The sequence below is a fragment of the Streptomyces sp. NPDC048288 genome (genome assembly GCF_043201555.1).
Classification (GTDB): Bacteria; Actinomycetota; Actinomycetes; order Streptomycetales; family Streptomycetaceae; genus Streptomyces.
In genome coordinates this window covers 1-55,442 of the sequence record NZ_JBICZD010000013.1, presented here as the reverse complement: position 1 = coordinate 55,442, position 55,442 = coordinate 1, and the positions used below count along the sequence as shown (strand labels likewise).

Below are 55,442 nucleotides of genomic sequence, written 5' to 3'. Positions count from 1 at the left end.
CGGCCCTCGGCCTGCTCCTGCACAACGTGCGGGTCGCCCCGGCCGAAGGCCCCGCCCTCGTCGACACCCCGGGTGCCGACGTCATCCTGATCGACGGCCGCCGTGACCTCCCGCAGGTCCGCAGCCTCTGCCAGCTGCTCCGCTCGACCGGCCCCGGCTGTCCGCTGATCCTCGTCGTGACGGAGGGCGGGCTCGCCGCCGTCACCGCCGACTGGGGCATCGACGACGTGCTCCTCGACACCGCGGGCCCGGCCGAGGTCGAGGCGCGGCTGCGGCTCGCCATGGGCCGCCAGCAGATCGTCGCCGACGACTCCCCCATGGAGATCCGCAACGGCGACCTGTCGGTCGACGAGGCGACGTACAGCGCGAAGCTGAAGGGCCGGGTCCTCGACCTCACCTTCAAGGAGTTCGAGCTGCTGAAATACCTGGCCCAGCACCCCGGCCGGGTGTTCACTCGCGCACAGCTGCTCCAGGAGGTCTGGGGGTACGACTACTTCGGTGGCACCCGGACCGTCGACGTCCACGTACGACGGCTGCGCGCCAAGCTCGGCGTCGAGCACGAGTCCTTGATCGGCACCGTCCGGAACGTCGGTTATCGATTCGTTACGCCGGAGAAGGGCGAGCGCGGCGAGCGGGCCGGCGACCCCACGAAGGCGCAGGCGGACCGGCCAAAGGCGGAGGATGCGGACGCTTCGGCGGCCCTGGACGCGGTCGAGGTACCGGCGGAGGCGTAGTGGTCGGCCGGGCGAGGCATGGCCGTCGCCCGGCCGGGGCATTGCTTACGCAAGCGAAGCTTCGATACGCCCTGCCCAGAGCGGGTCCATCCGCGTAGACTCCGCGCGTGGCCAAGGTGACTCGGGATGATGTGGCGCGGCTGGCGGGAACTTCGACCGCCGTTGTCAGCTATGTCATCAACAACGGACCCCGGCCGGTCGCCCCGGCCACGCGCGAGCGTGTCCTCGCCGCGATCAAGGAACTGGGGTACCGGCCCGACCGGGTCGCCCAGGCGATGGCCTCGCGGCGCACCGACCTCATAGGCCTGATCATCCCGGACGCCCGCCAGCCCTTCTTCGGCGAGATGGCGCACGCGGTCGAGCAGGCCGCGTCCGAGCGCGGGAAAATGGTGCTGGTCGGCAACACCGACTACGTCGCCGAGCGCGAGGTCCACTATCTGCGCGCGTTCCTCGGGATGCGGGTCTCCGGCCTCATCCTCGTCTCCCACGCCCTCAACGACCTGGCCGCCGCCGAGATCGACGCCTGGGACGCCCGGGTGGTCCTCCTCCACGAGCGGCCCGAGGCCATCGACGACGTCGCCGTGGTGACGGACGACCTGGGCGGCGCCCAGCTCGCCGTCCGCCACCTGCTGGAGCACGGCTACGAGTACGTGGCCTGTATGGGCGGTACGGCCGAGACCCCGGCCGTCGGCGACCCGGTCTCCGACCACGTCGAGGGCTGGAAGCGGGCCATGGACGAGGCGGGGCTCGACACGGAGGACCGGCTGTTCGAGGCGCCGTACAACCGGTACGACGCGTACCGGGTGGCCCTGGAGATCCTCTCCGGTCCGCAGCGCCCGCCGGCGATCTTCTGCTCCACCGACGACCAGGCGCTCGGCGTGCTGCGCGCCGCCCGGGAGCTGCGGCTCGACGTGCCCGGCGAGCTGGCCGTGGCCGGCTTCGACGACATCAAGGAGGCGGCGCTGGCGGATCCCCCGCTGACGACGATCGCCTCGGACCGCCCGGCGATGGCCCGCGCGGCGGTGGACCTGGTACTGGACGACGGACTGCGGGTCGCGGGGTCGAGGAGAGAACGCCTGAAGACGTTCCCTTCGCGGCTGGTCGTGCGCGGGTCCTGCGGCTGCGCGTAGCCCTTCGGCCGCGGGTGGGTGGGGGAAAGGTCCGCACCCACAGGAAAGCGTTTATGAACGCCTCCTGAGAACCCTCGCCGACCTGCGAGAAGGTTCCTTATTTCGGGCAAACGCGCTTCTCGCGGCCTTCTCAGCGGGCACTCAGGAAGCTCTCATGGTCACGGGACAAGCTATTTGTCATGACCGAGAGCTTCCGCCGCAGCGGCGAGTACGAGAACCCGCAGGGTCCCCAGGGTGACGCCTACCAGGGCGCGTACCCCCAGCAGCAGCACGCCTCCGCTCCCTCCCCCGTGAACCCGGAGTGGCCGCCCCCGCCGGCCCACCAGCCGACGCCGCAGCCGGTGCCGGAGGCCGCGCCGCAGGCGGTGACGGTGGAGCCGGAGACCGCACAGCTCCCGGAGTTCTCGGCCCACCACGAAGGCGCCGTTCCCGAAGGCGCCGTTCCCGAAGGCGCCGCTCCCGAAGGCGTCGCCCCCGAAGGTGCCGCGCACTCGGCGCCGAAGAAGCGCGCCCGGGGCCCGATAGCCCTGCTGGCCGCGGTCGCGATCGTCGCGGCGGCGGTGGGCGGCGGCACCGCGTACGCCTTCCAGGAGCTGACCGGCAAGAACAACACCGTCTCCTCCAGCACCACCACCAGCGTGGTGCCGTCCAGCAAGAAGGGCGACGTCGCCACGATCGCCGCGGCCGTCAGCCCGAGCGTCGTCGAGATCACCGCGACCCTCAGCAACGGCACCTCCACCGGCTCCGGCGTGATCATCACCAGCGACGGCGAGATCATCACCAACAACCACGTCATCTCCGGCGCCACGTCGGTCAAGGTGACGACCAGCGCGGGCAAGTCCTACACCGCCAAGGTGGTCGGCACCGACAGCGCCAAGGACCTCGCCCTCATCAAGCTCGAGGACGCCTCCGGCCTGACGGCCGCCACCCTCGGCAACTCCGACGGCGTCCAGGTCGGCGACACGGTCGTGGCGATCGGCTCCCCCGAGGGCCTCAGCGGCACCGTCACCAGCGGCATCGTCTCCGCCCTCAACCGGGACGTGACCGTCTCCACCGACGAGGGCCAGGACCAGCAGAGCCAGGGCAGCGGCGGCGACGGCCAGTGGCCGTTCTCCTTCGGCGGCCAGCAGTTCAACGGCGAGACGGGTTCGTCGACGACGACCTACAAGGCGATCCAGACCGACGCCTCGCTGAACCCCGGCAACTCCGGCGGCGCGCTGATCGACGCCGGCGGCAACATCATCGGCATCAACTCGGCGATGTACTCGGCCAGTTCCGGCTCCTCCTCGTCCTCCTCGGACGCCGGCAGTGTCGGCCTCGGCTTCGCCATCCCGATCAACACCGTCAAGTCCGACCTGGCCAAGCTGCGGGCGGGCTCCACCAGCTGATCCACCCGGCACGAGCACGAGCACGTAGGGAGTACGTCATGATCAAGCAGGTTTCGCACCACGTGACCGGCATCGGACCGGCCGGCATCGACCTGGCCCTCGCGGTGGCGTACGAACTCCACGCACCGACGGAGACGGAGGCCGTGACGGCCCCGGCCCCGCGGGCCCCCGAGGTCGTGCCGGCCCCGCAGCTGATGGGGCTGCGTACCTCCGCGGCCCGTCCGCACCAGCGCAAGGTGCCGCTGAGCCGTATGACCCTGGTCCGCGGCTAGGGGCGGTCCGCCCCACCGGCGCGCATACCCGACAGCCCGGAAACATGCGAGGCTGAGAGGCGTCCACCAGGAACCACCGCATCCCGAACCATCACACCCTGAGGAACCGCGAGCGATGAGCCCCGCCGATGGCGACCGTGAACCCCAGCGCATCCTGATCGTCGACGACGAGCCGGCCGTACGCGAGGCCCTGCAGCGCAGCCTCGCCTTCGAGGGGTACGAGACCGAGGTCGCGGTGGACGGCGCCGACGCGCTGGAGAAGGCGACGGCGTACAGGCCGGACCTGGTGGTCCTCGACATCCAGATGCCGCGGATGGACGGCATGACGGCCGCCCGCCGCATCCGGGGCGCGGGCGACACGACCCCGATCCTGATGCTGACGGCCCGCGACACGGTCGGCGACCGCGTCACCGGGCTCGACGCGGGGGCCGACGACTACCTGGTCAAGCCGTTCGAACTCGACGAGCTGTTCGCCCGGATCCGTGCCCTGCTGCGCCGCAGCTCGTACGCGGCGTCCGTGGTCGAAGGGGCCGAGGAGGACGAGGCGCTCACCTTCGGCGACCTGCGCATGGACCTCGCGACGCGCGAGGTGACCCGGTCCGGCCGCCAGGTCGAACTGACCCGCACCGAGTTCACCCTCCTCGAGATGTTCATGGCACACCCGCGCCAGGTCCTCACCCGCGAGCAGATCCTCAAGGCCGTCTGGGGCTTCGACTTCGAACCCTCCTCCAACTCCCTCGACGTCTACGTCATGTACCTCCGCCGCAAGACCGAGGCCGGCGGCGAACCGCGCCTCGTCCACACCGTGCGCGGCGTCGGGTACGTCCTGCGCCAAGGCGGCGCCGAGTGAACACCCTCACCCGCCGCTTCCGCACCCTCCCGATCCGCGCCCGCCTCTCCATGCTGGTCGCGGCAGCGGTGGCGTTCGCGGTGGCAGCGGTATCGGTGACCTGCTGGTTCATCGTGCAGGGGAAGCTGTACGACCAGCTGGAGAGCGACCTGCAGAAGCAGCAGCGCGGTCCGGCGGTGTACCAGATCGTCAGCAACGCCATCGCCGACTGCTCCGAAACGCCCCAGGACGCCAACAGCTTCCGGACCAACTACGGCCAGGCAGTCACGCTGGACGACAAGATCTGCCTTCTGCCCGGGGCCACGGGCGAGGTCAAGGTCAGCCAGTCCGACAAGGACGTCATCAAGGCCGGAAACACCGAGGCCCTCTACTTCCGCAACGGCACCGACAAGGACGGCAACGCGCTGCGTGTGATGACCCAGGTGTTGCCCACCAACACAGACTCCTACGTCGGACTGGTCACCGCCGTTCCTCTGAAGGGCACGCAGGACACTCTCAAAGACCTCGCCCTGATACTCCTGCTCGTCTCCGGCATCGGAGTCGTCGGCGCCGGAGCCGCCGGCCTGGCGGTCGCCCGAACCGGCCTGCGTCCCGTCGACGAACTCACCGAGGCCGTCGAACACGTCGCCCGCACCGAGGATCTGAGTGTCCGCATCCCGGTGGAGGCGGACGCCGACGACGAGATCGCCCGCCTCTCCCGCTCCTTCAACAGCATGACCACCTCCCTGGCCAGCTCCCGCGAGCTCCAGCAACAGCTCATCGCCGACGCCGGCCACGAACTCCGCACGCCCCTGACCTCCCTGCGCACGAACATAGAGCTCCTCACCCGCAGCGAGGAGACCGGCCGCCCTCTCCCCCCGGCCGACCGCAAGGCCCTGCTCGCCTCGGTGAAGGCGCAGATGACGGAGCTGGCATCGCTGATCGGTGACCTGCAGGAGCTGTCCCGCTCGGAGGGCCAGCGAGGCGAGCGCGTCCAGATAGTCGCCCTCCAGGACACGGTCGAGGCGGCCCTGAGCCGTGCCCGGCTGCGTGGTCCGGAGCTGAAGATCACGGCGGACGTGCAGCCGTGGTTCGTGCGGGCGGAGCCGTCCGCGCTGGAGCGGGCGATCGTCAACATCCTCGACAACGCGGTGAAGTTCAGCCCGGAGGGCGGCACGATCGACGTCGCCCTGGACCGCGGTGTCCTCACGGTCCGCGATCACGGCCCCGGCATCCCCGAGGACGAACTCCCCCACGTCTTCGACCGCTTCTGGCGCTCCCCCAGCGCCCGCGCCCTCCCCGGCTCCGGCCTCGGCCTCTCCATCGTGGCCCGCACGGTCCAGCAGGCCGGCGGCGACGTCACGCTGGCCCGCGCCACCGGCGGCGGCACCGTGGCGACCGTACGCCTGCCGGGAGCGCCTACGGCTCCGCCAGAGGTTCCGTAGGCGCTTCGCCTCCCATCCAGAAAAGCTCTTCCACGATGATCTGGGGGTCTTCGAGACGGGGTACGAACGTGTACTTGAGCCAGCCGTTCTCGTAGTCGAAGAAGAGCACACGAGGGCCCTTCGGATCACTGGATCGGACCGGCGTGACCGTCATTCCGTTGGGGAGGCAGGCGTCCATCTCGATACCTCGGAAATAAGGATCCTTCGCGGTGACCAACTCAGCCCGCGCGGCGCGGACGATCTCACGAACGTGGCCGGGCAGTGCCTCGTAGGCGGCAAGGGCATCAAGCCTCAAGTCCATCTGCCAAGGCGGCCCCATGAACCCGTCGGTCACTCGCCGGGCTCCAGTTTCCGCACTCGGTGACGGATCTTCGAGGCCTCTTCGAGAAGGGCCCTGGCTTCGGCGCCGTCGGTGGACTCCGAGGCCCGGATTTCGAGATCGTGCACATGTGCGTCCAGCTCGGGATCGCGGGCGAGCGCGTACTCACCCCACCAGAAGGCCATGAACGCCGGCACAGGGGGAAGGTTGAAGGTGTCGGCACTTGAGGCAATTGCCCTTTTCCAGTGCCTGTCGAAGTCCGGAAGCAGCACGGGGGCGTGCTCCGCGATGGCCGCGCGCAACGCCTTCGGTGTCCGCTCCGGCATCGGCGGGATGACCTGGTCGTTCTCCGTGGCGTGAGCGGTCATGACCGATGCCCTCCTTCGACGCTTCAGGTCTACGACCATAGCCGCCCCATACCTCGTGGATCAGTCGTTCGTGTCGTGGTCACGGGATCCAGCGTGTGGGCGGCAACGCCTCGAACATCAGGACTTCGGGCATATGTCACCCGAATGTGCGCCGACCGGCTTCCCCCTTGACCCCATCCACGAACATGGACCAGGACGCGGCCGAGAAAAGGAGAGGACAGACGGCCGGGAGCTTGCTGTCCCGGACGGGGACTATGCCGGGGTGGCCGTCGGCGACCTCCACGCAGTTGTTGTCTCCCCCGTCGCTGTAGCTCGACTTGCGCCACACGGCGTTGCTGAGGTCGGGGGTGCGGGTCATGGTCCGTGCTCCTCCAGTAGGTCCCTGATGAACGCGAGCGAATCCGGCGGGGACAGTGCCAGGTCGCGGAGCCGATCGTAGGACAGTCGTTCCCGAAGGATGTCGTCCGGATCTTCGAACAGCCAACCCTTGCTGTTGCCTTCCGTATAGGCGACAGCGCTTCCGTCCCGCTGCCAGAGCAGCGTCAGCGACCCGCTTATATGGTGGTGTGCCCCCGCGGAGAAGGGGAGTACCTGGAGCGTCACGTTGGGCCACTGCGCGGCAACCTCAAGATGGCGCAGCTGGTCCTGCCAGGTCTGGCCTTGCGCGGCGGGGCGACGGAAGGCGAACTCGTCCACGATGAGCCGGACTTCGGGCTGCGGCTTCTGACTCAGGAGGTACTGCCTGCCCAGTCGTGCCGCCACCTGCTCCTCGACCGACTCGTCTCCGTCAGCCGTTGCCAGCGCCCCGGACAACACCTCACGGGCAAAGTCCTCGGTCTGGAGAAGTCCAGGAATGCCCGGCGAGAACTTCCACATGACCCGCGCCGTCGCCTCCAGCCCCATGAACTCCTTGTACTGGTCCTTGAACGCGTCCAGCCGAGCCACTCTCCAATGGCTGACCAGCAGGTCGCCCGTGCCGTAGTACCCGTCCAGGTCCTCCATCACCGTCACCTTGGACAGCCGTTCCCCGGACTCCAGTCGGCTCAGGTAGCTCTTGTCGTACCCGGTCTCGGCAGCCAGTTGCCCGAGCGACTTCCCGGCCTTGTCCCGCAGCACCTTCAGCGTCTGCCCCAGCACGGCCCGCCCGGAAACCGGCCCCGCGTCAGCCTGTTCGCCCACGTCACCCCTCCCCGTTGCCCGGAGCCGCCGTCAACGCCGCCCCCCTTCCGCAGCGTACGGGCCAGCAGTGACGATCAGGACACGAACAGTGATCCCCCCACCCCAAAGGACCCCCGCCATGCGCCTCCTCCCCTGGACCAACCTCGACGGCCACCCCTGCTACCTCAGCGCCGACGACCACCGGAGCAGCCTCTCCCTCCTCGCGGACAGCGTCGAGGTGGCTCAACTCGCCTCGGGCAAGGACGTGCTGGCCTGGGCCCGGGCCGTTCTCGCCGACGCGAAGGCGGGTGAGTTCGCCGTACGGTCCGCCCTGACACGGGCAACCGAGTCCTTGGAGGACGTGATCCGCATCGCGGTCAGCCGGGGCGGGCGCCTGCTGGAGCGTGACGGGTGAGGACCGTCGGAGGCTCAGTGGAAGCCGAGCATTCCCGGGGAGTCGATGTCGACCGTGAGAATGCCTGGCGGGTAGGTGTCCTCCTGGCCGGTCAGGATGATCGACATGCCACCGGTCTCCAGGTGGGGTTCCGCGACGTACAGGGCGTGACAGACATCGGGGCCGCCCCACCCCTCGCGGCGAAGTCCCCGTCTTTGAGGAACTCAGCCAACGCCTCCCTCAACATGAAGACGATCTGGCCGTGCGAGTAGCGGCGGGTGGGCGACACCTCGATGGCTCCCTCGATGATCTCCGCGCGGTAGCCCTCGGGGAGTTCCATGGCCTTCCAGGCCTGCCACAGGACCTGGTCCAGGGCGGGCGGAACGGTCCTCCCCACGACCGACGCCACAGCAAGCGGCCCTATCCTCTCCCCAGCCGTGCACCAGTTCGGTGTGGGTCAGGGGAGGGGGGCGTCGGTGGGTGAGGCGGGGGCCGGTGTGGAGCGGGTGTACCGGAGGCGGCGGAGGTTGCCGGGGCGGTACTTCGTGGGGGCGGGGTCGATGCTCGTGGTGGCGGTGCTGCAGGTTCTCGGCGATGACTCCCGGATGCGCGATTGGGGCGCGCTGTGGTTCGGGCTGGTCCTTGCCGTGATTCTGGTCATGGTCCCGCTGAACCAGTTCCGGGCGCACACCCGGGTCACGGCCACCGGTATCACCGCGCAGGGGGTGCTGCGTTCGCGCACCTGGGCCTGGCACGAGGTGTACGACATCAGGGTCGAGCATGTCGCGGGCAACGGCGGCGGGGTGACGTATCCGGAGTGGGTCGTCCATCTGTACGACTTCGAGGGCCGCCGGTTCCTGCTGCCGCATCTCAACAACTGGCAGGTGGACGACCCGTACGCCGAGGTCTCCGACCTCTGTCTGGCGGCCGCCCCGTACCGCAGCCTCACCTGGGAGCGGCGCCCGCGGACCGAGGAGCTGATCGTGCGGCGGACCGCGTGGCGCAAGCGGTGGACCTGGGTGGTGGCGCTGGGCGTGGTGGCGGCGATCGTGGCAGCCGTCCTCGTCTTCGACTGAAACCGAAGGGGCGGACGCCCGGATGCAGGGGGACGGCGTGGAGCGGGTGTACCGGAAGCGGCGGAAGCCGGCGAGGGGGTACGTCGCCGCGGTGGGCGCGCTGATGGTGAACGCGTTGCTGCAGGTCACCGAGGTATCCGGCAGGCTGCGGCTGTGGGGCGGTGCGGTGACCGGAGGGATCGTCGTCGTGCTCCTGGCCAGGATGGTGCTGAACCAGTACCGGGCGTGCACGAGGGTCACGGTGGACGGGATCACCGCGCGGGGGCCGGTGCGGTCCCGCACCTGGGCGTGGCGCGAGGTGTACGACATCCAGGTCGAGCGCGACCGGCGCGCCGCCGCGCGGGACGGAGAGGGCGGGCGGCTGATCCCCGGCCCCGGCGACTCCGGGATGTTCCCGCGGTGGCGCACCTACTTGTACGACTTCGAGGGGCGCCGCGTGCTGCTCCCGCAGCTCGACGACTGGCAGTGGGACGACCCGCACGCCGAGGTCGCCCGGCTCCGGCAGGCCGCCCTGCCCTACCGCGAAGGCCTTCCCTGGGGCGGGCCCGAGGACGCCGACCGGTACACCCTGCGGCGCGCGGTGCGCCGCGCCAGGCGGATCCGGCAGGCCGGACTGACCGTGACCGCGCTGATCGTGGCGGCCCTGGTGGTGCTCCTGCGGTGACCGCCGGCCGCGGCCGCAGCGGCAGCCACAGCGGCAGCCACAGGGGCTGCCGTCACCGCAGCCGTAGCCCTTGCACATCCCCGCCCCAGCCCTCTCACAGCCCCTCGTCACACTTTTGTCGGATGGCGAGGAAGATTCTGCTGGCCGACGACGACGCGGCCGTGAGGGATGGGATCGGCCGGCTGCTCAGGTTCGAGGGGTACGAGACGCTCCTCGCCGGGGACGGCAGAGTGGCCCTCGATCTCCTCGGGGCTCCGGGGAACGCGCCCGACCTGGTGCTGATGGATGTGGAGATGCCGGGTCTCGACGGGCTGGCGGCCACCCGGCGGATCCGGGCCTCCGGGTCCACCGTGCCGATTCTGATGATCACGGGCCGGAACGCGGTGGGGGACCGCATCGTCGCCCTGGACAACGGGGCCGACGGCTATCTGGCCAAGCCCTTCGCCAACGAGGAACTCCTCGCCCGGGTGCGGGCGTTGCTGCGGCGCAGTCTGCGGCGGGAGCCGGAGGCGGACCCGCCCGGGGACCGGCTCCTCGGCTTCGGCGACGTGGCGATGGATCTGCGGACCCGGGCCGTGCACCGCGGGGAGCGGGCCGTCGATCTGACCAGGACCGAGTACTCGCTGCTGGAGTTCCTGCTGCGGCATCCGGGGCGGGTGCTCAGCCGGGAGCGGATCCTGCGGGACGTCTGGGGGTTCGAGTTCGAGCCGTCGTCCAACACGCTGGACGTCTACATCATGTACCTGCGGCGGAAACTGGAGAGCCGCGGCGAACCGCGGCTCATCCACACCGTGCGCGGGATGGGGTACACCCTGCGGACGGTTCCCGCCGGCTGAGCTACCACCTGAGGATCATCGTCTCGTCGGGGACCGGTGCCGCCGACTCCGCCGCGATGGCCTCGGGGAGCGGGTGGGCCAGGGTCGCGTACGCGCCCTCGCGGGCGAGGAGTTCGGCGTGGGTGCCGGCCTCCACCAGGCGGCCGCGGTCGACGACCAGGATGCGGTCGGCGTCGGGGGCGAGGGTGAGGTCGTGCGTGATCATGATGGTCGTACGGCCCGCCATGAGTTTGCGCAGGGGGGCGACGACCTGGCGGGCGGCGATCGCGTCCAGGCCGGCCGTCGGCTCGTCGAGGACGAGGACCGGGGCGGCGCGGAGCATCGCGCGGGCGATGGCGATGCGCTGCAGCTGGCCTCCGGAGAGGGCGGCGGTGCCGGGGGCGATGTGGGTGTCGTAGCCCTCGGGGAGGGTGGTGATGAAGTCGTGGGCGGCGGCGTCGCGGGCGGCCTGCTCGATCTCGGTGTCCGTGGCGCCGGGGCGGCCGCACCCGATGTTCTCGCGGACCGTGCCGTTGAGGATCAGCGTCTGCTGCGGGAGCAGGGCGACGTTCTCGCGGAGGAACTCCAGGGGGAGGTCGCCGAGCGGGACGCCGTCCAGGCAGATCACGCCGGCCGAGGGGTCGTAGAAGCGGGTGAGGAGCTTGGAGAGGGTCGACTTGCCGGCGCCGCTCTTGCCCGTGACCAGGACCAGTTCGCCGGGGCCGGCCGCGAAGTCGACGTCGCGGAGGGAGGCGCGGGGGGACTCGGGGTAGCGGAAGGAGACGTTGTGGAAGCTGACCCAGCCGCGGACGGGCCAGGGGCCGACCGGGCTGGCCGGGTCGGTGACGGCGGGTTCGGCGTCCAGGATCTCGCTGATGCGCTCCGCGCCCGCGGTGGCCGCGGTGAGGGTGAGGCCGAGCTGGCCGAGGTTGCGGATCGGCGGGTAGAGGTAGCCGAGGAAGGCGGCGAAGGCGAGGAGCTGGCCGAGGGTCATGCGGTCGGCGGAGATCTCCCAGACGCCCAGGCCGATGACGGCCAGGACGCACACGGTTTCCACGACCTCGACGAACTGGGCGTACATCTCGCTGAGCCGGGCGCCGCGCACGCTCGCCCGCATCCAGGCGCGGGCCTCGACGTCGAGGCGCTTCTCCTCGTCCCGGCGGCGGTTGTAGGCCTGGGTGAGGACGACGTTGCCGAGGGACTCCTCGACCACGGAGGTGATCGCGCCGTCGGCGACCCGCTCGTCCTGGGAGGCGGTCCTGATCCGGCCGGAGAAGCGGCGGGCGGCGAACAGGAAGAGGGGTGCGAGGACGAAGGTGACCACGGCCAGGTCCCAGCGCAGCCAGAACGCGGCGGCCGCGTAGAAGACGGCGGAGAAGGCGGCGGCGACGGTGCCGACGACACCCGACACCACCATCTGCTCGATGGCCTCGACGTCACCGGTGAGGCGTTCCACCAGGTCGCCCTGGCGGTGCTGCTGGAAGAAGTGCGGGGGCAGGTCCTGGACGTGCCGGAAGACCTTGGCGCGCAGCCGCAGGACGAATCTCTCGGCGGTCCAGGTGGCCAGTGAGTTGCCGAGGTAGCCGACGAACGCGCCCAGCGCGGCGACCAGCAGCCAGGCGCCGGCCGGTCCCCAGAAGGCGGAGAGCGAACCGGCCTCCAGGGCGTTGTCGGTGAGGTTCGCGAACAGCAGGATCGCGGCGGTTTCGGCGAGCGCGGACACCACCACGCACCCGATGATCACCCACAGCCACTTGCGGTCGCCGCGGGTCAGCGGCCAGAAGCGGCGGAAGGCCACGCGTGCTTCTCTCATGGTCGACAACTCCCTTCAGAGGTATCGGTGAGGCCTACAGGGCCTACAGGGGTGGACATGGCCGAGGCGGGGCCACCGGTGCGACCACGCGTAACCGGTGACCCCGCCTCGCTATGTGCTGCTGCCTCAGCCGTTGTCGACGGGGCGGCGCTTCGGGGCCGGCTTCTTCGGCGCGGGCTTCTTCGGGGCCGGGGCCGGCTTGTGGTTCTTCTTGACGGGGACGATCTTGTGGAAGCTCATGGTGCTGTTCCTCTCGGTAGCGGCTTCTGCCGGACGGTCTGTCCTGGTTCTGCAACAGTTCTTTTACCGCTCTGCTGCAATGACCTGTGAATTGATTTGAATTACGTCTGTAAATTCTTTGTCAGCGCTCGTCGCCGACCGGGCGGCGCTTCGGCGCCGACTTCTTCGGCGCGGGCTTCTTCGGGGCCGGAGCGGGCTTGTGGTTCTTCTTGACGGGGACGATCTTGTGGAAGCTCATGGTGGTTCCCTCCTTGATGCTGGTGACTTACCGGTGGCCGACAGGGCGCTTGGGCTGGGACTTCTTGCAGTCCTTCTTCTTGGCCGCCGGCTTCGGGGCGGGCTTGTCGGCCTTCTTCACCGGGACGATCTTGTGGAAGCTCATGATCTTCTCCTTCGGTCCATTTCGTTCTGTCGTCCGCGCCGTTCGCTTTCGACATGGAAAACATTACGTGATCCGCGAGCCGAAGAAAGCCATTTTCACTAAGACATGGATGAATTACAGCTGAGACATATTTTCAGGAGCAACGAGGAACCAAACCCCGCCTCACACAGGTTTTATAAAACAGAACGGGCCCGGTGCGCGCGGCTGCGCGTACCGGGCCCGTACGGGAGGGCGGGGGGCTGGGGGCCGGGGGCCGGGGGCTACTGCACGATCGTGATCCGGTTCGTGGCCGGAGGCGCGAGCGGGGCGGTGGCCGAGGAGTTGGCGGTCAGGTACTCCGCCAGGGCCGACAGGTCGTCGGTGCCGACCAGGTCGCCGGTGCCCAGGCCGAGGGTGGTGAAGCCGTCGCCGCCGCCCGCGAGGAAGGAGTTGGTGGCGATGCGGTAGGTGGCGGCCGGGTCGACGGCCTGGCCGTCGAGGCGGATGGAGTCGGTGACGACCCGGTCCGCGCCGGTCCTGGTCAGGTCCAGGGTGTAGGTGAGGTTCTTCGACGGCTGCAGGATCTTCGGGGCGGCCGCGTTGGAGCCGCTCACCTGCTCCTTGAGCACCTGGATCAGCTGGGCGCCGGTGAAGTCCTGGAGGTTCACGGTGTTGGCGAACGGCTGGACCGTGAAGCCCTCGGCGTAGGTGACGACGCCGTCGCCCTCGGCGCCCTTGGCCGCGTAGGTGAGGCCGGCCCGCACCCCGCCCGGGTTCATCAGCGCCAGGTCGGTCTCCGGGTCCAGCTCCTTGCCGTACGCGAACTGGGCGTCGGCGATCAGGTCGCCCATCGCGGACTCGGTGCCGGTGTTGTTGACGTCGGCGGAGATGTAGCCGATGGCGCGGTTGCCGATCGGGGCCGCGAGGGTGTTCCACTTGCCGATCAGCTCGGTCAGGTCGGGCGCCTTGGCGACGTCCCGGGTGACCACGTGGTTCGCGGACTGCACGGCCGTACGCGCGATGTCGCCGGTACGGCGGTCGTACGTGAGGGTGGTGTCCGTGTAGAGGCGGCCGAAGGAGGCGGCCGAGGTGACCATGCGGGGGTTGCCCGCCGGGTCGTCGATGGTGCAGACGTACGCGGTGTGGGTGTGGCCGGTGACGAGCGCGTCCACGGCCGGGGTCACGTTCTTCGCGATGTCGACGATCGGACCGGAGATGCCGTCACCGGCGCCCGGCGAGTCGCAGTCGTAGTTGTACGACGACGAGCTCGGGAAGCCGCCCTCGTGGACCAGCGCCACGATCGACTGGACGCCCTGGCGCTGCAGCACCTTGGCGTACTTGTTGATGGTCTCGACCTCGTCCTTGAAGGCCAGGCCCTTGACGCCGTCGGCGGAGACGATGTTCGGCGTGCCCTCCAGGGTGACGCCGATGAACCCGATCTTGACGTCCTTCTTCTGCCAGACCCAGTACGGCTTGAGGATCGGCTTGTCCGTCTTCTCGTCGAGGACGTTGGCGGCCAGGTAGGGGAAGTCGGCGCCCTTGAACTTCTTGTCCGTGTAGCAGCCGTCGGTGGGGTGGCAGCCGCCGTTCTGCAGGCGCGCGAGTTCCTTGGCGCCCTCGTCGAACTCGTGGTTGCCGACCGTCGTCACGTCCAGGTCGAGCTTGTTGAGCGCCTCGATGGTCGGCTCGTCGTGGAAGAGCCCGGAGATGAGCGGCGAGGCGCCGACCATGTCGCCGCCGGCGGCGGTGATGGAGTACGGGTTGCCCTTGCGGGCCTCGCGCAGATGCGTGGCGAGGTACTCCACCCCGCCCGCGTCGATCGTCTTGGTCGTCCCGTCGGCCTGGAGTTCGGTGACCCGTCCGGAGGAGCCGGACGGCGGTTCCAGGTTGCCGTGCAGGTCGTTGAAGGAGAGCAGCTGGACGTCCTGGTAGCGGTCGGGCCGGTGGTGCCCGTGCCCCTTGCCGGAGTGCGCGTCGGCGGGCAGCGCGCTCGCCAGGGCCGCGACGGTGGCGAGCCCGGCGGCCGACGCGAGCAGTGCGTACGTACGGCGTCTTGACGGTCTGGACTTCGCTTGCATGGAGCCCCCCTGTGGGTCAGCTGAGAAGTGGGCCGATCCGGCGCAGCCTAGGGTCAACGCGCGTAGCGCAACAGGGGTTTCATGGTTAATTCCTGGTTGCTCATTGCCCTGTCCTTTACCTTCCCCCTTGCCCCCACTTTGCCGGTGCGGCCCCGTACCCTCGTACGCATGACCAGCGACGACACCGCACGGCCGCCCATGTACTCCCGCTCCATCGACACCTACTCCGCGCTCGCCCCGGACCAGGCCGGGGCCGTGCTGGAGCTGCTGGCGGAGGCCGCCCGGGCCGACGGCCAGCAGCCGGTGTCCGAGCAGGGCCGCCTCCAGCTGAGCGGGGGTGCCCGGGAGGGCGTCTCCCACCTGCTCCTCACCGTCGGCGACGAACTCGTGGGCTACGCCCAGCTGGAGGACACCGACCCGGTGGAGGCGCCGGCCGCCGAACTGGTCGTCCACCCGGCCCACCGGGGCCACGGGCACGGCCGGGCGCTGGGCAACGCGCTGCTGGGCGCGTCCGGGAAGCGGCTGCGGGTGTGGGCGCACGGCGGGCACTCGGCGGCCCGTCATCTGGCCCAGGTGCTCGGCCTCACCCTGTTCCGTGAACTGCGCCAGATGCGCCGCTCGTTGACGGACCTGGACCTGCCGGACCCGAAGCTGCCGGAGGGCGTGACGGTCCGTACGTTCGTCTCCGGCCAGGACGACACGGCCTGGCTCGCGCTGAACGCGGCCGCCTTCGCCCACCACCCCGAACAGGGCTCCCTCGCCCAGCGCGACCTCGACGACCGCAAGGCCCAGCCCTGGTTCGACGCCGCCGGCTTCTTCCTGGCGGACCGCGGCGGCGACCTCCTCGGCTTCCACTGGACGAAGGTCCACGAGGAGGAGCGGCTGGGCGAGGTCTACGTCCTCGGCGTCTCCCCCGCCGCCCAGGGCGGCGGCCTCGGCAAGTCCCTCACCACGATCGGCCTGCGCCACCTGGCCGAACGCGGCCTGCCGACGGCGATGCTGTACGTCGACGCGGACAACACGGCGGCCGTCGCGGTCTACGAACGGCTCGGCTTCGTCACCCACGAGACGGACCTGATGTACCGGACGGAGACCTGAGACCGGGGCGCCAGCCCGGGGAGGGCAGGGGCCGTCAGGCGTCCGTGCAGTCGTCGGCGCCCTTCGGGGCCTTCACGCCGAGCAGTCGGGCGGCTTCGGCCGTGGTCGTCGTCGCCGAGGTCAGTTCCGGCCAGTGGGACTTCACGCGGGCGGCGATCTCGTCGTGCGGTTCGCGGAAGAGTTCCCGTACGACCTGGGTCTGCTGGGCGGTGACGCCCATGCTGCCGCCGTCCGAGGTGAGGACCGAGGCGGGGCCGGCGAGGCTGTCGTCGATGCGGAGGTGGCGGAAGGTGTCCGCCGGGGTGGGGTCGGTGGCCAGCGCCAGCCAGATCGTCGTCACCACCCGGGCGTCGCACATCGACTGCGCGTCGTGCTCGCTGCCCGCCACCAGGACCCGGGCGACGCCGACCGCGAACTCGGGGACCCGGTTGCCGCCCCACTGGGTGCCGACCGTGACGGTGTCCCGGGCGGAACTCGTCGGCAGCGTCGCGTCCGTGGTCAGGTCGGTGATCTCCTCGATGCGCTGGCGGACGGTCAGCCGGGTCGTCGCCGCGTCGCCGCCCGCCTCGGCCCGCACCCGGCGGACCGTGCCCGCCCAGTCGGCCGTCCAGCCCGTCCAGTCGGGGTACGCGCAGTAGCGGGAGCCGTCGCGCTCCACACAGGTCTGGAACCTCCCCGGGTGGTCCGCCTCGGCCTTGCGCTGGGCCTGGAGCGAGGCGGACGTGCCCGGGGTCTGGCCGTTCACGCCGAAGACCGTCGCGGCCAGGGCGACCGCGGCCACCGCCTGGAGCGTGCGCGTCCGGCCGCCGGCCACCATGACCGCGACGCTCGCCGCCAGCACCGTCAGCCCCGTCAGGTACAGCGCGTGCCAGCCCGCCGGGCGGCCCAGCAGCTCGCCCGGGACCGGGGTGCCGCCGTTCTCCGGCACCGTCGGCCACAGCCACTGGACACCGTGCGCGCCGCGGGTGACACCGCCCAGGAGGGCGACGGCGATCGCCACGCCGACCAGGAACAGCAGCGGCACGGCCGGGTACGGCAGCACCCGGGCCAGCAGCACGCCGACCGCCCCGGCGAGCAGCACCGTCAGCGGGGCGACGGCGAGTTCGGCGAGCGAGCCGTGCCCGACCGCGCCCGGCCGCAGCGCCGACCAGCCGAACTGGACGCCCACCACCAGGGCCACCCCGGCGGCGAACGGCACCACCGACAGGAGGTGCGCCAGCGTGCGCCGGGGCGCCGGCATGACCAGCACCGACAACTGCTCCTCGACGCCGCGCCGCCGGTTCAGCAGCGCGGCCCGGTTCACGCACGCCAGCAGGGCGATGCAGAGCAGCAACGGGCCGCCCTGGGTGGCCCGGTCGGCGTCGTGCAGGACCGGGTAGGCGTCCATGCCCTCGTCCCGGCCGACCAACTCGTATCCGGTGTAGACGAGATAGAGGAGGGCGAAGAACACCACCGGTATCTGGAGCGCCAGTTGGCGGGCCTCGAAGACCGCGAGGGCCAGCACGGACGCGGTACGGCGGCCGGAATCGGGCGCCACCGGCGTCTGCGGTGCGTCCGGTGTCTCGGGCTTCACGAGTGTCGTCGTCATGCCGCCGCCACCTCCGCGGTCTCCTCGTCGAGGACCAGCAGGTAGCCGTCCTCCAGGGTCGGTTCGAGCAGCTCGGCGCCGGCCGGCGGGTCGCCGACGTTGCGGAAGGCGCCGGTGCCGGTGCGCCAGCCCGCCCGGGCGCCCGGGGCGCGTTCCGCGCTGCTCCACACCCGGCCGTCCGCCTGTGCGGTCAGCTCGGCGGGGGTGCCCTCGAAGCGGACCCGGCCGCCCGCGAGGACGATCACGTGGTGGCAGAGCATCGCCACGTCCTCCGTCTGGTGGGTGGAGAGGAGAACCGTGCGGCCCTCCCCCGCCTGTGCGATCAACTCCCGGAAGCGCATGCGCTGTTCGGGATCGAGATGGACGGTCGGCTCGTCCAGGACCAGGAAGCCGGGGTCGCCGACGAGGGCCGCCGCCAGGGCGACCCGCTGGCGCATCCCGCCGGACAGCCGCTTGATGCGCCGGCCGCGCACGTCCGCGAGCCCCACCAGGTCCAGCACCCGGCGCACCTCGCGGTGGCGTTCGGCGCGGCCGGTCAGCTCCTTGAGGACGGCCACGTAGTCGACGAACTCGAAGGCCGTGAAGTCCGGGTGGAAGCCGGGGGTCTGGGGCAGATAGCCGAGCGTGCGGCGGACGGCCAGCCGGCCGGCGGGGGCCGCGGGGTCCTCGCCGCGCACCGTGAAGCCGCCGGAGTCCGGCGGTACGGCCGTGGCCAGGACCTTCAGCAGGGTCGTCTTCCCGGCGCCGTTCGGGCCGAGCAGGCCCGTCACGCCGTCCGTCAGCCGCAGGGAGACGCCGTCCAGGGCCCGGATGGAGCCGTAGCGCACGGTGAGCCCGGCGGCGGCGACAGTGGTGGTCAACTCGATCTCCAGAAAGGGTCGGTGAAGGTCAGTAGGGCTTGGCGTCGAAGCGGTCGCGGGCCTGGTGCAGCAGGAAGGTCGCCAGCGCGGCCAGCGCCGCGGCCACCGACTGCCCGGCCGCCGTGAAGGCCGCGGGGGTGTCGGTGGGGTGCGTGGCGGCCACCGCCATCAGCAGCGTCCAGGCGCCGCCGACCAGCCCGGGGCCGAGCAGCGGGCCCAGCCGGGCGGAGAGCGCCAGCCCGGCCGCGGTGAGCGCGAGGGCCGGCAGCAGCCAGGCGAAGGAGAGCAGGCCGTAGCCCGGCAGGGCCAGCGCGGCCAGGGTGTTGAGGCCGAGCGAGGCGGTCAGCGCGGCCACCGTGCGGATCATCAGGAGCCGGAAGCCGTGCGTCGGGGCGACCGCGGCGATCTCGTAGGTGGGATCGAGGGCCGGTCCGTACGACACCGCCACCGCGGCCAGCGGCAGCAGCGGGGCCAGGGCCAGGAACAGCGCCGGGGCGTCCACCACGCGGACCACGAGGACCATCGCCAGCAGCACGAACGCGACCGAGGCCAGCCAGGACCGGCGCAGCACCGGGGTGGCGGTGAGCAGCCGTGCGGTGTGCTCGGCGACACCGAGCCGGGCCAGCGCGCGTTCCTCGAACCCGGGTCGCGGGGCGTCGAGTTCGGCGTCCAGCCGCTCCCAGCCGGCGTCCAGCGCGACCGGGTCGGAGACGGCCGCGAGCACCGCCCGGCAGTCGGCGCAGGAGCCGACGTGGGCGTCGGCCGACCAGAGCAGCGGCGCCGCCAGCTCGCCGCGCGCGTACGCCCGTAGATCCTCCTCGGCGACATGCCAGCCGCTCCTCGGAGCTTCGGTGTCCGTCATGCCAACTCCTCCCGCAGCTGCTTGCGCGCCCGCATCGCGCGTGTCTTGACCGTCCCCGGCGGGATGCCGAGCAGCACCGCCGCCTCCCGGGTGGTCAGCCCGTCGATCACCGTCGCCTGCAGCACCGCCCGCAGTTCGGGCGAGAGCCGGACCAGGGCCCCGGCGAGGTCCCCGTGCTCCACCCCCGCGAGCACGCGTTCCTCCGCCGAGGCCTCGTCCCGGTGCCGCAGCCGGGCCAGCGCCTGCCGCAGCCGGCCCCGGGCCCCGTCGCCGCGCAGCGCGTCGACGAGCCGCCGCGACCCGATCCGCCAGAGCCATCCGGCGGCGTCGGCGTCCTCGTGGTACCGGGCGGTTCCCCGCCACACCGCGAGGAACGTCTCCTGTACGACGTCGTCGACGACCGCGGGATCCGCGCACCGGCCGCGCAGCCGCGCGGTCAGCCACGGCGCGTACCGCCGGTACAGCTCCTCGAAGGCGCGCCGGTCCGCGTCCGCCGCGATGGCCCGCAGCAGCTCTCCGTCGCTTCTCGTTCCGCTCACGTCTCCTCATCGCACGAGCCCGGCCGATCGGTTCACGGATCCCGGGTTGACTTTCGGGGACCCCTTCCACCACCCTTTCACTACTCAATTAGTGAAAGGGTGGTTGTACGGGTGGTCGAGTACCGCATCGACCGGCGCTCCGGCGTCGCCACCTACGTCCAGATCGTCCAGCAGACCAAGCAGGCCCTGCGCCTGGGGCACCTGCGGCCGGGAGACAAGCTGCCCACCGCCCGCGAGGTGGTGGAGGCCACCGCCATCAACCCCAACACCGTCCTGAAGGCCTACCGGGAGCTGGAACGCGACGGCCTGGTCGAGGCCCGGCGCGGTCTCGGCACCTTCGTGAAGCGCTCGCTCGGCACCGCCCCGGCCGCCGAGTCACCGCTCCCCGGCGAGCTGGACGCCTGGGCCGACCGGGCCCGCGCGGCCGGCCTGGACCGCGAGGACGTGGCCGCACTCTTCACCGCCGTACTGGAAAAGCACTTTCAGGGAGACAACTGATGACCGACACCGCGATAGCGGCGTCCGCGCTCGGCAAGCGGTTCGGCCGGCGCGGAGGCTGGGCGCTGCGCGACTGCGCCTTCCGGCTGCCCGCCGGGCGGGTGTGCGCCGTCGTCGGCCCCAACGGGGCGGGCAAGTCCACGCTCCTCGCCCTCGCCGCCGGTCTGCTGGGCGCCACCGAGGGCGAGCTGACCGTCCTCGGCACCACCCCGGCCGGGGCCCGCACCCGGGTCGGCTACGTCGCCCAGGACAAGCCGCTCTACCCGCAGCTCACGGTCGCCGAGACGCTGCGGATGGGCGCCGACCTCAACCCCGGGCGCTGGGACGCGGCCGCCGCCGAACAGGTCGTGTCCGGCGGGGACCTGGACCCGAAGTCCCGGATCCGGGCCCTCTCCGGCGGCCAGCGCACCCGGGTCGCGCTCGCCCTCGCCCTCGGCAAGCGGCCCGAACTGCTGCTCCTGGACGAGCCGATGGCCGACCTGGACCCGCTGGCCCGGCACGAGCTGATGGGCACGCTGATGGTGCAGGCGGCCCAGCACGGCACCACCATCGCGATGTCCTCGCACGTGGTCGCCGAGCTGGAGGACTCCTGCGACCATCTGCTGCTGATCGGCGGCGGCCGGGTCCGGCTGGCCGGCGAGATCGACGAGCTGCTCGCCGCCCACACCCGGGTCGGTGCCGACGCCGACGCCGACCTCGCCCCGCACACCGTCGTGGAGTCCCGGGCCACCGGCCGTCAGCTCAGCGCCCTGATCCGCCCGGCGGGCCCGCTCCCCGGCGACTGGCGCACCACCGCCCCCTCCCTGGAGGAACTGGTCCTCGCCCACCTCCGCAACCCCGCCGCCCCGGCCCTGAGCGCCGCCGAGGCCGCCGTATGACCACCGTGCCCCTCACCGCACCGCCCGTCCGGCCGCGCCTGACCCGCGTACTGCTGCGCCTGCACCGCCCGGCCCTGTACGCCTGGACGCTCCTCGTCCTCGCCGCCGCGACCGTGCTGTTCCTCCTGCACGGGCCGCTGGTCGACAGCGCCGCCGAGGGCTGGCGCCAGTTCCGCGACTGCGGGATGGACCGCTACTGCGCGTACGACCAGAGCGCGATCCTGCGCTACAAGAACTGGTACGACTACAGCACCCTGGCCCTCGTCGCCGTGCCCTTCCTGACGGCCGCCTGGGCGGGCGGCGCGCTCGTCGGCACCGAGCTGGAGTCGGGGACGGCCCAGCTGGCCTGGGCCCAGTCGAGCAGCCCGGTCCGCTGGCTGACCGTCCGGCTGGCGGCCCCGGCGGCGCTGGTCACCGTGGGCACCGGCCTGCTGGTCTGGCTGCACCACCTGGCCTGGGCCGCGGGCCGCGGCCGGATCGACAGCGCCAAGACCTGGTACGACGTCTGGACCTTCCACACCAACGGCCCCACCCTGGTCGCCCTCGCCCTGGCCGGACTCGCCGCGGGCGCGCTGGCCGGGCTGCTGCTGCGGCGGACCCTGCCCGCCCTGGGCCTGGGCCTGCTGCTGACCGGCGCCGTCTGGGGCAGCGCCCAGCTGCTGCTGCCCCGGCTGTGGCCCGCCACCACCCGCTGGTGGTCGCACGCCACCGGGGCGCCGTCGGGGTCCTGGCAGCTGACGGAGGGGCGGAGTGCGGACCGGGCCCGGTACTATGTCACATACCACACATATGCCGACTACTGGCCGCTCCAGCTCACCACCACCGCCCTCCTCCTCACCACAGCGGCCCTGCTGACCCTCGCCTGCTTCCTCACCCTGCGCCGCCTGACCGGGAAGGCGGCCGCCCGATGAGCGCCCTGACCGCGCCCCGGGGCGGGCTGCCGCGGACGGTGCTGCGGCTGCACCGGCCCGCCCTGCTGACCTGGACCGTGTTCGTCACGGCGCTGTGCGGCTGGCTGGTCCTGCTGACCGAGGTGGTCGCGGACCGGGCACGCGCGGCGGAGGCCCGGACCTGCGTCACGGACGTCTGCGGCCCGGTGTCCCTGCTCGACTCCTTCGACCTCCAGCTGTCCTGGGCCGGCACCCTGGTGTGCTACGGCTTCCTGGCCGTCGCCGCCTTCACGGGCGGCGCCCTGATCGGCCGTGAACTGGAGTCGGGCACCGCCGAGTTGGCGTGGACGCAGGGCATCTCCCCGGCCCGCTGGCTGACCGCCAAGCTCGCGCTGCCCGCCCTGGCGGTCACCGCCGGGGGCACGGCCCTGACGCTGCTGTTCCGCCGGACCTGGGCCGCCGACCCGGACCTGGTCGGCGAGTCCTGGTTCGACGCGTACGCGTTCGTCGCCCGCGGCCCGCTGGTGGTGGCGTACGGCCTCTGCGCGCTCGCCGTCGGCACCCTCACCGCACTGCTGCTGCGCCGCACCCTGCCCTCGCTCGCGGTCGCGACCGGCACGATGTGGCTGCTCAACGCCGTGCTGACGTACTACCGCGGACAGCTGTGGCCCACGCTGCACCGCACCGCGCCCCGCTCCTTCGACCTCCCCGACGGCGCCTGGGAGGTGACCGAGGGCCGGACCGCCCACGGCTGGTTCGCCACCTACCACCCCGCCTCCCACTACTGGCCCCTCCACCTCACCGAGACCGCGATCGTCGCCGCCGTCGCCGCGCTCGCCGTCCTCCTCGCCTTCCGTCTCCTCAAGCACCGCACGGAGTCCCCCGCATGACCGCGACCACCACCGCGCCCCCGGCGGCCTCGGCCCGCCGCTCCCTGCGCCGCCTGCACCGCCCCGCCCTGCTCGTGTGGGCCGCGTTCGTGCTGCTGGTGACCGGCTGGCTGCTCTGGCTGCACCTCTCGGAGCTGCCGGCCGAGCGGGCCTGCCAGGGCTTCTCCTACTCCACCCAGGACACCCTCCCCACCTGCGACTACTCGGCGCTCACCGACGCCAACAACGTCTTCAACTTCATCGGCGACGTCCTCACCTACTCCTGCGTCGCCGTCGCCGCCTGGGCCGGCGGCGCGCTGGTCGGCCGCGAGCTGGAGTCCGGCACCGCCAAGCTGGCCTGGACCCAGTCCGTCTCCCCGGCGCGCTGGCTGGCCTGGAAGCTGACCGCGGCCGCCCTCCCGCTGGCCGTCGGGGGCGGACTGCTGGCGCTGCTCTTCGGCTGGGTGTGGAGCGCCGACCGGGACGCACTGGTCAGCCACTGGACGTGGGACCGCGTCTTCATCCCGCGCGGCCCGCTGCTGCCCGCCCTGCTGCTGCTCGGCCTCGCCGTCGGCGCCCTCGCCGGGATCGCCCTGCGCCGCACCCTGCCCGCGCTGGCCGTCGCCGCCGCCGTGACCCTCGTCGTACGGCTGTATCTGCGCGAGGCGTGGAAGCCGCTGCGCGGCCCGCTGCACGGCTTCTGGGCCGTTCATCTCAGCGCCACCGCGATGGTGCTCGTCCTTGCCGCGGCGGCGGTCACTGGCGCGTTCTCCCTCTTGCGCCGGCAGGCCCGCTGAGGGACCGTCTGACCCGTGCGTCCCCCCGTCGGCGCAAGGACGTACGGGATCCGTGGGAAGGTCGTACAGGAACGTCGCTTTCGTGATCCCCGAGGCGGCCAGGGCCTGATCACAGACGTCCGCGAGCCTCCCCCCGCTATCCCACACGCCATGTCTTCGTAACCATTGGTTCAGACGGACTTGCGACGCTCAGCCAATGAAGCCCGCCGTGCCAGAGCCTTCGCCTCCCCCTGAGGGGTTCGCGGGAAACGGGGTCGTCCAGCTCCCACCCGCACGTTCCGACGCGCCTGTCACGCCCCGGGCGCGGAACAATGGGGTCATGAGTCAGCAGAACGCCCAGGCAGCCGAGGTTCAGCACGCCCAGCCCTCCGTGGGCTCCATAGCCGCACACCGCCCGCACACCGTGGCCGCCGCGGTCTCCGATCTGGAACCCGACATCGATGCCGATCTCGACGCCTACGAGGAGTCGCAGATCGACGGGGTCCAGCTGCCCCAGGGGCGCTTCCTCGACCGGGAGCGCAGCTGGCTCGCGTTCAACGAGCGGGTGCTGGAGCTCGCCGAGGACCCGAACACCCCCCTGCTGGAGCGGGCGAACTTCCTGGCGATCTTCGCGAGCAACCTCGACGAGTTCTTCATGGTCCGGGTGGCAGGGCTGAAGCGCCGCATCGCCACCGGTGTGGCCACGCGCTCCGCCTCCGGGCTGCAGCCGCGCGAGGTGCTGGAGATGATCTGGGCCCGCTCCCGTGAGCTGATGGCCCGGCACGCCGCCTGCTACCACGAGGACGTCGCCCCCGCGCTCGCGGAAGAGGGCGTCCACCTGGTCCGCTGGGCCGAGCTGACCGAGAAGGAACAGGCCCGGCTCTTCACGCTCTTCCGGCACCAGATCTTCCCGGTCCTGACCCCGCTGGCGGTCGACCCGGCGCACCCCTTCCCGTACATCTCGGGCCTCTCCCTGAACCTGGCCGTGGTCGTCCGCAACCCGGTCAGCGGCCACAAGCACTTCGCCCGGGTCAAGGTGCCGCCGTCGCTGTCCCGCTTCCTGGAGAGCTCGCCGGGCCGGTACGTCCCCATCGAGGACGTCATCGGCGCCCACCTGGAGGAGCTGTTCCCCGGCATGGAGGTGGTGGAGCACCACGCCTTCCGCCTCACCCGGAACGAGGACCTGGAGGTCGAGGAGGACGACGCCGAGAACCTGCTCCAGGCCCTGGAGAAGGAGCTCATGCGGCGCCGCTTCGGGCCGCCGGTGCGCCTGGAGGTCGAGGAGTCCATCGACCGCGACGTCCTGGACCTGCTGGTCCGCGAGCTGAAGGTCAACGAGGCCGAGGTCTACCCGCTGCCCGGCCCGCTCGACCTGACCGGACTGTTCCGCATCTCGGGTCTCGACCGGCCGGAGCTGAAGTACCGCAAGTTCATCGCCGGCACCCACCGCGACCTCGCCGAGGTGGAGTCCGCCTCCGCGCCCGACATCTTCGCCGCGCTGCGCGAGCGGGACGTCCTGCTGCACCACCCGTACGACAGCTTCTCCACCTCGGTGCAGGCCTTCGTCGAGCAGGCCGCCGAGGACCCGGACGTCCTCGCGATCAAGCAGACCCTGTACCGGACCTCCGGCGACTCCCCGATCGTCAACGCGCTCATCGACGCCGCCGAGGCCGGCAAGCAGGTCCTCGTCCTGGTCGAGATCAAGGCCCGCTTCGACGAGCACGCGAACATCAAGTGGGCCAAGCGCCTGGAAGAGGCCGGCTGCCACGTCGTCTACGGCCTGGTCGGCCTCAAGACGCACTGCAAGCTGTCCCTGGTGGTCCGCCAGGAGGGCGAGACGCTCCGCCGCTACAGCCACGTCGGCACCGGCAACTACCACCCGAAGACCGCGCGCCTGTACGAGGACCTCGGTCTGCTCACCGCCGACCCGCAGGTGGGCGCCGACCTGTCCGACCTGTTCAACCGCCTTTCCGGCTACTCCCGCCGGGAGACGTACCGCCGCCTGCTGGTGGCCCCCAAGTCGCTGCGCGACGGACTGATCGCGCGGATCAACAAGGAAGTACAGCACCACAAGGCCGGACGCCCCGCGTTCGTCCGCATCAAGGTCAACTCGATGGTCGACGAGGCGATCATCGACGCGCTGTACCGCGCGTCCATGGCGGGCGTGCCGGTCGACATCTGGGTGCGCGGCATCTGTGCCATCCGCCCGGGCGTCACCGGCCTGTCGGAGAACATCCGGGTCCGCTCGGTCCTCGGCCGCTTCCTGGAACACTCCCGGGTCTTCGCCTTCGGCAACGGCGGCGAGCCCGAGGTGTGGATCGGCAGCGCCGACATGATGCACCGCAACCTCGACCGCCGGATAGAGGCCCTGGTCCGGGTCACCGACCCGGCTCATCGCGCAGCCCTCAACCGGTTCCTCGAAAACGGCATGTCCGACTCCACCTCCTCCTGGCACCTGGGCCCGGACGGCGAATGGACCCGGCACGCGACCGACGCCGACGGACAGCCCCTGCGCAACATCCAGGAGACGCTCATAGACGCCCGGAGGCGCCGGCGTGGCACAGCAACACCTTGAACCGACGGACCCGACGGCCCGGGCCGTGACCGGGGACGCCCTCGCGGGCTACCTGCGCGCCCAGGCCACGGAGTTCCTCCGCGCGCTGCGCCTGCACCGGGAGACCGGGACGGCGAGCACGGCGGAGGAGTCCGTCGACGCGGCCCGCGCACTGCGCCGTTCGGCCCGGCGCATCAGCGGAAGCCTGCACACCTTCCGTCCGCTGCTGGAGACCGACTGGTCGGAGGAGATCCGCCCCGAACTGGCCTGGCTCTCCGGCACCTTGGGCCTTGAACACGCCTACGAGGCCCGGCTGGAGCGCCTGTTGCTGGCGCTGCACCGCCTCTCCGGCTCCACGGCCCTGCCCAGCCAGGCCACTTCGGAGGGCGCGGCGGCCGAGCGCGGCAACCTGACCGTGGGTGCGGCCAAGGCGGGCGCCCTGCTGGACCGCCAGCTCACCCTGGCCCGCACCCGCGCCCACTCCACGGCGCTGCAGGCCCTCGGCTCCTCCCGTTTCCACGCGGTCGCCGACAAGGTCGCGGTGCTGGCCAGCGAGGTCCCGCTGACGGCCGCGGCCCCCGGCACCGACCTGCGCCCGCCGGCGGCGGCGGCCGAGGAGCGCCTCACCGACGCCATCACGGCCCTCCCCCTGGTCACCGCGGGCCACCCCTACAACGCCGAGGCGCTGGTCCACGGCCTCTCCCCGGACCCCTCCCCGCACCCCCAGGACGGCCCCTGGCACCAGGTCCGCCTCCTCCTGCGGCTGCACCGCTACGCCCGCGAGGTGCTGCTGGCCGGCGAGGACGCCCCCGTGGACGTCCGCCTCCTCGCCGCCGGCCAGGCCCTGAACCGGCACCGCGACGCCTCCGAAGCGGCGGCGGCCGCCGCGTCCGCGGCCCGCACCCCCCGGATCGCCCCGGCGACCGCCTACGCCCTCGGCGTCCTCCACGCCGACCAGCGGCACGAGGTCGAGGCGGCCCGCTTCGCCTTCCAGCAGGCCTGGCAGAAGCAGCCGCTGGGGGCCGTGTGAACGACACCCCGGTGCTGGCGGCGGGCTGCGTCCTGTGGCGCCGCTCACCGGTCGACGGCGACCTCGAGGTCTGCCTCGTCCACCGCCCCAAGTACGACGACTGGTCCCACCCGAAGGGCAAACTCAAGCGCGACGAGGACGCGGCCACGGGAGCGCTGCGCGAGGTCGAGGAGGAGACCGGCTACACGGCCGCCCTCGGCAGCGAACTCTCCACCGCCCACTACTACGCCAACGGCCGCCCCAAGGAGGTCCGTTACTGGGCCGGCGAGGCGGGCGAGGGCCACTTCACCCCCAACCACGAGGTGGACCGCATCCTCTGGCTCCGCCCACCCGAGGCCCGGCACCGACTCACCCAGCCGAGGGACGCCGAACTGGTGGACGAACTACTGACCTCACTGCACAACGCTCCATAAGCGGTGCCCTTTTAGGGACGCAGGGCTACAGCGCCCCGTCAGGGGCGCGGGGAACTGCGCGACAAGCCCCCACCGGCCCGCAGCCGACGTACGACGTCAGCGCACCCCGGTCACATGCCCCTCCGCATCCGTACGCGCCAGGCTTCGGGCTCTGCGCGCCGGCCCCCGCCACCCGCACGTGCAGCGGGCGAAACAGAACCGCCCCTGCTCCACCGTGCCCGTATTGTGTTCCGCCCCCTGCAGGGCCCTCTCGGAACCGTCCTCCTGCGCCACCCTGACAACGTTACCGACCCTCGGTAAAGGGCCGGTATGCGTGACGGCCCCACCCACCCCTCGTTAAGCGGAACGACAGGGGGCCCGTGACGGACGTACCGGGGGTAGGCAGGCGATGGATCGGCGGCAGCACAGGCGCGCTGGAAAGACGGCCGTCACCGTGGGACTGATGGTCGGACTCGGCGCGGGCGCCACCGGCTGCGGCGGCGCCACGGCGGAGGGCGCCGGCGGCAACCCCGGCGACCGGACGGTCACCCTCCTGACGCGCGCGGCGGACACCCTGCGGAGCACCCGCACCTCCAAGGCGACGACCTCGATGGAGATGGCCACCGGCGGCACCCGGGTCACCATCCGCGGCAAGGGCGTCTACGACTACGACAAGCAGCTCGGCAAGCTCACGGTCGTGCTCCCGCAGGACCCCGCCGGCACCCCCGAGCACCGCCCGATCACCGAACTCCTCGCACCGGGCGCGCTGTTCATGAAGAACCGGGGCGCCGGGGTGCCCGCCGACAAATGGGTCCGGGTGGACACCGCCGCCCTCTCCGACGGCAACCTGGTCACCGGCGGCGCGACCGACCCGTACGCGGCGGCCGAACTGCTGCGCGGCACCCGCACGGCGACCTACGTGGGGAAGACCGAGCTCGCCGGCACCGAGGTCCGGCACTACCGGGGCACCGCCGACCTCGCGGCCGCCGCCCGCACGGCCTCCGCCGGCAACCGGGCCTCGCTGGCCGCCGCGGCGAAAGGGTTCGCCACGGCCGAGGTCCCGTTCGACGCCTACCTCGACGACCAGGGCCGGATCCGCAAGCTGCGCGAGCGGTTCAGCTTCGTCAACGACAGCCGGCAGGGCACCGTGGCGGTCGCGTCGACGACCCTGCTGTACGACTTCGGCACTCCCGTGGCCGTAGAGTTGCCGCGTCCCCAGGACATCTACGCGGGCCGGATCGCCGAAAACCAGCCAGCGCACTAGTCCGGGACCGGCTCTGTACAACCTGTGAACTAGCCCGTCCGTGCCATGCGCGTTGTGTAGACCGCTGCCTACTCTAGGAAGTCGGTGACGGCAGAGAAGAGGTGATGCACGTGGCTCCGGTCGGCGGTACGGCAGTTCAGGACCACGTGGCCCTCGCCGAGATCGAGCTGTGCGGAGAACTGATCATCGCGGCCTCGGCCGCCGAGGACCGGCTCAGCCTGGAGAGCATCGACGAGGTGCTGAGAGTGGCCGAGGAGCGCGAGGCCGGATAGGCCTCAGGTCCGCAGCAGGCGCCCGATCGCCTTCGTGGCCTCTTCCACCTTCGCGTCGATCTCGTCCCCGCCCTTGACGGCCGCGTCGGCGACGCAGTGCCGCAGGTGCTCCTCCAGGAGCTGCAGGGCGAAGGACTGCAGGGCCTTGGTGGAGGCGGAGACCTGGGTGAGTATGTCGATGCAGTAGGTGTCCTCGTCGACCATGCGCTGCAGACCGCGGATCTGGCCCTCGATCCGGCGCAGTCGTTTGAGGTGTTCGTCCTTCTGTTTGTGGTAGCCGTGCGTGGTCGCCGACGTTCCGTTTCCGGAGGGCGTGGTGGCGTCGGCCTCGGTGGTCGTCATCGCGTCCTCCGTATCGTCGAGACATATACCCCTAGTGGGTATATGGTAACGAACTTTGCTGGGTATAGGGCCCTCGGGACGCCCCCGTGCTGATCGACTTGCCCGATGGGCGAAACTGGAGGGCGGCCCATTAGCCGTGGCCGGATGATGCGCTTAGCATCAGCCTGACCGAAACCCATGCATACCGAGGACCCCAAGTGCGCTTTCGTCTGACCCCCAGGGAGACGAGCTTCTACGACATGTTCGCCGCTTCCGCGGACAACATCGTCACGGGCTCGAAACTCCTGATGGAACTGCTCGGGGCGGACGCGTCTGCCCGGGCCGAGATCGCAGAGCGTATGCGGGCAGCGGAACACGCAGGTGACGACGCCACGCACGCGATCTTCCACCAGCTGAACTCCTCGTTCATCACGCCGTTCGACCGCGAGGACATCTACTCCCTCGCGTCCTCCCTCGACGACATCATGGACTTCATGGAGGAGGCCGTCGACCTGGTCGTCCTCTACAACGTCGAGGAGCTGCCGAAGGGCGTCGAGCAGCAGATCGAGGTGCTGGCCCGCGCCGCGGACCTGACGGCCGAGGCGATGCCCAACCTGCGCACGATGGACAACCTCACCGAGTACTGGATCGAGGTCAACCGGCTGGAGAACCAGGCCGACCAGATCCACCGCAAGCTTCTCGCGCACCTCTTCAACGGCAAGTACGACGCGATCGAGGTGCTGAAGCTCAAGCAGATCGTGGACGTCCTGGAAGAGGCGGCGGACGCGTTCGAGCACGTGGCGAACACGGTGGAGACCATCGCCGTCAAGGAGTCCTGAGCCGTCGATGGACACCTTCGCGCTCGTCGTGACCATCCTGGTCGCGCTCTTCTTCACGTACACGAACGGTTTCCACGACTCGGCGAACGCGATCGCGACGTCGGTGTCGACACGGGCGCTGACCCCGCGGGCGGCGCTCGCCATGGCCGCGGTGATGAACCTGGCCGGCGCGTTCTTCGGCACCGGGGTCGCCAAGACCGTCAGCGAGGGCCTGATCGAGACGCCCCAGGGCTCCAAGGGCATGGGCATCCTCTTCGCCGCGCTGGTCGGAGCGATCGTCTGGAACCTCGTCACCTGGTACTTCGGCCTGCCCTCGTCCTCCTCCCACGCGCTGTTCGGCGGCCTGGTCGGCGCCGCGCTGGCCGGTGGCACGGAGGTCATCTGGCACGGTGTCGTCGACAAGGTCATCATCCCGATGTTCCTGTCGCCGGTGGTCGGCCTGGTCCTCGGCTACCTGGTCATGACCGCCATCATGTGGATCTTCCGCCGCTCCAACCCGCACAAGGCGAAGCGCGGCTTCCGGATCGCCCAGACCGTCTCCGCGGCCGGCATGGCCCTCGGCCACGGTCTCCAGGACGCCCAGAAGACGATGGGCGTGGTCGTCATGGCACTGGTGATTTCCGGCCATGAGACCTACGGCGACCCGATCCCGGTCTGGGTCAAGATCGTCTGTGCCGTGATGCTCTCCCTCGGCACCTACGCGGGCGGCTGGCGCATCATGCGCACCCTCGGCCGCAAGATCATCGAACTGGACCCCCCGCAGGGCTTCGCGGCCGAGGCCACCGGTGCGTCGATCATGTTCACCACCGCGTACCTCTTCAAGGCACCGGTCTCCACGACCCACGTCATCACCTCGGCCATCATGGGCGTCGGCGCGACCAAGCGCGTGAACGCGGTCCGCTGGGGCGTCGCCAAGAACATCGTCATGGGCTGGTTCATCACGATGCCCGCAGCGGCCCTGGTAGCGGCCGCGGCCTTCGGAATCGTCGACCTGGCGTTCCTGTAGAGGCCGAGAACAGCGCCCCTTTTAGGGGCGCGGGGCTGCGTCCATATGCGGCTCCGCCGCGTGGGCGCGACCAGCCCCCACCGCCCCGCAGCCGACGCACGACCGCACCTCACCCGTCAGCCAGGGAACGCAGACGGGCCCGCCCCCGGGAGCCAGGGGCGGGCCCTTTTGCATCCTCGCGGTGGCACCGCCATGCAGCACCGCGAGGGGTTCGGTTCCGGCTTAGCCGAAGCGGCCGGAGATGTAGTCCTCGGTCGCCTGGACCGACGGGTTGGAGAAGATGCGCTCCGTGTCGTCGATCTCGATCAGCCGGCCGGGCTGGCCGACGGCGGCGAGGTTGAAGAACGCGGTGCGGTCGGAGACACGCGCCGCCTGCTGCATGTTGTGCGTCACGATGACGATCGTGAAGCGCTCCTTCAGCTCACCGATCAGGTCCTCGATGGCGAGGGTGGAGATCGGGTCGAGCGCGGAGCAGGGCTCGTCCATGAGCAGCACCTTCGGCTCGACCGCGATGGCGCGGGCGATGCACAGACGCTGCTGCTGGCCACCGGAGAGACCGGAGCCCGGCTTGTTCAGGCGGTCCTTGACCTCGTTCCAGAGGTTCGCACCCTTGAGCGACTTCTCGACGATCTCGGTGAGCTCGCTCTTCTTGTAGTTGCCGTTCAGCTTCAGACCCGCGGCCACGTTGTCGAAGATCGACATCGTGGGGAACGGGTTCGGACGCTGGAACACCATGCCGACCTCGCGGCGCACCGCCACCGGGTCGATGTTGGCGCCGTACAGGTTCTCGTCGTCGAGGAGGACCTTGCCCTCGACCCGGCCGCCGGAGGTGACCTCGTGCATGCGGTTGAGCGTGCGCAGGAACGTCGACTTGCCGCAGCCGGAGGGGCCGATGAACGCCGTGACGGTGCGCGGCTCGATGTTCATCGAGATGTCTTCGATGGCCTTGTGGGAGCCGTAGAAAGCGGAGAGCCCGCTGACGTCGATTCGCTTGGACATTACTTCTTCACTTCCAGGAGTCGGTCGCTGTCGGCCGGTCAGCGACCGGTCTTGGGGGCCTTCCAGCGGGCGATGCCGCGGGCCACCAGGTTCAGGATCATCACGAAGGCGATCAGCGTGAGCGAGGCCGCCCAGGCACGGTCGTAGGCCGCGTTGGCACCGGCGCTGTCCGAGTACTGCTGGTAGATGAACAGCGGCAGCGACGACTGCGCACCCTCGAAGGGGTTGTTGTTGATGAACGGGTTGCCCCACACCAACAGCAGCACCGGCGCGGTCTCACCCGCGATACGGGCGATGGCGAGCATCACACCGGTGGTGATACCGCCGATCGAGGTCGGCAGGACCACCTTGAGGATGGTGCGCCACTTGGGCACGCCGAGCGCCAGGGACGCCTCGCGCAGCTCGTTCGGGACGAGCTTGAGCATCTCCTCGGTGGAGCGCACGACCACCGGCATCATCAGGATGGCCAGGGCCAGCGATCCGGCGAAGCCGAAGGGCTGCATGTCGAAGATCAGCATGAGGCTGAGGATGAACAGACCCGCGACGATCGACGGGATACCGGTCATGACGTCGACGAAGAAGGTGACGGCCTTCGCGAGGCGACCGCGTCCGTACTCGACGAGGTAGACGGCGGTGAGGATGCCGATCGGCGCACCGATCAGGGTGGCGAGGCCGACCTGCTCCAGGGAGCCGATGATGGCCGCGTAGGCACCACCGCCGGGCTCGGCGTTCTGGACGACGCCCATGGAGTGGGAGAGGAAGTAGACGTCCAGGACCTTCACACCGCGCGAGACGGTCACCCAGATCAGGGAGACCAGCGGGACCACGGCGATGACGAAGGCGACCCAGACCAGGGAGGTCGCGACCCGGTCCTTGGCCTGCCGGCGGCCCTCGACGCGGGCGGCGATGACAAAGGTGCCGAGGATGTAGAGGAGGCCGGCGATCAGGCCCCACTGGACCTTGCTGTCCAGGCCGCCCACCAGGCCGATGGCCACGCCGAGCACGATGGCCCCGGCGACGATGGCGTAGGAGGACCACTTGGGGAGGGTCGCACCGCGCAGGGTGCTCGCGCGCTTGGCGACTGCTGCGGTGCTCATGCGTTGGCCCCCGAGTACTCTGCGCGGCGCTGGATGATGATGCGGGCCGCGCCGTTGACCAGCAGGGTGATGACGAAGAGGACCAGACCGGAGGCGATGAGCGCGTCACGGCCGTCCGCGGTCGCCTCACCGAACTTGCTGGCGATGTTCTGGGCGAAGGTGCCGCCGCCCGGGTTGAGCAGGCTGGCGTGGATGTCGAAGTCCGGGGAGAGCACGGTGGCGACGGCCATCGTCTCGCCGAGCGCGCGGCCGAGGCCGAGCATCGAGGCGGAGATCACGCCGGAGCGCCCGAAGGGCAGCACCGACATGCGGACGACCTCCCAGCGGGTGGCGCCGAGGGCCAGGGCGGCCTCTTCGTGCATCTGCGGGACCTGGCGGAAGACCTCGCGGCTCACGTTGGTGATGATCGGCAGGATCATGATCGCGAGCAGGATCGAGACGGTCAGGATCGTGCGCGGGGCACCGCCGTCCCAGGAGAAGATCCCGGTCCAGCCGAAGTAGTCGTTCAGCCAGCTGAACAGGCCGGTCATGTGCGGTACGAGGATCAGCGCGCCCCACAGGCCGTACACGATGGACGGCACGGCGGCGAGCAGGTCGATCACGAACGCGACGGGGCCGGCCAGGCGGCGCGGCGCGTAGTGCGTGATGAAGAGCGCGATCGCGACGGCGATCGGGACCGCGATGGCCATGGCGATGATCGAGGAGACGATCGTGCCGAAGGCGAGGACCGCGATGCCGAAGGTCGGCGGGATGAGGTTGGTGTTCCACTCGAAGGTGGTGAGGAAGTTGCCGTGGTCGCGGTTGATCGCGAGGGCGGCCCGGTAGGTGAGGAAGACCGCGATCGCGGCCATGATCACCAGCAGCAGGATGCCGGAACCGCGGGAGAGACCGAGGAAGATCCGGTCACCGGCCCGGGTGGCGCCGCGCGCGTTGCGCTTCTGCTGAGCCGCGGAGGGCTGTGGGGGCGTAGGGGGGGATGCGTCTGTTGTCTGCGTCGATATGTCCATCGGGTTCTCCGGTCTGCGGAGTCGCCTGGGGGGCGGCTCGGAGGAGCCGTACACCCCACACGTAGAGGCGTACGGCTCCGGGCGGCGGTGCACCGGACGGTGCGGCCGGGCTCCCGTGGGGAACTCGGCCGCACTCGCGGATCTTTAGCTCAGGCCCTCGATGGTGGTGCGGACCTTGGCGATGATGTCGTCGGGGACCGGGGCGTAGTCGATCGTGGAGAGGAGCTTCTGGCCGTCCTCGGAGGCGATGTAGCGCAGGAACGCCTTGGTCGCGGTGAGGGTGTCGGCCTTGTTGCCCTTGTCGCAGGCGATCTCGTAGGTGACCAGGCTGATCGGGTACGCGCCCTCGGCCTTGGTCTTGTAGTCGAGCTGCAGCGACAGGTCCTTGCCGGTGCCGACGATCTTGGCGGCCGCGATGTCGGCGGTGGCGGACTCGGTGGACGGGGCGACCGGGCTGCTGGCGCCCGTGTCGATGGAGGCGGCCTTGATGCCGTCCGAGACGTAGGAGAGCTCGAAGTAGCCGATGGCGCCGGAGGTCTGCTTGACCTGCTGGGCGACACCCGCGGACTGCGGAGCGGACTGGCCGCCCTTGGCCTGCCAGGCCTTGCCGCCGGAGTACTTCCAGTTGCTCGGGGTGGTGGCGATCAGGTACTTGGTGAGGTTGTCCGTCGTACCCGACTCGTCCGAGCGGTGGAACGCCTGGATCTTGAGGTTCGGAAGCTTCGCGTCGGGGTTCAGCTTCTTGATCGCCGCGTCGTTCCAGTTGGTGATCTTGCTGTCGAAGATCTTGGCGAGGGTCGGCGCGTCCAGAACCAGGTTGTCGACACCCGGGACGTTGTAACCGATCGCGATCGCACCGCCGACCATCGGGAGGTCGATGCCCTGGCCGCCGGAGCAGACCTTCTTGGAGGCGGTGACCTCTTCCGGCTTCAGCGCGGAGTCGGAACCGGCGAAGGCGACCTGGCCCTGCGTGAAGGCGGTCACACCGGCACCGGAGCCGGAGCCCTTGTAGTTGATCTGCACACCACAGGCCTGGGAGAAGTTCTTCACCCAGGCGTCGATCGCGTTCTTCTGCGCGGAGGAGCCGTCGGCGAGCAGCTGGCCCTTGGCGTCGTCGCACTTGATGGAGCTCGCGGTGGTGGCCGAGGCCGACGCGGAGGTGTCGCTGCTGCTGCCGTTGTCGTCAGAGCCGCACGCCGAGAGGGTCAGGGCACCGGTGACGGCGACAGCACCGAGAGACAGAGCGCGCAGCCGGTTCTTGCGCTGAAGCTTCACTTTCGGGGGTTCCTTCCAGAGGCGCCACCTTCGGCGGCGTGCGAAGTATTCGTGACGCGGCGAGGGCCTGCTGACTAGGCATTTACGACCGCTCACCACGTCGGGTAAGGCCGAAATTAGGCAGATCAGGTGAAGCCGCCGATGGCCATAGGTAAACGGAGGGTGAACCCCTGCCGTCAACCCGGTGAGGTCACGGAATGCTTACGGTGAGGGCACATGCCGGTTCCAACCGTCGGGTTAAGCGAACACGTCTTCGGTGTTCGCCATCACAGCCGTTACGACGTCACAGCGTTCGTTACACCGGATGGGAACCCGTGTGCGATGGAACGCCGTCTCGTCCCACGAAAGCCGACGAAAGGCACGGGCATGGAACGGCGTACCTTCATATCTGGCGGGGCGGCCGCCCTCGCGGCGACCGCGCTGACGGGGTGCAGCTCCGGCGGCGACACCTCGCGGACCACCGGCGCGCCACTCGCGTCCACATCCTCTCGTACGGCACTGAAGACCACCAGCGCAGCGGCCGCGGCCAACTGGACCGCCCTCGCCCACGCCCTGGACGGCACCCTGGTCCGCCCCGGCGACACGTCCTGGACCACGGCGCACCAGCTCTACAACACCCGCTTCGACGGCCTGAAGCCGGCGGCGGTGGCCTACGTGGCCCACGCGGACGACATCCGCACCACCCTGTCGTACGCCCAGGCGCACTCCCTGAAGGTTTCCATCCGCAACGGCGGCCACTCCTACGCGGGCTACTCCTCCGGCAACGGCCGCCTGATCGTGGACGTCTCCAAGCTCAACCGGATCCGCGTCAGCGGCGGCACGGCGGTCGTCGGCGCCGGCTCCAAGCTGATCGACGTCTACCGGGCCCTCGCGGCGAAGAGCGTGACCATCCCGGCGGGCTCCTGCCCCACGGTCGGCGTCTCCGGCCTGGTGCTCGGCGGCGGCCACGGGGTCGCGTCCCGCGCGTACGGCCTGACCTGCGACAGCCTCACCCAGGCGACCCTGATCACCGCGGACGGCAGCCAGGTCGTCGCCAACGCGAGCAGCAACAAGGACCTCTTCTGGGCGCTGCGCGGCGCGGGCAACGGCAACTTCGGCGTCGTCACGGAGCTGCGGTTCAGGACCCACCCGACCCCGCAGGGTGTGACGGCGTACCTGACCTGGCCCTGGGCGAAGGCGGCGCAGGTCCTCAAGGCCTGGCAGGAGTGGGGCCCCGCCCAGCCGGACGAGATCTGGTCCGCCCTGCACCTGGAGAACTCGGGCAGCGGCCCGCGCGTCTCGGTCGCCTGCTTCTCGATGGGCACCTACGGCGAACTCCAGAACGCGGTCGACGCCCTCGCCCACAAGGCCGGCGCCAACGCCTCCTCCGTCTCGCTGCGCCGCCACGGCTACGAGGAGGCGATGGAGATCTACGCCGGCTGCTCCTCCTTCGCCACCCAGGCCCAGTGCCACCTGCCGGGCTCGACCCCGGGCCGCTCCACCCAGGGCAGGCTGGGCCGGGAGACCTACACGGCCCGCTCCGACTTCTTCGACCGCTCGCTGTCGGCGGCCGGCATCCAGACGGTCCTCCGGCAGATCGGCTCGGTCCGGGGCGGCGCGGGCAGCATCGCCTTCACGGCGCTCGGCGGCGCGGTCAACCGGGTCTCGCCGACGGCGACGGCGTTCGTGCACCGCCGGTCGCGGATGCTGGCGCAGTACATCGTGTCCTGGGGGGCGGGGGGCTCCGGCAGCACGGGCCAGGCGTGGCTCGATTCGGCGCACGCCGCGATGAAGCCGTACGCCTCGGGCGCGGCGTACCAGAACTACGCGGACCCGACGCTGGCGAACTGGAAGAAGGCGTACTACGGGGACGCCGTGACCAAGCTCGGGAAGGTGAAGCAGCAGTACGACCCGGAGAGGTTCTTCTCCTACGCGCAGGGGTTGTAGAAGCGCCGGGAAGCGCCCCCCCTACGCCGCCAGGTCCCGTTCCTCCGACTCCAGGCCGGAGCGGGGTTCCGGGACGACGCCGACCGTGGCCGAGCGCGTCCGTACGATCCAGCCGACGCGGGGGGATCCGGCCACGGCCTTCATCACCGGGGTGAGGAGGGCGGAGGCGAGGGGGGAGAGGAGGAGGACGACGGCGGTGCCGAGGGCGAAGCCGCCGATGACGTCGGTGGGGTAGTGGACGCCCATGTAGACCCGGCAGAAGCCCTCCAGCAGGGCCAGCGCTATCCCCGCGGCCCCGAACCTGCGGTTGGCGACGAAGAGGCCGACGCCCAGGGCCATGGTGATGGTCGCGTGGTCGCTGACGAAGGAGTAGTCGGTCTTGCCGGAGACCAGGACGTCGAGGCCCTGGTGGGCGAGGAAGGGCCGGGGGCGCTCGACGAAGCCGCGGATGGGAACGTTCACGAGGACGGCGATCGCGGCGGCGAGCGGGGCCCAGACCAGGGCGGCGACCGTGGCGGGCGCGTCCTCGTCGCCCCGGCGGCGCACGGACCACCAGCACCCCAGCACCAGCAGCACCATGGCGATCAGCAGCCCGTACTCCCCGACGAACGCCATGCCCCGGTCGAACCAGTGCGGCGCGTCCTTGGCCAGGCCGTTGATGTCGTAGAGCAGGTCGACGTCGGGGTTGGATCCGGATTCGGCGAGTACAGCCATCGCGCTGCGGCCCCTTCGTCGTCGTTCCGGGACGCACCTCGTGTGCGTCGCTCGCTGCCACCCCCGTGGTCGGCTATGTCAACAGGAACGCACGGCCTACGCCCCTTCGTTCCACCCTCCACCGAATGATCACGCAGACGTTATCGAAGAGAGATACAAAGCCGCAGCTCAGGGGAGGGTTTCACACTCGGTTCACACCGCCGTGGGGAGCGCTTTCGCGCCATCCGCGGTGACCCGGGTGGCTCCGAAGTAGTCCGCGCTGTCGATGGGGTCGAAGCGGATGACCGCTCCGGTGTACGGCGCGTCGATCATGTACCCGCCACCGACGTACATCCCCACGTGGTGGATGGCCCGGGAGTTGCTGAGGTCGGTGGAGAAGAAGACGAGGTCGCCCGGGAGCAGTTCGCTGCGCGAGGGGTGCGGGCCCGCGTTGTACTGGTCGTTGGCGACCCGGGGCAGCGTGATCCCGACGCTCGCGTACGCCGCCTGCGTCAGGCCGGAGCAGTCGAACCGGCCGCTCTGCGCGGCGGTGCCGGTGCCGCCCCAGAGATAGGGAGTGCCAAGCCTCTTCTGGGCGAAGTCGATGGCACCGGCGGCCTGCTTGGTCGGGGAGAGCCGGCTGACGGGCGCGGCGAAGCTGTCCTCCAGGGTGGTGATCGTCCTGACGTAGTTCTGGGTCTCCTTGTACGGCGGCACGCCCTTGTACTTGATGACCGCGTACGCCCCCGCGTTGTAGGCGGCGAGCATGTTGTCGGAGACGTTGCCGGGGACGTCCTTGACGTACGAGGCGAGCTGGCAGTCGTAGGAGGCCGCCGACGGGATCGCGTCGTTCGGGTCCCAGACGTCGCGGTCGCCGTCGCCGTCGCCGTCGATGCCGTGGGTGGCCCAGGTCCCCGGGATGAACTGCGCTATCCCCTGCGCGGCCGCCGCGCTCTGCGCCTTCGGGTTGAAGCCGCTCTCCTGGTAGAGCTGCGCGGCGAGCAGGGCGGGGTTGATGGCGGAGCAGAGGTTGCCCCACTTCTGCACGAGCGCGGAGTAGGCGGCCGGCACGGATCCCTTGGCCAGCGCCTTGGTGCCGCCGCCGACCCCGCCGAGCAGGTTCCCGGCGACGACGTACACGCCGACGACCAGCAGCATCACGAAGCTCAGCCCGAGCCCGACCGCCGCGCCACCGATCACCCATACTTTCCGCACGCCCCAACCCTCCCCCATGTCAGGGCTGTTCAACGCCATTTCGGCCGAGAGTGGCGGTATTTCACAGGAAGACGGCGCACATGACGCCGTTTCAGTCCCCGGTGGCGTCCTTGTACAGCTCGGCGGCCTCGGTCCCGAGCACGACGCTGTAGGAGGTGTCGGCGGTCGAGCCGCCCTGCTCGTGGCCGCCCAGTACGCCGACCACCTCGTGGTCGCCGTTCACCCAGGGGCTGCCGCTGGTGCCGCCGGTGAACTCGGGGCAGTCGATGCGCTGCTGGGTGGCGCTGTGGGCGACGGGCCTGTTGGTGCAGCTGATGGGTACCTCGCGGGAGTTGGGATACCCGGTGACGGTCACGGCGGTGGCCCCGGTGGCGACCCCGCTGGCGAAGCGGTTGGCGCCGGTCACGCTCTCGACCCGCCTGCCGTCCAGCTCGTCCACGACGGCGAAGGCGACATCGCTGTCCTCGTCCTGGCCGTGCGCCCACCCGTCGGGCAGATACCGCCTCCCGACCTTCCACACCCCGTACGGCGCCTGCCCGTCCCGGTACCCCGGCACGAAGACGAGGCTGCCGTCGTCGCTGTCGACGCAGTGCGCGGCGGTGACGAGGAGATCCCGCTGCCGGCTGTGCACGACGGACGCGGTGCAGAAGTGGTTGCCGGACAGGCTCCCGGTCTTGTCGGCGCTGAACAGCGCCCCGACTCGCGCGCTCTCCGCCGTGGCCCCGACCACCGCGGTCACCCCGAACGGCCCCGCCGCTTCATCGGCGGCCGCGACGGAGGCCGAGGTGGCGACCAGAACGACCACCGCGCAGAGTGCGACGCGGCGCAGGGGGGCGGAGATGCGTGAGGTGCGCTTCATCAGCGCCCACTGTCTCCCACAAAGGTGAGAAACGGTTCCCGACTTCACTGAGATTTATCTGTGAACCGCCCTTGCGGCCGTGGCACCGGCGCTCCGGCTCAGAACGTGGTCGTCATCCCGCCGTCCACCGCGACGGTCTGTCCGGTGATGAAGGACGCGGCGTCGCTGGCCAGGAAGACGACGATCCCCGCGATCTCCGCCGGCCGTCCCCAGCGGCCCAGGGCCGTGCGGGTGCGCAGCCAGCGCGCCCACTCCGGGTCCTCGGCGAGTTCCGCGTTGACCTCCGTGGCGAAGGTCCCCGGCGCCACCGAGTTCACCGTCGTACCGCTCGGGCCCAGGTCGGCAGCGAGCGCCCGGGTGAGGCCGTCGAGGCCCGCCTTGGCCGTGGCGTAGGCGACGTCCCCGGTGCGGCCGAGCTGGCCGACGACCGAGGAGACGTTGATGATGCGGCCCGGTGTGCGGCGCGCGGCCAGGCCCCGGGCGACCGTCTGGCTCAGCGCGTAGGCGGAGGTCAGGTGGGTGTCGAGCATCGCGGAGAGTTCGTCCGGGGGCATCTCCTCGACGCCCCTGCGGTCGCGGTGGCCCACGTTGTTGACCAGGATGTCGAGGGCGCCGAGGGCGGTCACCGCCTCCTCGGCCGCCTCCCGGTCGGTGACGTCGAACGCCGCTCCCAGGACGTCGAGTCCGTCCTCGCGCAGGCGGTCGACCGCCGGTTCCAGCGAGGCGGTGTCCCGGCCGTTGAGGACCACCCGCGCACCGGCTCCGGCCAGGCCCCGCGCCATCTCCAGGCCCAGTCCCCGGACCGAGCCGGTCACCAGGGCGGTGCGTCCGGTGAGGGTGAAGTCCACGGCGCCGGCGCTCATGCGGCCACCTCCCGGAGAACCGTCGTATCGGGTCGTACCGGCTCACCGTATCCGGCGGTGGCCCGCCGGCCGCCGGGCGTCCACCACCTGGGCGTTCACTCCGTCCCGACGTTCACACGACCCGCTCCGAGCGCCCACTTCACCCCCGTCATCTCCTCCGACAGCGTCCACAGCCGGCGCGCGGCCACCGGGTCGCTCGCCGCCCGGCTGCGGCCGACCAGGGTCGGCGCGCCCCGCATCTCACCCATGCCGTCCGGACCGAGATAGCTGGCGCCCGGCAGGTCCTGGGTCGCCGCGTACAGGGTGGGGAGGGTGCCCGCGACGTCGTCCTGGGCGAAGAGCCGGTTGCCGAGGCGCATGCCCAGGCGGGCCAGCGGGTTCGCGGTGTGGCTCTGCAGGTTGGTCGCCGCGTAGCCGGGGTGCGCGGCCAGGGCGCGGACCGGGGAGCCGGCCTCGGTGAGCCGGCGCTGGAGTTCCAGGGTGAACAGGAGGTTGGCCAGCTTGGACTGGGCGTAGGCGCGGGTGGGGCTGTAGGCGCCGCGCAGATCGAGGTTGTCGAAGTGCATCACTCCGTCGCCGCCGCGGTGCAGACCGGAGGAGACGGTGACCACGCGGTCGGTGACGTGGGGCAGCAGCAGGTTCGTCAGCGCGAAGTGGCCCAGGTGGTTGGTGCCGAACTGCATCTCGAAGCCGTCGGCGGTGCGCCGCTCCGGGAGCATCATCACGCCGGCGTTGTTGATGAGCAGGTCGATCGGCCCCTGCCAGCCCTCGGCGAAGGCCCGCACGGAGGCGAGGTCCGCCAGGTCGAGGCGGCGCACCTCGGTGCTGCCGGGCACCCGCGCGGCGGCGGCGCGGCCCCGCTCGGGGTCGCGTACCGCGAACACGACATGCGCGCCCGCCCGGGCCAGCGCGTCCGCCGCCGTGCGGCCGAGGCCGCTGTTGGCCCCGGTGACCACGGCCGTACGGCCGGACAGGTCGGGGAGGTCGGTGACGTTCCATTTGCGGTTCTTGGTGTCGTTCTTCTCAGCCATGCCCGCCAATGTAGGCGTCGACAACAATGATGTCAACGACAACAAAGATGACGGCGACAACAATGCTGACGGCGACTACATCGGGATACGATGCCCCCCATGTCGCAAAGCCGCCCCTACCACCATGGAGACCTGCGCTCCGCCCTGCTCGCCAGCGCCGAACGCACCCTGCGCGAGAAGGGCGCCGCCGCCCTGTCCCTGCGTGAACTGGCCCGCGACATCGGGGTGAGCCACGCCGCCCCCGGCCGCCACTTCAAGGACAAGCAGGCCCTGCTGGACGCGCTCGCGCTCGGCGGATACGACCGCCTGAACCGGGCCCTGGTCGCGGCCGACCTCCCCGACGCACCCCTCGAACCCCGGCTCACCGGGCTCGCCCGGGCCTATCTCACCTTCGCCGTCGACCACCCCGAGCTGCTGGAGCTGATGTTCGCCCGCAAGCACGCCCCGGACATCGACACCCAGCTGGCCGACGCGGCCGACCTGTCCCTGGGCTCCTTCGTCCGGCTCACCGCCGAGGCGCAGCGGCGCGGCGAGATCGTCGAGGGCGATCCGGAGCACCTGACCCTCGCCGCCGCCGCCGGCATCCACGGCCTCGCCAGCCTGATCGCCGCCGACGCCCTGCCCGCGGACGAGGCCCTGGCCGGCCTGGACGGCTACGTCCACCTTCTGCTGCACGGCCTCAAGCCCCGCTGACAGCACCTCGATACGCCCCGATCAACGCGCATTGACCGCTGCCCCGGCGGGAGTTCAGGTCAACCGGACCCCAACTTCCGGCCATCCGGCCGCCAATGATCAGTAAGCCCTTGCCGCGCTTCAGTAACGCGGAAGTCAGGATTCCGAAAGTCATCTTGTTGTCGCGTACCCAACAAGGCGATGGTCGTCGCGGGCCGCCGCCCCCACCGGCAACCACACCGGTGGTCCCCCCACCCGCAGGCCTCTGTCCCTTCTTCCAGGAGGCTGTACGTTGCGTACGACCACCCCCAACACCCCCCACACCAGCGGCAGATGGCGCCGGATAGGCACCGCTGTCGCCGCCACCGCGGCACTCGCCGCCGCCGGCCTGGGCACCGCCGCCCATGCCAGCGCCGCGGACACCGCGACCCACAAGGTCAGCACCAAGGCCATCGCCGCCCAGGTCGCGAAGGCCCACGTCCAGTACGAGAAGGCCGGCTGCGGCGCCACCCCGAAGAAGGGCTTCGCCGCGTGTGACGCCCTCCGGGTCACCGGCGGCACCACCGCCTTCATGGAGAAGCAGGCCGCCCTCAAGGGCATCGCCCCCAAGACCGTCAAGCCGAACGCCGCCTCCGACTCCCCCACCGGATACGGCCCTTCGGACATCCAGTCCGCCTACGGCCTGACCGACGCCGCCTCCTCCAACGGCTCGGGCGAGACCGTCGCCATCGTCGACGCCTACGACGACCCGAACGCCGAGGCCGACCTCGCGACCTACCGCTCGTACTACGGCCTGTCGGACTGCACCACCGACAACGGCTGCTTCACCAAGGTCTCCCAGACCGGCTCCACCACCTCGCTCCCGTCCGCCGACAGCGGCTGGGCCGGCGAGGAGTCCCTCGACCTCGACATGGTCAGCGCGACCTGCCCCAACTGCAACATCCTGCTGGTCGAGGCGAAGTCGGCCTCCGACGCCAACCTGGGCACCGCGGTGAACGAGGCCGTCAAGCTGGGCGCCAAGTTCGTCTCCAACAGCTACGGCGGCTCCGAGTCCTCCTCGGACACCACGTACGACACCTCGTACTACAAGCACGCGGGCGTGGCCATCACCGCGAGCGCCGGTGACGAGGGCTACGGCGCCGAGTACCCGGCCGCCTCCCGGTACGTGACCGCCGTCGGCGGCACCGCCCTGAAGACCTCCTCCAACAGCCGCGGCTGGACCGAGTCGGTCTGGAAGACCAGCTCCACCGAGGGCACCGGCTCCGGCTGCTCCGCCTACGACGCCAAGCCCAGCTGGCAGACCGACGCGAGCTGCTCGAAGCGCATGATCGCCGACGTCTCCGCGGTCGCCGACCCGGCCACCGGCGTCTCCGTCTACGACTCCTACGGCGACGACGGCACCGGCTGGAACACCTACGGCGGCACCAGCGCCTCCTCGCCGCTGATCGCCTCGGTCTACGCCCTGGCCGGCACCCCGGGCAGCAGCGACTACCCGGCCGAGTACCCGTACGCCGCGGCCGGCACCTCCGCCCTCAACGACGTGACGAGCGGCAACAACGGCACCTGCTCCACCTCGTACTTCTGCACCGCCAAGTCGGGCTACGACGGCCCGACCGGCTGGGGCACCCCCGAGGGGACCGACGCCTTCACCGGCTGAGCCCCGCACCGCAGGAAACCGCATGACCTCCCCGTCGGGTCACGGGGAGCCGCCACCGTGAGGGGGACGTGGGGTCCCCTCGGCGGCAGGGAAAGAGAGACGGGCCACGGCAGCCGGCCGTGGCCCGTTTTTCGCGCCTTTGCAACTCCCGTGAACCAGCTGTGAGTTGAGTCAAGCGCCCGTCACCCGCAGTCCAACGGGCCGCCATCGGACGGTCACGCGGACGCCGTGTTCGGCAATGCGGAAGTCAGGATTCCCGACGGCTCTTGTTGTCGCGTACTCAACAAAGGATTCTCGTCGCGGACCGCCGCACCAGATCGCACCCGCACCGCCCCTGTTCGAACTGTTCCACCCCATTCAGGAACATCAGGAGGCTGCACGCATGCGTTCCACTCCCCCCAACAGATCCTCGCTGCACCGCGGCTGGCGCCGACTGGGCACCGCCGTGGCCGCCACGGCCGCGCTGGTGTTCGCCGGTTTCGGCACCGCCGTCCAGGCCGACGCGGCCGCCACGGCGGCCGGCAAGGTGACCTACGTCGCCACCCCCTGTGCCACCCCCAAGCACTCGGGCGACCTCACCTGCAAGTCCTACCGCGTCACCGGCGGCCTCACCGCCTTCCAGAAGCAGCAGGCCGCGAAGACGGGCATCACCCCCAAGGCCGCCGACGCCTCCACCCCGTCCGGCTACAGCCCGACCAACCTCCGGTCCGCCTACGGCCTGACCTCCGCCGCCGCCTCCAACGGCTCCGGCGAGACCATCGCGATCGTCGACGCGTACAACGACCCGAACGCCGAGGCCGACCTCGCGACCTACCGCTCGTACTACGGCCTCTCCGCCTGCACCACGGCCAACGGCTGCTTCAAGAAGGTCTCCCAGACCGGCTCCACCACCTCCCTCCCCTCGTCCGACGCCGGCTGGTCCGAGGAGATCTCCCTCGACCTCGACATGGCCTCCGCGATCTGCCCGCTGTGCAACATCACGCTCGTCGAGGCCACCAGTGCCAGCTACGCCAACCTCGGCACCGCCGAGAACGAGGCCGTGGCCCTCGGCGCCAAGTTCGTGTCGAACTCCTACGGCGGCTCCGAGTCCTCCTCGCAGACCACGTACGACACCTCGTACTACAAGCACGCGGGCGTCGCCATCACCGTCTCCTCCGGTGACAGCGACTACGGCGCCGAGTACCCGGCGACCTCCCAGTACGTGACCGCCGTCGGCGGCACCAAGCTCTCCACCTCCTCCACCACCCGCGGCTGGACCGAGACCGTCTGGCGCACCTCCAGCTCCGAGGGCACCGGCTCCGGCTGCTCCTCCTACGACGCCAAGCCCAGCTGGCAGACCGACACCGGCTGCACCAAGCGCATGGAGTCCGACGTCTCCGCGGTCGCCGACCCCGCCACCGGCGTCTCCGTCTACGACTCCTACGGCGTCACCGCCGGCTGGTACACCTTCGGCGGCACCAGCGTCTCCGCCCCGATCATCGCCGGCGTCTACGCCCTCGCCGGCACCCCGGCCAGCGGCACCTACCCGGCCCAGTACCCCTACGACTACGCGGGCACCTCGTCCCTCAACGACGTGACGAGCGGCTACAACGGCTCCTGCTCCACCGCGTACTTCTGCACGGCCGAGACCGGCTACGACGGTCCGACCGGCTGGGGCACCCCCGAGGGCATCAGCGCCTTCGCCAACTAGTAACCGGCTCCATCCCCCGCACGGGCTCACGGGTCGCGGCAACCAGCCGCGACCCGTTCGTCATGAGAACATCGGGACGGTGGCATTCACCCGACTGGCCGTCAAAAACCTCACCAGGCGGTAAAAGAGGTCAACGACGGAACCACACCACAGGTTCCGCCCAGTCCTCATTGCCCGGCGTGACCTGCCGTGATACACAGAGTGACCGTACGATCCCTTCGTACGAAACCCGCCAATCAATGACGTCAAGTCGACATACTCCGGCGCCGTTGTCGGCGAGAATGATGCGTGACCTCTGCACCGAGCAGGGGCGGACAGAACTACCCACCAGGGGCGGTGACTTACATGTTCTACGCGGCCGACAAGGGAGACATCAACACCATCATCGGCGGTATCGCTCCGGACTGGGGGCCTTTCGGCAGCCTGGGCAACGAGGCGAAGACGATGATCCAGGTGGTCATGGCCGTAGCCATCCTGCTCTGCCTCGGCATCGCCGTCTGGGGTGCCGCCAAACAGCGCATCGGCGCGACGGCCCTCCGGGACACCTTCAGCGCCGAACAGGGCAAGGGCCTCATCATCGCCGGACTGACCGGAGTCTTCATCATCGGCTCACTCGGCACCCTGTTCACCATCGTGTACGGCATGGCCGTCTAGCCGCCTGAACCTCCGTCTCCCCCGCTCCGAGGTTGCGTTTCCCTGATGTCGAGTCACCACACCGCGCCCGCGCGGGAACCAGCACGGCTACCGTCGTACTGCTACGCGTTCCGGTACGACGTGGAGGGGGAGTACCCGGCATGAGCCTCGGAGACGAGCCCGGCTACCCGGAGACCGGCCACACCCGCACGCGCCTGCCCGACGACCCCTACGGCGGCGCCCGGCGCGGCGGCCGCTCCTCCTCACGGAGCCTGGTCACGGTCGTCGGCGTGGTCGTCCTGCTGATCGCGGCGATCGCCTTCGCGAACAGAGGCGACGGCGACAACTCCTCCTCCACGTCGTCCTCGTCCAACGGCAGTGGGTCCGGCAGCCAGCCGGTCACCTCCTCCACCGCCGCCAGCGGCACCAAACCGGTCGACACCAAGAACGCCGGCATCCCCACCGGCTTCGCCCACACCCGCCAGGGGGCGGAGAGCGCGGCGGCGAACTACGCCGTGACACTGGGCTCGACCGGCATGTTCAACAAGGACAGCCGCCACCGCATCGTGAACGCCCTCTACACCTCCGCCGCGGCGGCCAAGCTCCAGAGCCCGATGGACGCGGCCTACTCGACCGGCCTGCTCAGCAAGATGGGCCTCGACGCCAACGGCAACCCGCCCAAGGGCAGCACCTTCGTGTCCCGGACGGTTCCGGTGGGCACCAAGGTCGTGCAGTACGGCGACAGCGACGCCCAGGTGTCCGTCTGGTACATGGGGCTCGCCGGCATGTCCGGCACGTCCTCGACCAACCCGGTGACCACCACCTGGAAGACCTGGACCTTCGACCTCCAGTGGGCCGACAACGACTGGAAGGTCAGCGCGGACTCCCAGACGGACGGACCGGCGCCGGTTCCCGGCGACGACCAGGCCGCCACCTCCGATGCCATCAGCAAGGCCGTCGAGCAGTACGGAGGGTTCACTTATGCCCGGTAGCGCGCGCCGTGTCCTCGGGCTCGCCGGCCTGGCCGCCGCCGCCCAGACAGCCGTCGTACTACTGGCCACCCAGGCCGTGGCCGCCCCCAGCCCCTCGCCCTCCCCCAGCGCATCGTCCAGCAGCGACGCCTGCGGCCTGCTGAACGGCACGGCGAAGCAGTTCTGCGAGAACGACAGCGGATCGGGCGGCTCCGGCGGTTCCACCACCGACCCCCTCACCTCCACCCTCGACCCGCTCTCCTCGCTCGCGCAGGGCTGTGCCAAGGCCGCGTCCTGGACCGTCGACGTGCTCAGCAAGGCCGTGAAGGACACCGCGAGCGTCGACTTCACGAACGGCGCGTTCCTGAAGCAGTACGCCCTCGTGTTCGCCGCGTCGACGATCCTCACCCTGGTCCTCTGGCTGCTGGCCGTCGCCAAACGAGCCGTTCGGGGCGTCCCGCTCACGACCGCCATCTCGGAAGCCGTCGGTTTCCTCTGGCTGACCGTGCTCGCCTCGGCGTTCACCCCGCTGATCCTCTACACGGTCGTATCGGCGACGGACGCCGTCACCGACGTCCTCGCGAAGGGCACCGGAGACCAGACCGACGTGTTCTTCGGCACCTTCTCCGACGCCCTCAAGAAGGGCGACGACATCGGCGGCGGCCCGATCATGCTGATCCTGGTCTCGCTCGTGTCGATCCTCGCCGCCGGTGTCCTCTACCTGGAACTGTTCCTGCGGGCCGTCCTGCTCTACGTCGGAGCACTGCTCGGCGTCGTCGTGTACTCGGGGCTCGTGGACAAGAACCTGTGGGGCCATGTCCGCCGCTGGGCCGGGATCATGATCTCCGTGATCCTGGTGAAACCGGTGATCGTGATCGTGCTGGGGCTGGCCGGAGCACTGGCCGCGGACAACGGCCCGGACTCGATGGCCGCCGTCGTCTCCGGCCTCGCCATCATCCTGCTCGCCATCTTCGCCAGCGCGATGATCTACCGCTTCGTCCCCGGCTTCGGCGACGAGATCGCGGCCGGCCGCAACAACCGCATCATGCAGGGCGCCGAAGGCAAGGCCGCCGCCGTCATCAGCAGCCCCGCCAACCTCGTCGCCCAGGGCATCAGAACCCACAGCGCCCGCGCCGACAACAACGGCGGAGGCGGTTCCACCGGCGGATCCTCCGGTGCCCGCCCCTCCAACCCGGTCTCGGGCGGCGTCGCCGCGCACAGCACCCGCACCCCGAACGGTGGTGGCGGCGGATCTGTCCCCTCCGCCGCACCCGCACCCCGCGCGCCCAGCCCGGCCAACACCCCGCACGCCGGCAACACCCGCAACAACAGCTCCGGAGGTGAAGGGCGTTGACGACCGAGTCCCACCTGTCCCATCCGATCACGCCCCGCCGTACGTATCTCATCGGCCGCGCCCGGCCGAACGCGATCGTCGGCAGGAACCGTGAGTCCGGCGAGATCGGCCTGATCATCGTCGGCGCGTTCCTCGGCATGATGTGCGGGCTCCTCGTCCCCGTCCTGTCCCTGCGCATCGTGCTGCTCATGGGCTTCCCGCTGCTCGCGCTGGCCGCGGTCTACGTGCCGTACAAGCGCCGCACGTTCTACAAGTGGTTCGAGATCAACCGCAGTTACAAGCGCACCCTCCGCGCGGGCACCGTCTACCGCTCCACCGCCAGCGAGGCCGGCACCCGGATCGACGGCCGCGAGGTCGAGATCGGCCCGCCGCCCGGCATCGGCCGCATCAGCTGGCTCGCCGCGCCCTTCGGCCCCGACGAGATCGCCGTACTCCTGCACGCCGACCGCAAGACGGTCACCGCGGCCATCGAGATCGAGGGACCCGGCGTCGGCCTGCGCGACTCCGAGGACCAGGAAGCCCTCGTCGACCGCTTCGGCACCCTCCTCAAGCACGTGGCCAACGGCGACGGCTTCGTCACCCGCCTCCAGATGCTCGCCCGCACCCTCCCCGCCGACCCCGACGCCCACGCCAAGGACGTCTCCCAGCGCGGCGACGAGAAGGCCCCGGGCTGGCTGGCGCAGTCCTACGACCAGCTGCAGTCCATGGTCTCCACCAGCAGCGAGCAGCACCGCGCCTACCTCGTCGCCTGCATGCACTACTCACGCGAACTGGCCGCCGAGGCCCACGCCATGGCCCGCGCGGCCCGCCCCCAGGCCGGCCGCAAACTCGACCGCGACTCCGGCCTCGCGGTCGTCATGGCCCGCGAGCTCACCGACATCTGCTCCCGCCTCCAGGAAGCGGACATCCGGGTACGACAGCCCCTCGGCCAGGGCCGTCTCGCGTCCCTGATCCACTCCATGTACGACCCGGACCACCCCATCGACCACATCCAGGCGATGACCCAGCGCAACGCCTGGCCGGCCGAACTCGACGCCATGGAGCCCACGTTCCTCCAGGCGAAGACCCGCGAGTCCGCCACCCGCGAGCCCTGGTGCCACGCCACGGCCTGGGTGAAGGAATGGCCGATGACCCCGGTCGGAGTCAACTTCCTGGCCCCGCTCCTGGTCCACACCCCGGACGTCATCCGCACGGTCGCCGTCACCATGGACCTCGAACCCACCGAGATCGCCATCGAGCGCATGCTCACGGAGAAGACGAACGACGAGGCGGAGGCGAGCCGCGCCGCCAAGATGAACCGGACCGTCGACCCCCGCGACATCGCCGCCCACAACCGCCTCGACCAGCGCGGCGAGGACCTGGCCAGCGGCGCCGCCGGCGTCAACCTGGTCGGCTACATCACGGTCTCCTCGCGCACCCCCGAGGCCCTCAACCGCGACAAGCGCACGATAAGGGCGTCCGCCGGAAAGTCGTATCTGAAACTGGAGTGGTGCGACCGCGAGCACCACCGCGCCTTCGTGAACACCCTGCCCTTCGCCACCGGAATCCGAAGGTAGAGGCTGATGCGCTGATGAGGGACCCGCTGTCCGTCCTCACCGAAGCCTTCACGTCCTTCCTCTTCGGGAAGGTCGAGACGACCCGCTCACCCGTCCGCACCTCCACCGGCCAGGCCCAGGCGGTCTACCTCCCCACGGCCGCCCCCGGCCTGGGCGACTCCGGCGTGATCATCGGCCGCGAGGTGTACTCCGGCAAGGGCTACATCTACGACCCGTTCCAGCTCTACGGCCAGCAACTCCCGGCCCCGCACTGGCTGGTCCTCGGCGAGTCCGGCAACGGCAAGTCGGCCCTGGAGAAGACCTACGTCCTGCGCCAGCTCCGCTTCCGCGACCGCCAGGTCGTCGTCCTGGACGCCCAGGGCGAGGACGGCGTCGGCGAATGGAACCTCATCGCGGAAGAGCTGGGGATAACACCCATCCGGCTCGACCCGATGGCGGCCCTGGACCACGGCATCCGGCTCAACCCGCTGGACCCGGCGATCACCACGACCGGCCAGCTGGCCCTCCTGCGCACCATCATCGAAGTCGCGATGGGCCACGGCCTCGACGAACGCTCCGGCTTCGCCCTCAAGGTCGCGCACTCGTACGTCAACGAGACGATCCTCGACCGCCAGCCCGTCCTGACGGACATCGTCGAGCAGCTACGACACCCCGAGCCGGAGTCGGCCGAGGCGATGAACGTCGCCATAGACGACGTACGCGCCTGGGGCCTGGACGTGGCCCTGGTCATCGACCGCCTGGTCGACGGTGACCTGCGCGGCATGTTCGACGGCCCGACGACGGTCGGCATCGACCTCGACGCCCCGCTCATCGTCTTCGACCTGTCCCACATCGACCGCAACTCCATCGCCATGCCCATCCTGATGGCGATCGTCGGCGTGTGGCTGGAGCACACCTGGATCCGCCCGGACCGCAAGAAGCGCATCTTCCTGGTGGAGGAGGCCTGGCACATCATCGCCAGCCCCTTCGTGGCCCAGCTGTTCCAGCGCCTGCTGAAGTTCGGCCGACGGCTCGGCCTGTCCTTCGTGGCGGTCGTCCACCATCTGTCCGACGTCGTGGACGGCGCGGCGGCCAAGGAGGCCGCGGCGATCCTGAAGATGGCCTCGACCAGGACGATCTACGCCCAGAAGGCGGACGAGGCACGGGCCACCGGCCGGGTACTGGGCCTGCCCCGGTGGGCGGTGGAGATCATCCCCACCCTCACCCCGGGCATCGCGGTCTGGGACGTCAACGGCAACGTCCAGGTAGTCAAACACCTGGTCACCGAGACGGAACGCCCCCTCGTCTTCACGGACCGCGCGATGACCGAGTCGTCCAGCGACCTCTCCGACGCCGACGACGTGCTGCGCGCCGCCGAGCTGGAGGCGGAGCAGCGGGCGGCGGCCTTCGTGGAGCAGCACCTCGGCGACTCCGAATCGACGGTGGCGTAGGGAGGACCGTCCGTGAGACCGGACCCTCGGCAGGAGCGCGAACAGCAGGGCGGCGGCGGGATTCCCGACGGCCTGCTGATCGGCATACTCGGCTTCCTGCTCGGCATCACCGTCCTGGTGTGGACGGCGACGGGACTGGCCGCCTGGTTCGCCCACGGCGGCTGGCCCTCGACGGTCAACCTGACCCACACCCCGCCCGCGATGCGCCACCTCATCGGCGAACCCCACGACATCGCGGGCGCCTGGCCCGACACCCCGGCGGCCCAGCTGTCGGGGTGGGGGCTGTTCTGGGGCCTGTTCATCGGGCAGCTGATGGTCCTGCTCGTCCTCACCGTGTTCGTCATGGGGACGGTGGCCCGCTGGCGAGCCGGACGAAGACGACGCAGAGCCGAGGCGAGGAGAACACCCGCCGAGGTCCCGGAACCGCGCACGGGGGCGCTGCGGGCGCAGGAAACAACCCCCCTGCCGGAACCCGCGGTCCCCACCGTCCCCACCGTCCCCACCGTCCCGGCCGTCCCCACGACCACCGCGATCGAACAGCCGGTGCCCGCCATCGGCCCCTACGCCCCCCTACCGGTCGGCGCTGAACAGACAGTCGGGCAGACAGTCGGGCAGACGGTCGGATGGGCGAGAATCCACATCGCCCCGCGGGAGAGCCGGCAGGCCACCGCCACCCGGACCATCCAGGACGCACTCGGCCCCGCCGTCGTCGTCACCTCGAACCCCGCCCTCTGGTCGGAGACCAAGGACGCCCGGGCCAAACTCGGCCCCGCCCTCCTCTACGACCCGAACCACCTCTGCGACACCCCCGCCCGCTTCCACTGGTCCCCCACGGCGGGCTGCGCGGACAAGCAGACGGCGGTCCAGCGCGCGCAGGCCCTCCTCACCCCCGTGAAGCCCACCGCGAAGATCGACCAAGCGGTCACGGACACGGCCGAAACGCTCCTCCGCAGCTATCTGCACGCCGCCGCACTGGAGAACCGCACGATCCGCCACGTCCACCGCTGGGCCCAGGGCACCGGCGTCCAGGACGCCGTACGCACCCTCCGCACCCACCCGAAGGCGGCCCCCGGCGCGGCCGGCGAGCTGGAAGCCGCCCTCACGTCCCATCCGGAACGCCGGGACATCGCCCAGGAGTTGACGGCCCGGGCGCTCGCCGCGCTCTTCACGGTCAACATCCGCGAGGCCTGCACACCGAACCGATCCGATGCCCTCGCCCTGGATTCCTTCATCGATGAAGGGGGCACGCTTTATGTGGTCGGCGAATCCATCGAGGACCCCAGGACCAACCCCGGCGCCATGCCCCTCCTGACGGCCCTCGTCTCCAGCGTGGTCGAGCACGGCCGGCGCATGGCCGAACGGTCATCCTCCGGTCGGCTCGACCCACCACTGACCCTGGTCCTGGACGACGTGGCGGCCGTGGCCCCGCTCCCCCAGCTCCCCGACCTGCTGGCCGCCGGCACCGACCACGGCCTGCCGACCCTCGCCCTGCTCCGCTCCCACGAACAGGCCCGCTCCCGCTGGCCACACCGGAACCTGCCGGTCTGACCCGCTCCAGGCCGATCTAGATCGGCCACTCCCGCACGAACTCGAACTCCTTCTTCCCCGCATCCGCCTCAAGCTCCACGATCACCCCGCTCGGCACGAACCCGGCCTTCCGGTAGGCACCCTGGGCCCGGGCGTTGTCCTCGTGCACCAGCAGCCGCACCCGCTCCGCACCCCGCTCCCGCGCCCACGCCACTCCGGCGTCGAGCATCGCCTCGATCAACCCGCTCCCCCGGTGCCCGGGCCGTACGAACACCCCGACGACATGCCCCTGCCGCCCCTCGACCGGAAACCCGGCCCAGTCCGTCGTCCCGGCCTCCTCGACCAGCACGGTCAGGCCCCCGGCCCACACCCCGTCCGCCGCTTCGGCGATGAACTGCCGCGCCCCGCTCAGCTCCTCGGCCGACCGAGCGGCCCGCTCCCGGTAGAACGAGTCCGGCCGCTCCACCGCGTCCTCGTAGGTCTCCATGAACGCGATATCCGCCACCGGGTCCCGCAGAGCAACCAGCCGAAGCTGCTTCACGGCCTCCCACTCATCGGCTCGTATCGCACGTATGACGTAATCACCGCTGGTCGTAGCGTTCATGCGGCCACGGTAGCCGTCACCGGTCACCCCACTCATCTCGTTTACGACCGCCCGGGCCGGAGCCGTTGTCCGTGCCCGCGCTTACTGTGAACGTCATGACGACCCTTCCGAACCGTCCGAACACCGCCTTGTTGATCGTGGACGTGCAGAACGGGGTGGTGGCCGGCTCCCACAACCGCGACGAAGTCATCGCCAACATCAACACCCTGCTCGCCAGAGCGCGTTCCGAGGCGGTCCCCGTCATCTGGATCCAGCACTCCAGCGATGAGCTGAAGCCGGACAGCGCCCCCTGGCAGTACGTCCCGGAACTCGTCCGCGAAGCCACCGAGTCCCTCGTCCACAAGCGCTACGGCGACTCCTTCGAGGACACCGACCTGGAGTCCGTGCTGGCCGAACAGGGCGTGGGCCGCGTGGTGGTCACCGGCGCCCAGACCGACGCCTGCATCCGCTCCACCCTGCACGGCGCGATGGTCCGCGGCTACGACGCGACCCTGGTCGCCGACGCCCACACCACGGAGGACCTCTCCCCGTACGGCGCACCGCCCCCGCAGCAGGTCATCGCGCACACGAACCTCTACTGGCAGTGGCAGGAGGCCCCGGGCCGAAAGGGCGGCACGGTCGACACAGCGGACGTGACGTTCTAAAACGCAGAAAGGCCCACGCCATATGGCGTGGGCCTTTCCCAATATTTGTTCGGCGGCGTCCTACTCTCCCACAGGGTCCCCCCTGCAGTACCATCGGCGCTGTAAGGCTTAGCTTCCGG

At 70.6% G+C, this 55,442-nt stretch carries 56 protein-coding genes (1 of these 56 running past the window's edge); 34 read left to right on the top strand and 22 right to left on the bottom strand.

From position 1 onward, the window contains the following. The 6 genes from ACGFZS_RS37995 to ACGFZS_RS37970 form a co-directional block, all read left to right on the top strand. Positions 1-734: the 3' portion of a response regulator transcription factor gene (locus ACGFZS_RS37995; protein ID WP_393798933.1), read on the top strand. 55 nt of this gene lie to the left of the window's left edge; only the last 734 of its 789 coding nucleotides appear in the window; its start codon lies off the left edge, out of view; it ends in the stop codon at positions 732-734. 107 nt (positions 735-841) lie between these two features. Then, positions 842-1,864: a LacI family DNA-binding transcriptional regulator gene (locus tag ACGFZS_RS37990; protein ID WP_393798932.1), complete on the top strand. Its 1,023-nt coding sequence runs from the start codon at positions 842-844 to the stop codon at positions 1,862-1,864. Between the two features lie 179 nt (positions 1,865-2,043). Next, positions 2,044-3,252: a S1C family serine protease gene (locus ACGFZS_RS37985; RefSeq protein WP_393798931.1), complete on the top strand. Its 1,209-nt coding sequence runs from the start codon at positions 2,044-2,046 to the stop codon at positions 3,250-3,252. Positions 3,253-3,290: 38 nt separating this feature from the next. Then, complete coding sequence (locus tag ACGFZS_RS37980) at positions 3,291-3,524, top strand: hypothetical protein (protein WP_359207801.1); 234 nt, start codon at positions 3,291-3,293, stop codon at positions 3,522-3,524. Positions 3,525-3,639: 115 nt separating this feature from the next. Then, a complete protein-coding gene (locus ACGFZS_RS37975) occupies positions 3,640-4,374 on the top strand; it encodes a response regulator transcription factor (RefSeq protein WP_393798930.1) in 735 nt (244 codons plus the stop codon). Beyond that, on the top strand, positions 4,371-5,798 hold the full coding sequence (locus ACGFZS_RS37970) for a sensor histidine kinase (protein WP_393798929.1): 1,428 nt from the start codon (positions 4,371-4,373) through the stop codon (positions 5,796-5,798). The genes ACGFZS_RS37975 and ACGFZS_RS37970 overlap by 4 nt, the downstream gene beginning before the upstream one ends. Here ACGFZS_RS37970 and ACGFZS_RS37965 read toward each other — a convergent pair. The 4 genes from ACGFZS_RS37965 to ACGFZS_RS37950 form a co-directional block, all read right to left on the bottom strand. After that, positions 5,773-6,132 (bottom strand): hypothetical protein, encoded by a 360-nt coding sequence (locus tag ACGFZS_RS37965; protein ID WP_393798928.1) that lies wholly within the window; start codon positions 6,130-6,132, stop codon positions 5,773-5,775. The genes ACGFZS_RS37970 and ACGFZS_RS37965 overlap by 26 nt on opposite strands. After that, positions 6,129-6,485, bottom strand: a complete 357-nt coding sequence (locus ACGFZS_RS37960; RefSeq protein ID WP_362646525.1) for a DUF6247 family protein — start codon at positions 6,483-6,485, stop codon at positions 6,129-6,131. The genes ACGFZS_RS37965 and ACGFZS_RS37960 overlap by 4 nt, the downstream gene beginning before the upstream one ends. A gap of 136 nt (positions 6,486-6,621) precedes the next feature. Then, positions 6,622-6,843: a DUF397 domain-containing protein gene (locus ACGFZS_RS37955; protein ID WP_393798927.1), complete on the bottom strand. Its 222-nt coding sequence runs from the start codon at positions 6,841-6,843 to the stop codon at positions 6,622-6,624. Next, positions 6,840-7,664 (bottom strand): helix-turn-helix domain-containing protein, encoded by an 825-nt coding sequence (locus tag ACGFZS_RS37950; RefSeq protein ID WP_393798926.1) that lies wholly within the window; start codon positions 7,662-7,664, stop codon positions 6,840-6,842. Before ACGFZS_RS37950 ends, ACGFZS_RS37955 begins: the two co-directional genes overlap by 4 nt. 118 nt (positions 7,665-7,782) lie before the next feature. On the opposite strand from ACGFZS_RS37950, the gene ACGFZS_RS37945 reads away from it, so the two are divergent. Further along, on the top strand, positions 7,783-8,058 hold the full coding sequence (locus ACGFZS_RS37945) for a hypothetical protein (protein ID WP_393798925.1): 276 nt from the start codon (positions 7,783-7,785) through the stop codon (positions 8,056-8,058). Positions 8,059-8,149: 91 nt separating this feature from the next. Here the strand turns inward: ACGFZS_RS37945 and ACGFZS_RS37940 are convergent, their stop codons facing one another. Then, positions 8,150-8,434, bottom strand: a complete 285-nt coding sequence (locus ACGFZS_RS37940) for a hypothetical protein (RefSeq protein ID WP_393798924.1) — start codon at positions 8,432-8,434, stop codon at positions 8,150-8,152. 79 nt (positions 8,435-8,513) lie between these two features. Here ACGFZS_RS37940 and ACGFZS_RS37935 point away from each other — a divergent pair, with 79 nt between their 5' ends. The 3 genes from ACGFZS_RS37935 to ACGFZS_RS37925 all read left to right on the top strand — a co-directional run bounded on the left by ACGFZS_RS37935 (position 8,514) and on the right by ACGFZS_RS37925 (position 10,613). Then, positions 8,514-9,113 (top strand): PH domain-containing protein, encoded by a 600-nt coding sequence (locus ACGFZS_RS37935; protein ID WP_393798923.1) that lies wholly within the window; start codon positions 8,514-8,516, stop codon positions 9,111-9,113. Positions 9,114-9,135: 22 nt separating this feature from the next. Then, on the top strand, positions 9,136-9,777 hold the full coding sequence (locus ACGFZS_RS37930) for a PH domain-containing protein (protein WP_393798922.1): 642 nt from the start codon (positions 9,136-9,138) through the stop codon (positions 9,775-9,777). Positions 9,778-9,899: 122 nt separating this feature from the next. Continuing rightward, positions 9,900-10,613: a response regulator transcription factor gene (locus tag ACGFZS_RS37925; protein WP_393665610.1), complete on the top strand. Its 714-nt coding sequence runs from the start codon at positions 9,900-9,902 to the stop codon at positions 10,611-10,613. Position 10,614: 1 nt separating this feature from the next. Here ACGFZS_RS37925 and ACGFZS_RS37920 read toward each other — a convergent pair whose 3' ends face one another. Then, positions 10,615-12,405 (bottom strand): ABC transporter ATP-binding protein, encoded by a 1,791-nt coding sequence (locus ACGFZS_RS37920; protein WP_393798921.1) that lies wholly within the window; start codon positions 12,403-12,405, stop codon positions 10,615-10,617. Positions 12,406-13,287: 882 nt separating this feature from the next. Beyond that, positions 13,288-15,084 (bottom strand): bifunctional metallophosphatase/5'-nucleotidase, encoded by a 1,797-nt coding sequence (locus ACGFZS_RS37915; protein ID WP_393798920.1) that lies wholly within the window; start codon positions 15,082-15,084, stop codon positions 13,288-13,290. A 168-nt stretch (positions 15,085-15,252) separates the two neighbouring features. Between ACGFZS_RS37915 and mshD the strand changes: the two genes are divergently transcribed. Beyond that, complete coding sequence (gene mshD, locus ACGFZS_RS37910) at positions 15,253-16,182, top strand: mycothiol synthase (protein ID WP_393798919.1); 930 nt, start codon at positions 15,253-15,255, stop codon at positions 16,180-16,182. Between the two features lie 34 nt (positions 16,183-16,216). Here mshD and ACGFZS_RS37905 read toward each other — a convergent pair whose 3' ends face one another. The 4 genes from ACGFZS_RS37905 to ACGFZS_RS37890 are packed head-to-tail and all read right to left on the bottom strand — an operon-like array spanning position 16,217 to position 20,031. After that, positions 16,217-17,770, bottom strand: coding sequence for an ABC transporter permease (locus ACGFZS_RS37905; RefSeq protein WP_393798918.1), 1,554 nt, complete (start codon positions 17,768-17,770; stop codon positions 16,217-16,219). Next, on the bottom strand, positions 17,767-18,630 hold the full coding sequence (locus tag ACGFZS_RS37900; protein WP_393798917.1) for an ABC transporter ATP-binding protein: 864 nt from the start codon (positions 18,628-18,630) through the stop codon (positions 17,767-17,769). Before ACGFZS_RS37900 ends, ACGFZS_RS37905 begins: the two co-directional genes overlap by 4 nt. A gap of 28 nt (positions 18,631-18,658) precedes the next feature. Beyond that, the gene (locus ACGFZS_RS37895; protein WP_393798916.1) at positions 18,659-19,492 is read right to left on the bottom strand and encodes a zf-HC2 domain-containing protein; all 834 of its coding nucleotides are present in this window, start codon (positions 19,490-19,492) and stop codon (positions 18,659-18,661) included. Then, positions 19,489-20,031: an RNA polymerase sigma factor gene (locus ACGFZS_RS37890; RefSeq protein WP_355724359.1), complete on the bottom strand. Its 543-nt coding sequence runs from the start codon at positions 20,029-20,031 to the stop codon at positions 19,489-19,491. The genes ACGFZS_RS37895 and ACGFZS_RS37890 overlap by 4 nt, the downstream gene beginning before the upstream one ends. 111 nt (positions 20,032-20,142) lie before the next feature. Here ACGFZS_RS37890 and ACGFZS_RS37885 point away from each other — a divergent pair, with 111 nt between their 5' ends. From ACGFZS_RS37885 to ACGFZS_RS37840, 10 genes are all read left to right on the top strand, one after another. Beyond that, positions 20,143-20,529 carry a GntR family transcriptional regulator gene (locus ACGFZS_RS37885; protein WP_393798915.1) on the top strand — a complete coding sequence of 129 codons (387 nt, stop codon included), beginning with the start codon at positions 20,143-20,145 and terminating at the stop codon, positions 20,527-20,529. Continuing rightward, positions 20,529-21,407, top strand: coding sequence for an ABC transporter ATP-binding protein (locus ACGFZS_RS37880; protein WP_393798914.1), 879 nt, complete (start codon positions 20,529-20,531; stop codon positions 21,405-21,407). The genes ACGFZS_RS37885 and ACGFZS_RS37880 overlap by 1 nt, the downstream gene beginning before the upstream one ends. Next, on the top strand, positions 21,404-22,318 hold the full coding sequence (locus ACGFZS_RS37875) for an ABC transporter permease (protein ID WP_393798913.1): 915 nt from the start codon (positions 21,404-21,406) through the stop codon (positions 22,316-22,318). The genes ACGFZS_RS37880 and ACGFZS_RS37875 overlap by 4 nt, the downstream gene beginning before the upstream one ends. Beyond that, positions 22,315-23,187: a hypothetical protein gene (locus ACGFZS_RS37870; RefSeq protein ID WP_393798912.1), complete on the top strand. Its 873-nt coding sequence runs from the start codon at positions 22,315-22,317 to the stop codon at positions 23,185-23,187. The genes ACGFZS_RS37875 and ACGFZS_RS37870 overlap by 4 nt, the downstream gene beginning before the upstream one ends. Further along, a complete protein-coding gene (locus ACGFZS_RS37865; protein WP_393798911.1) occupies positions 23,184-23,963 on the top strand; it encodes a hypothetical protein in 780 nt (259 codons plus the stop codon). Before ACGFZS_RS37870 ends, ACGFZS_RS37865 begins: the two co-directional genes overlap by 4 nt. 196 nt (positions 23,964-24,159) lie before the next feature. Then, the gene (locus tag ACGFZS_RS37860) at positions 24,160-26,517 is read left to right on the top strand and encodes an RNA degradosome polyphosphate kinase (RefSeq protein ID WP_393798910.1); all 2,358 of its coding nucleotides are present in this window, start codon (positions 24,160-24,162) and stop codon (positions 26,515-26,517) included. After that, on the top strand, positions 26,498-27,526 hold the full coding sequence (locus tag ACGFZS_RS37855) for a CHAD domain-containing protein (RefSeq protein ID WP_359207869.1): 1,029 nt from the start codon (positions 26,498-26,500) through the stop codon (positions 27,524-27,526). Before ACGFZS_RS37860 ends, ACGFZS_RS37855 begins: the two co-directional genes overlap by 20 nt. Further along, complete coding sequence (locus ACGFZS_RS37850) at positions 27,523-27,939, top strand: NUDIX hydrolase (protein ID WP_393798909.1); 417 nt, start codon at positions 27,523-27,525, stop codon at positions 27,937-27,939. Before ACGFZS_RS37855 ends, ACGFZS_RS37850 begins: the two co-directional genes overlap by 4 nt. Before the next feature lie 388 nt (positions 27,940-28,327). Beyond that, positions 28,328-29,182 (top strand): hypothetical protein, encoded by an 855-nt coding sequence (locus tag ACGFZS_RS37845; RefSeq protein WP_393798908.1) that lies wholly within the window; start codon positions 28,328-28,330, stop codon positions 29,180-29,182. A gap of 104 nt (positions 29,183-29,286) precedes the next feature. Continuing rightward, the gene (locus ACGFZS_RS37840) at positions 29,287-29,454 is read left to right on the top strand and encodes a hypothetical protein (RefSeq protein WP_360251583.1); all 168 of its coding nucleotides are present in this window, start codon (positions 29,287-29,289) and stop codon (positions 29,452-29,454) included. A 3-nt stretch (positions 29,455-29,457) separates the two neighbouring features. Here ACGFZS_RS37840 and ACGFZS_RS37835 read toward each other — a convergent pair whose 3' ends face one another. Then, positions 29,458-29,796, bottom strand: coding sequence for a metal-sensitive transcriptional regulator (locus ACGFZS_RS37835; protein ID WP_393798907.1), 339 nt, complete (start codon positions 29,794-29,796; stop codon positions 29,458-29,460). Positions 29,797-29,993: 197 nt separating this feature from the next. Between ACGFZS_RS37835 and ACGFZS_RS37830 the strand changes: the two genes are divergently transcribed. Together ACGFZS_RS37830 and ACGFZS_RS37825 are read left to right on the top strand one after the other, a co-directional pair. Then, positions 29,994-30,614 carry a DUF47 domain-containing protein gene (locus ACGFZS_RS37830; RefSeq protein WP_123975966.1) on the top strand — a complete coding sequence of 207 codons (621 nt, stop codon included), beginning with the start codon at positions 29,994-29,996 and terminating at the stop codon, positions 30,612-30,614. Between the two features lie 7 nt (positions 30,615-30,621). Then, a complete protein-coding gene (locus tag ACGFZS_RS37825; protein ID WP_393798906.1) occupies positions 30,622-31,620 on the top strand; it encodes an anion permease in 999 nt (332 codons plus the stop codon). 222 nt (positions 31,621-31,842) lie between these two features. Here ACGFZS_RS37825 and pstB read toward each other — a convergent pair whose 3' ends face one another. From pstB to pstS, 4 genes are all read right to left on the bottom strand, one after another. Further along, positions 31,843-32,619, bottom strand: a complete 777-nt coding sequence (pstB, locus tag ACGFZS_RS37820; RefSeq protein WP_355724393.1) for a phosphate ABC transporter ATP-binding protein PstB — start codon at positions 32,617-32,619, stop codon at positions 31,843-31,845. A 38-nt stretch (positions 32,620-32,657) separates the two neighbouring features. Next, a complete protein-coding gene (gene pstA, locus ACGFZS_RS37815) occupies positions 32,658-33,716 on the bottom strand; it encodes a phosphate ABC transporter permease PstA (protein ID WP_393665642.1) in 1,059 nt (352 codons plus the stop codon). After that, entirely contained in the window at positions 33,713-34,723 is a 1,011-nt protein-coding gene (gene pstC, locus ACGFZS_RS37810; protein WP_393798905.1) for a phosphate ABC transporter permease subunit PstC, read from the bottom strand. Before pstC ends, pstA begins: the two co-directional genes overlap by 4 nt. Before the next feature lie 144 nt (positions 34,724-34,867). Beyond that, a complete protein-coding gene (gene pstS, locus ACGFZS_RS37805) occupies positions 34,868-35,998 on the bottom strand; it encodes a phosphate ABC transporter substrate-binding protein PstS (protein WP_393798904.1) in 1,131 nt (376 codons plus the stop codon). A 366-nt stretch (positions 35,999-36,364) separates the two neighbouring features. On the opposite strand from pstS, the gene ACGFZS_RS37800 reads away from it, so the two are divergent. Beyond that, positions 36,365-37,924, top strand: coding sequence for an FAD-binding oxidoreductase (locus ACGFZS_RS37800; RefSeq protein WP_393798903.1), 1,560 nt, complete (start codon positions 36,365-36,367; stop codon positions 37,922-37,924). Between the two features lie 21 nt (positions 37,925-37,945). Here the strand turns inward: ACGFZS_RS37800 and ACGFZS_RS37795 are convergent, their stop codons facing one another. From ACGFZS_RS37795 to ACGFZS_RS37775, 5 genes are all read right to left on the bottom strand, one after another. Further along, positions 37,946-38,638 carry a phosphatase PAP2 family protein gene (locus tag ACGFZS_RS37795; RefSeq protein WP_393798902.1) on the bottom strand — a complete coding sequence of 231 codons (693 nt, stop codon included), beginning with the start codon at positions 38,636-38,638 and terminating at the stop codon, positions 37,946-37,948. A gap of 192 nt (positions 38,639-38,830) precedes the next feature. Further along, on the bottom strand, positions 38,831-39,850 hold the full coding sequence (locus ACGFZS_RS37790) for a bifunctional lytic transglycosylase/C40 family peptidase (RefSeq protein ID WP_365695101.1): 1,020 nt from the start codon (positions 39,848-39,850) through the stop codon (positions 38,831-38,833). A gap of 73 nt (positions 39,851-39,923) precedes the next feature. Further along, positions 39,924-40,691 (bottom strand): trypsin-like serine peptidase, encoded by a 768-nt coding sequence (locus ACGFZS_RS37785; RefSeq protein ID WP_393798901.1) that lies wholly within the window; start codon positions 40,689-40,691, stop codon positions 39,924-39,926. Between the two features lie 98 nt (positions 40,692-40,789). Next, positions 40,790-41,554: an SDR family oxidoreductase gene (locus tag ACGFZS_RS37780; RefSeq protein WP_393798900.1), complete on the bottom strand. Its 765-nt coding sequence runs from the start codon at positions 41,552-41,554 to the stop codon at positions 40,790-40,792. A 95-nt stretch (positions 41,555-41,649) separates the two neighbouring features. After that, entirely contained in the window at positions 41,650-42,585 is a 936-nt protein-coding gene (locus tag ACGFZS_RS37775) for an oxidoreductase (protein WP_393798899.1), read from the bottom strand. Between the two features lie 90 nt (positions 42,586-42,675). Between ACGFZS_RS37775 and ACGFZS_RS37770 the strand changes: the two genes are divergently transcribed. The 9 genes from ACGFZS_RS37770 (at position 42,676) to ACGFZS_RS37730 (ending at position 54,096) form a co-directional block, all read left to right on the top strand. After that, positions 42,676-43,278 (top strand): TetR/AcrR family transcriptional regulator, encoded by a 603-nt coding sequence (locus tag ACGFZS_RS37770; protein WP_393798898.1) that lies wholly within the window; start codon positions 42,676-42,678, stop codon positions 43,276-43,278. 271 nt (positions 43,279-43,549) lie between these two features. Next, on the top strand, positions 43,550-44,914 hold the full coding sequence (locus ACGFZS_RS37765) for a peptidase S8 (protein ID WP_393798897.1): 1,365 nt from the start codon (positions 43,550-43,552) through the stop codon (positions 44,912-44,914). Positions 44,915-45,296: 382 nt separating this feature from the next. Next, positions 45,297-46,604: a peptidase S8 gene (locus ACGFZS_RS37760; protein ID WP_393798896.1), complete on the top strand. Its 1,308-nt coding sequence runs from the start codon at positions 45,297-45,299 to the stop codon at positions 46,602-46,604. A 345-nt stretch (positions 46,605-46,949) separates the two neighbouring features. Then, the gene (locus ACGFZS_RS37755) at positions 46,950-47,258 is read left to right on the top strand and encodes a hypothetical protein (protein WP_351328461.1); all 309 of its coding nucleotides are present in this window, start codon (positions 46,950-46,952) and stop codon (positions 47,256-47,258) included. A 140-nt stretch (positions 47,259-47,398) separates the two neighbouring features. Then, entirely contained in the window at positions 47,399-48,229 is an 831-nt protein-coding gene (locus tag ACGFZS_RS37750) for a hypothetical protein (protein WP_393798895.1), read from the top strand. Further along, a complete protein-coding gene (locus tag ACGFZS_RS37745) occupies positions 48,219-49,562 on the top strand; it encodes a hypothetical protein (RefSeq protein ID WP_393798894.1) in 1,344 nt (447 codons plus the stop codon). The genes ACGFZS_RS37750 and ACGFZS_RS37745 overlap by 11 nt, the downstream gene beginning before the upstream one ends. Further along, entirely contained in the window at positions 49,559-51,118 is a 1,560-nt protein-coding gene (locus ACGFZS_RS37740; RefSeq protein WP_393798893.1) for an SCO6880 family protein, read from the top strand. The genes ACGFZS_RS37745 and ACGFZS_RS37740 overlap by 4 nt, the downstream gene beginning before the upstream one ends. A gap of 14 nt (positions 51,119-51,132) precedes the next feature. Continuing rightward, positions 51,133-52,548 (top strand): ATP-binding protein, encoded by a 1,416-nt coding sequence (locus ACGFZS_RS37735; RefSeq protein ID WP_355724438.1) that lies wholly within the window; start codon positions 51,133-51,135, stop codon positions 52,546-52,548. A gap of 12 nt (positions 52,549-52,560) precedes the next feature. Then, positions 52,561-54,096: a type VI secretion protein gene (locus ACGFZS_RS37730; protein WP_393798892.1), complete on the top strand. Its 1,536-nt coding sequence runs from the start codon at positions 52,561-52,563 to the stop codon at positions 54,094-54,096. A 16-nt stretch (positions 54,097-54,112) separates the two neighbouring features. On the opposite strand, the gene ACGFZS_RS37725 is transcribed toward ACGFZS_RS37730, so the two are convergent. Continuing rightward, a complete protein-coding gene (locus ACGFZS_RS37725; protein WP_393798891.1) occupies positions 54,113-54,679 on the bottom strand; it encodes a GNAT family N-acetyltransferase in 567 nt (188 codons plus the stop codon). 95 nt (positions 54,680-54,774) lie between these two features. Here ACGFZS_RS37725 and ACGFZS_RS37720 point away from each other — a divergent pair, with 95 nt between their 5' ends. After that, the gene (locus ACGFZS_RS37720; RefSeq protein WP_393798890.1) at positions 54,775-55,323 is read left to right on the top strand and encodes a cysteine hydrolase family protein; all 549 of its coding nucleotides are present in this window, start codon (positions 54,775-54,777) and stop codon (positions 55,321-55,323) included. Positions 55,324-55,442 lie beyond the last annotated feature (119 nt).

What these genes read in the sequence shown, in the direction of transcription:
- ACGFZS_RS37985 (WP_393798931.1), top strand. Translation starts at nt 2,044, where the DNA reads ATGACCGAGAGCTTCCGCCGCAGCGGCGAGTACGAGAACCCGCAGGGT.
- ACGFZS_RS37980 (WP_359207801.1), top strand. Translation starts at nt 3,291, where the DNA reads ATGATCAAGCAGGTTTCGCACCACGTGACCGGCATCGGACCGGCCGGC.
- ACGFZS_RS37975 (WP_393798930.1), top strand. Translation starts at nt 3,640, where the DNA reads ATGAGCCCCGCCGATGGCGACCGTGAACCCCAGCGCATCCTGATCGTC.
- ACGFZS_RS37960 (WP_362646525.1), bottom strand. Translation starts at nt 6,485, where the DNA reads ATGACCGCTCACGCCACGGAGAACGACCAGGTCATCCCGCCGATGCCG.
- ACGFZS_RS37955 (WP_393798927.1), bottom strand. Translation starts at nt 6,843, where the DNA reads ATGACCCGCACCCCCGACCTCAGCAACGCCGTGTGGCGCAAGTCGAGC.
- ACGFZS_RS37945 (WP_393798925.1), top strand. Translation starts at nt 7,783, where the DNA reads ATGCGCCTCCTCCCCTGGACCAACCTCGACGGCCACCCCTGCTACCTC.
- ACGFZS_RS37930 (WP_393798922.1), top strand. Translation starts at nt 9,136, where the DNA reads ATGCAGGGGGACGGCGTGGAGCGGGTGTACCGGAAGCGGCGGAAGCCG.
- ACGFZS_RS37925 (WP_393665610.1), top strand. Translation starts at nt 9,900, where the DNA reads ATGGCGAGGAAGATTCTGCTGGCCGACGACGACGCGGCCGTGAGGGAT.
- ACGFZS_RS37920 (WP_393798921.1), bottom strand. Translation starts at nt 12,405, where the DNA reads ATGAGAGAAGCACGCGTGGCCTTCCGCCGCTTCTGGCCGCTGACCCGC.
- ACGFZS_RS37915 (WP_393798920.1), bottom strand. Translation starts at nt 15,084, where the DNA reads ATGCAAGCGAAGTCCAGACCGTCAAGACGCCGTACGTACGCACTGCTC.
- mshD (WP_393798919.1), top strand. Translation starts at nt 15,253, where the DNA reads ATGACCAGCGACGACACCGCACGGCCGCCCATGTACTCCCGCTCCATC.
- ACGFZS_RS37905 (WP_393798918.1), bottom strand. Translation starts at nt 17,770, where the DNA reads ATGACGACGACACTCGTGAAGCCCGAGACACCGGACGCACCGCAGACG.
- ACGFZS_RS37895 (WP_393798916.1), bottom strand. Translation starts at nt 19,492, where the DNA reads ATGACGGACACCGAAGCTCCGAGGAGCGGCTGGCATGTCGCCGAGGAG.
- ACGFZS_RS37880 (WP_393798914.1), top strand. Translation starts at nt 20,529, where the DNA reads ATGACCGACACCGCGATAGCGGCGTCCGCGCTCGGCAAGCGGTTCGGC.
- ACGFZS_RS37875 (WP_393798913.1), top strand. Translation starts at nt 21,404, where the DNA reads ATGACCACCGTGCCCCTCACCGCACCGCCCGTCCGGCCGCGCCTGACC.
- ACGFZS_RS37870 (WP_393798912.1), top strand. Translation starts at nt 22,315, where the DNA reads ATGAGCGCCCTGACCGCGCCCCGGGGCGGGCTGCCGCGGACGGTGCTG.
- ACGFZS_RS37865 (WP_393798911.1), top strand. Translation starts at nt 23,184, where the DNA reads ATGACCGCGACCACCACCGCGCCCCCGGCGGCCTCGGCCCGCCGCTCC.
- ACGFZS_RS37860 (WP_393798910.1), top strand. Translation starts at nt 24,160, where the DNA reads ATGAAGCCCGCCGTGCCAGAGCCTTCGCCTCCCCCTGAGGGGTTCGCG.
- ACGFZS_RS37845 (WP_393798908.1), top strand. Translation starts at nt 28,328, where the DNA reads ATGGATCGGCGGCAGCACAGGCGCGCTGGAAAGACGGCCGTCACCGTG.
- ACGFZS_RS37840 (WP_360251583.1), top strand. Translation starts at nt 29,287, where the DNA reads ATGCACGTGGCTCCGGTCGGCGGTACGGCAGTTCAGGACCACGTGGCC.
- ACGFZS_RS37835 (WP_393798907.1), bottom strand. Translation starts at nt 29,796, where the DNA reads ATGACGACCACCGAGGCCGACGCCACCACGCCCTCCGGAAACGGAACG.
- ACGFZS_RS37825 (WP_393798906.1), top strand. Translation starts at nt 30,622, where the DNA reads ATGGACACCTTCGCGCTCGTCGTGACCATCCTGGTCGCGCTCTTCTTC.
- pstB (WP_355724393.1), bottom strand. Translation starts at nt 32,619, where the DNA reads ATGTCCAAGCGAATCGACGTCAGCGGGCTCTCCGCTTTCTACGGCTCC.
- pstA (WP_393665642.1), bottom strand. Translation starts at nt 33,716, where the DNA reads ATGAGCACCGCAGCAGTCGCCAAGCGCGCGAGCACCCTGCGCGGTGCG.
- pstC (WP_393798905.1), bottom strand. Translation starts at nt 34,723, where the DNA reads ATGGACATATCGACGCAGACAACAGACGCATCCCCCCCTACGCCCCCA.
- ACGFZS_RS37800 (WP_393798903.1), top strand. Translation starts at nt 36,365, where the DNA reads ATGGAACGGCGTACCTTCATATCTGGCGGGGCGGCCGCCCTCGCGGCG.
- ACGFZS_RS37795 (WP_393798902.1), bottom strand. Translation starts at nt 38,638, where the DNA reads ATGGCTGTACTCGCCGAATCCGGATCCAACCCCGACGTCGACCTGCTC.
- ACGFZS_RS37790 (WP_365695101.1), bottom strand. Translation starts at nt 39,850, where the DNA reads ATGGGGGAGGGTTGGGGCGTGCGGAAAGTATGGGTGATCGGTGGCGCG.
- ACGFZS_RS37785 (WP_393798901.1), bottom strand. Translation starts at nt 40,691, where the DNA reads ATGAAGCGCACCTCACGCATCTCCGCCCCCCTGCGCCGCGTCGCACTC.
- ACGFZS_RS37780 (WP_393798900.1), bottom strand. Translation starts at nt 41,554, where the DNA reads ATGAGCGCCGGCGCCGTGGACTTCACCCTCACCGGACGCACCGCCCTG.
- ACGFZS_RS37775 (WP_393798899.1), bottom strand. Translation starts at nt 42,585, where the DNA reads ATGGCTGAGAAGAACGACACCAAGAACCGCAAATGGAACGTCACCGAC.
- ACGFZS_RS37770 (WP_393798898.1), top strand. Translation starts at nt 42,676, where the DNA reads ATGCCCCCCATGTCGCAAAGCCGCCCCTACCACCATGGAGACCTGCGC.
- ACGFZS_RS37760 (WP_393798896.1), top strand. Translation starts at nt 45,297, where the DNA reads ATGCGTTCCACTCCCCCCAACAGATCCTCGCTGCACCGCGGCTGGCGC.
- ACGFZS_RS37755 (WP_351328461.1), top strand. Translation starts at nt 46,950, where the DNA reads ATGTTCTACGCGGCCGACAAGGGAGACATCAACACCATCATCGGCGGT.
- ACGFZS_RS37750 (WP_393798895.1), top strand. Translation starts at nt 47,399, where the DNA reads ATGAGCCTCGGAGACGAGCCCGGCTACCCGGAGACCGGCCACACCCGC.
- ACGFZS_RS37745 (WP_393798894.1), top strand. Translation starts at nt 48,219, where the DNA reads ATGCCCGGTAGCGCGCGCCGTGTCCTCGGGCTCGCCGGCCTGGCCGCC.
- ACGFZS_RS37735 (WP_355724438.1), top strand. Translation starts at nt 51,133, where the DNA reads ATGAGGGACCCGCTGTCCGTCCTCACCGAAGCCTTCACGTCCTTCCTC.
- ACGFZS_RS37725 (WP_393798891.1), bottom strand. Translation starts at nt 54,679, where the DNA reads ATGAACGCTACGACCAGCGGTGATTACGTCATACGTGCGATACGAGCC.
- ACGFZS_RS37720 (WP_393798890.1), top strand. Translation starts at nt 54,775, where the DNA reads ATGACGACCCTTCCGAACCGTCCGAACACCGCCTTGTTGATCGTGGAC.